This is a genomic window from Streptomyces sp. NPDC050610, assembly GCF_040654875.1.
GTDB lineage: Bacteria > Actinomycetota > Actinomycetes > Streptomycetales > Streptomycetaceae > Streptomyces.
This window is the reverse complement of sequence record NZ_JBFAIV010000013.1, coordinates 1-57671: the sequence shown is the minus strand read 5'-3', so window position 1 is coordinate 57671 and position 57671 is coordinate 1. Positions and strand designations below refer to the sequence as shown.

Here is a 57671-nt window from a genome sequence, read left to right as displayed (position 1 = left end):
CGCGGGGCGACGCCTCGGGCGGCCGAAGCGCTCGCGGCAGCGGCTGCGGCGCAAGCGGTCTGCGCCCCGGTCGTCGTGGTGCTGGCCGCCCGTGTCAGCCTCGTCGCCGTCCCCTGCAACCTCCTCGCGGAACTGGCGGTCGGTCCAGCCACCGTCCTCGGGTTCGCCGCGCTCGCCGTCGCGCCGATCGCACTTCCGGCGGCCGAGGGCCTGGCCTGGCTGGCGGGGTGGCCGGCCGGTTGGGTCGCCTCGGTGGCCCGTACGGGCGCGGAGCTGCCCGGCGCGGAGTTCGGCTGGCCGGAGGGCTGGGGCGGCGGGCTGCTGCTGGCGGTGGCCACCGGGTTCGCGGTGCTCGCGGCACGCAGGGCGTTGCGGCACCCCTGGCTGTGTGCGGCGTGTGCGCTGCTCCTGCTCGTCGCGGTCGTCCGCCCGGCTCCGCTGACGCGGGCGATCACCGGCTGGCCGCCGCCGGGTTGGCGCATGGTGGCGTGCGATGTGGGGCAGGGCGACGCGCTGGTGCTGGCCGCCGGGCCCGGCGCGGCCGTCGTGGTGGATACCGGGCCGGAACCCCGCGCCGTCGACCGGTGTCTGAGCGACCTCGGCGTGGACACCGTGCCGCTTCTGGTGCTCACGCACTTTCACGCCGATCACACCGAAGGGCTGCCCGGGGTGTTGCGCGGCCGGGCCGTCGGGGCGATCGAGACGACGACGCTCGAAGAGCCGCCCGACCAGGTGGCGTCCGTACGGCGTGAGGCGGCCGCAGGGCGGGTGCCGGTGATCGCCGCGGTGCCGGGGGAGCGGCGGCGCGTCGGCGGCCTGTCCTGGGAGGTGCTGTGGCCGCCGCCGACGTCCGGGCCCGCACGGGCAGGGGCCGAGGACGGTCCCAATGACGCGAGCGTCACGCTCCTGGTCCGTACGGCGGGGTTGACCGTGCTGCTGCTGGGCGACCTCGAACCGCCCGCGCAGCAGGCCCTGTTGGCGTCGCACCCCGAGCTGTCCGCGGTGGATGTCGTCAAGGTCGCCCATCACGGGTCGGCCTACCAGGACCCGGAACTGATACGCCGCCTGCGACCGCGCCTCGCCGTGATCTCCTGCGGGGCGCACAACGTGTACGGGCACCCGTCGGCCCGTACGGTCGCGGCGCTGCGGTCCGGTGGTGCGGCCGTGCTGCGCACCGATACGGACGGGCCGATCGCGGTGCTGGGGGACGGCTCCGGGGCGGTCAGGGCTGGGCGCAGGGGGAGTTCGGCCGGGCCCGCAGGTCGGCGCAGGGTACGTGGCCGTAGGTCCGCATCGTGTTCTTGGCGGTGTCGCTGCTGAGGTAGGTGAGGAACTTGGCGGTGAGGGAGCCGTCCTTGGGAGGACCGTAGGTGTAGAAGTTCTCGACCGCCCAGAAGGGATAGGTGTTTTGACGGACGCGCTCGATGTCGGGTTCGCCGCCGTCCAGCAGGAGGCGGTTGACGTTCGGCTGCTTGGTGGCGGCGGACATCTCGCCGTAGCCGATGGCGCCCGGCACCCGGTTGACCTCGGCGACGAGCTGGTCGGTGCTGCTCAGCTCGCAGTTGACGAACCGGGCGGAGGGGATGCGGTCCTTGTTGCGGCAGTCGTCGGAGGAGGCGACGGGTTCCGTGCCGCCCCGCAGCACCTTCTGCTCGAAGACCTTGCGGGTGCCGGAGTTGGAGGTGCGGCTGACGAAGTGGATTTCCTGGTCGTTGCCGTTGAGCTGGTTCCAGTTGCGGTACTTGCCCGCGTAGATGTCCCGCAACTGACGCAGGGTCAAGTTGTGTATTCCGGTGTTCTTGTTGACCACGATGCTGAAGATCACGACGCCGGCGGGCTGCCCGCGCAGCTGCTGGAAGCTGTGGGGCGCGGGCCCGTCGGACACGGCGATGCGGGCCGGGGCGCCGGAGTGGGCCTTGCCGCCGAGGCTGTTCAGCTCCTGCAGCGCCGTCAGGCTGGCGCTCTCCGTCACGGTGATCTCGGCCCCCGGGCACTGCCGCTCGTACGCCGTGCTGATCAGCGAGGTCAGCCGGGCGAAGGCGGAGGACCCGGTGACGGTGAGCCGTCCCGACGCGCACTCGCTGCGCGGCGGGCTGTCCGAGCCGCTGAGCTGGAGCCCGCCCAGCAGCCCGACCAGGATGATGAAGACCGAGCCCAGTGCGAGGCTGACCGGCTGCGGGCCGCGCCGTTGCGCGTTCCGTACGATGCGGCCGCCGCTGAGGAAGCCCTCCAGGGTGATGCGCTCTCCGGTCCCGGCCCCGGAGAGCAGGACGAGGACCTTGAAGTGGTTGCGCTTGTTGAGCGGTACGCGGGGCAGGGTGAGGCGGCTGCCGTCGGGGCGCAGGCCGCCGTTGCGCGTCAGCATGGCCGCGAGGTTCGGCGGGTTGGAGTCCGGGACCTCCACCCCGACGATGGTGCGGCCCGCGAAGTCGACGGTCAGCGGTTCCTGGTAATCCTGGCGGACGATGTCCTTGCTGCCGTCGTTCTCGATGCGAAGCAGCGCCAGCGTCGCGTCCGAGATCTCCCGGTCCGCCCGCAGCAGCCGCAACTGGACGACACTGTGGGCGGCTTGCGGGTTCATGCCGATCGCCGTGTCCATCTGCACCCGGTAGCCGATCCGCTTGCGCCCCGGCAGGAACCGGTCCACGGCCCAGATCAGCGCGGTCGCCAGGAGCCCGGCGGCGGCGAGGATCGTCTCGGTGCTGGGCAGTGTCACAGGGGACCTCGCACGGGCGATCGGTCGGGCGTCGAGCGTTCGTATGCGAGCAATGTACGAACGTGCCACGCGCCCCGAGCGCGATTCCGCTCCCCGTCACCGGAGGTTCATCCACCGTCCGCCGAACCTGCGACGCTCGCGAGCCGCGTCGCTCGCACGCCACGGCCCCTGACGGTGCGCTTCCCAGCGGGGCGGCCCGGCGTGGCGGTCACATCAAGAGCCCTCCGTGCGGGACGCGTTGTCCAGCGGGCTCTTGGGGCTGGTGTGGTGTTCGCGGATCAGTCGCAGCGAGGCGTCGCGGTCCCGCCGTTCGAGCGCGTCCACGATGTCGCGGTGCAGTTCGTGGCGCTGGGCGATGTACTCCCCGAGGGGCTGTTCACCGCCCGGCAGGACGCCCAGGGTGTGCGTCTCGATGAGGTCGAGGAGGTTGTTGTAGAGCGAGCGGAGCAGGGCGTTGGGGCTGATGGCCGCGATCTGCGCGTGGAGCCGCCAGTTCGCGCGGACGAAGGCGACGGCGTCGGTGGCCGCCACGGCCTGCGCCATGACGTCGAGGTGCCCGCGCAGCCGGGCGAAGTCGGCCGGCGAGGCGTGCCAGAGCGCGTCCTCGATCAGCAGCGGATCGAGCGCGTCCCTGATGCGCACGGCCTCGGCGACGTCCGTCTCTTGCGCGTCGAGGGCGAGGACGGTGTTGCCCAGCCTGACCATCGGCGACGGCCGGGAGGAGAAGATCCCGCCGCCGGGCCCCGGGCGGACGGTCACGAGGCCGCGCGCCTGAAGGAGCCGCAGGGATTCGTTGAACGTTCCCACGGAGACGCCGCACTGGGCGCGCAACTCCTCCTTGGTCCCGAGCCGGGTGCCGGGTCCGGCGTCCTTGGCCAGCGAGGCGATGCGGTCCGCGGCCTGTTCGGCCCGGCTGGGTGCTGCGGGGCGGGCGGTGTTCACGGCACTCCTCGACGTAGCCGAATATTCATTATGGATATTACAACGACCCCCTCTTGATGCCATGAACAGCAGCGGCGCAGTATCACTGTAATCATCATGCTCAATTAGCGCGAGGGTCGCGCGAACACGTGCCGGCCGGCCGCGAATGACGGACGAAGGAGCCCCGATATGGCACTGCACCGTCTGATATCCATCACCATGGGCGTCCCCGACGTCCCCGAGACGGCCGCGTACTACGCCGATCTCGGGCTCACCCCGGACGGCGACGGCTGGCTCGCCACCCGCGACGGGGGCCGCCAACTGCGCATCGTGCACGCCCCGACGCGCCGCCTGCTGGAAGTGCGCGTCGGCGTCGACGACCCCGACGACCTCGCCGCCGCGGCACACCGGCTCGCCCGCCTCGGCGTGCCGGCCGATTCCGCCGACAGCTCCCTGACCGCGTACGACAAGGTCACCGGTTTACGCGCGGTACTCGACGTCGCCCCGCGACCGGCGCCGCCGGCGGCGGTACCGGCCACGCCCTGCAACGGGCCCGGGCGCGTCGAGCGCGTGGGATCGCGCGCGCCGGGCACCCAGCGCTCCGCGCCGGTCCGCCCGCGCAAGCTCGGCCACGCCGTCGTCGGCACCACCGACTTCGACGCCACGACCGCCTTCTTCCGCGACGGCCTCGGGTTCAAGGCCAGTGACTACATCAAGGACTCCGGCGCGTTCCTGCGCTGCTCCACCGACCACCACAACATCCTCGTTCTCAAGGCGCCCGCCGTCTTCCTGCACCACACGTCCTGGCAGGTGGACGACGTCGACGACATCGGCCGCGGCGCGACCGCCATGCTGGAGGGCCACCCGGAGCGGCACGTCTGGGGCCTCGGCCGCCACCACGCGGGGTCCAACTTCTTCTGGTACCTCAAGGACCCGGCCGGCAACTTCGCCGAGTACTACTCCGACATGGACTGCGTCGTCGACGACCAGTTGTGGACGCCCGAGGTCTTCGAAGGCGCCAGGGGGCTGTTCAGCTGGGGCCCGCCGCCGCCCCCGTCCTTCCTGCACCCCGAGGACCTCGCCGCCCTCATGACCCGGAGCCACAGCGCGACGGGATGACCCGAGCGCGCCCCGGAGCTGGAAACCCGGAGCCGGAACCCCGGGGTCGGAGCCGAGGTCGGAATCCTCACTGGGTCCCGGCGCCGGGCACGGACGTGTCAGTGGCCGGCTTCCCGCCAGCCCTCGTACTCGGCGGCGAACTCGTCCAGCGCCGTCGCGTCGAGCCGCCCCGCCGGGTCCTCGATCACCACCAGCCACTGCGCGTCCTCGGCGTCGTCCTCGCCCGCCAGCGCGTCCCGGACGAGCTGCGGCTCCTCGCGCACGCCGAAGCGGTCCCCAAGGGACTCCGCCACCTCCTCCGCCGCATCCCGGTCGGGCAGCACCAGCACATGTCGTACGTCGCTCACCCCTGCATTCTCCGGCACATGCGGCACTGTCAGTGCCGCATGGGATGCTGGACCGCGATGGCCAGGAAACCTTCCCCCGACGACCTGCTCGCCCCCGTCACACTCGCGGTGGGCCAGGAGGACCTCCTCCTCGACCGAGCCGTGCAGCAGGTGGTGGCGGCCGCCCGCGCCGCCGACGCGGACACCGACGTGCGCGATCTCACCTCCGACGCGCTCCAGCCCGGCACCCTCGCCGAGCTGACCAGCCCGTCCCTCTTCGCCGAGCGCAAGGTGGTGGTCGTCCGCAACGCCCAGGATCTCTCCGCGGACACGATCAAGGACGTGAAGGGCTATTTCTCGGCGCCCGCCGAGGAGATCACGCTCGTGCTGCTGCACGCGGGCGGCGCCAAGGGCAAGGGCCTGCTGGACGCCGCCCGCAAGGCGGGGGCCCGCGAGGTCGCCTGTCCCAAGATGACCAAGCCCGCCGACCGGCTCGCGTTCGTACGCTCCGAGTTCCGCGCCACCGGCCGCTCCGCGACCCCCGAGGCGTGCCAGGCCCTCGTGGACGCCATCGGCAGCGACCTGCGCGAGCTGGCCAGCGCCTGCTCCCAGCTCGTCGCGGACGTCGAGGGCACCATCGACGAGGCCGTGGTGGCCCGCTATTACACGGGCCGCGCCGAGGCGTCCAGCTTCACCGTCGCCGACCGGGCCGTGGAGGGCAGGGCCGCCGAGGCCCTGGAAGCGCTGCGCTGGTCGATGTCCACCGGAGTCGCGCCCGTACTGATCACCAGCGCCCTCGCCCAGGGCGTACGGGCGATCGGCAAGCTGGCCTCCGCCCCGCGCGGCGCCCGCCCCGGCGACCTGGCCCGCGAGCTGGGCATGCCGCCCTGGAAGATAGACCGCGTGCGCCAGCAGATGCGGGGCTGGTCCGCGGACGGCGTCGCCGTCGCACTGCGCGCCGTCGCCGAGGCCGACGCGGGCGTCAAGGGCGGCGGCGACGACCCGGAGTACGCCCTGGAGAAAGCCGTCGTCGCCGTGGCCCGCGCCGCCCGCACCCGGAGCCAGTGACCGCGCCCCACGCCGCCCCGCCGACGGGCCCGTACGCCCTGCCGAGGGGCCCGTACGTCCTGGCATAAGGCGCGTACGGGCCGACGCGCGGCAAGCTCGCAATACGTACGTGAACACGTCGAAGGCCCCGGGCCGCTCTGGGGAAGAGCGGGCTCGGGGCCTTCGGATTCACGCTGTGTGCGCCGCACCCGCGTGGCGAACGCAGGCTCGTGTGCGGCGCGGTGCGCCAGTCAATGGCTGGAGCTTCCGGACCGGAGCGGTAGAGAGGGTCCGCTGAGTCCTGTCCGGCGGGTCCGGGGCAGCGCCCCGGGGCAGAGCTGTGGAACTACAGGAGGCTTCAGCCCTGGAGGGAAGCGACCCGCTTGGCCATCGCCGACTTCTTGTTGGCGGCGGCGTTCTTGTGGATCACGCCACGGCTGGCGGCCTTGTCGAGCTTCTTGCCGGCGAGGGCGGCGGCAGCGGTGGCCTTCTCCAGGTCACCGGCGGCAACGGCCTCACGGGTCTGACGGATCGCGGTCTTGAGCGAGGACTTGACGGCCTTGTTGCGCAGGCGCGCCTTCTCGTTCGTCTTGTTCCGCTTGATCTGGGACTTGATGTTCGCCACGAATGAGCCTTCTCAGGTTCGTCGGATTTCGATGAGCGCCTCGCACACCAGAGGGCACGAGGCACGGTGGACCAGGCTACCAGCAGGCTCTCCGGCCTCCCAAACCGGACCGAGGCCGCCGCTCATGGGACGATGGTGGGGTATGCCCGAGCCCCGCCTAGCCGCGCCCAGCCGCGCTAGCCGCGTTCAATCACCGAATGGACCCTGCGTGCCCGCGACCCCTTCGAACGTGCCGGAGCCGAGCCGTACCGACCCGGCTCTCATCCGTAACTTCTGCATCATCGCGCACATCGACCACGGAAAGTCGACGCTCGCCGACCGGATGCTCCAGCTGACCGGAGTGGTCGACCAGCGGCAGATGCGCGCGCAGTATCTCGACCGCATGGACATCGAGCGTGAGCGCGGCATCACGATCAAGTCCCAGGCGGTCCGGCTGCCCTGGGCGCCCACGGAGGGCCCGGAGCAGGGCTCGACCCATGTCCTCAACATGATCGACACTCCGGGCCACGTCGACTTCACCTACGAGGTCTCCCGCTCCCTCGCCGCGTGCGAGGGCTGCATCCTCCTCGTCGACGCCGCCCAGGGCATCGAGGCGCAGACCCTCGCCAACCTGTATCTGGCGATGGAGAACGACCTCACGATCATCCCGGTCCTCAACAAGATCGACCTGCCCGCCGCGCAGCCCGAGAAGTTCGCCGCCGAGCTGGCGCACCTCATCGGCTGCGACCCCTCCGACGTGCTCAAGGTCTCCGCCAAGACCGGCGAGGGCGTCGACGCGCTGCTCGACAAGGTCGTCGCCGAGGTCCCGGCCCCGGTCGGCGTCGCGGACGCCCCGGCCCGCGCGATGATCTTCGACTCGGTCTACGACTCCTACCGCGGCGTGGTCACCTACGTCAGGGTCGTCGACGGCCAGCTCAACAAGCGCGAACGGATCCGGATGATGTCCACCGGCGCCGCGCACGAGCTGCTGGAGATCGGGGTCTCCGCGCCGGAGATGAAGGCCGCCGACGGAATCGGCGTCGGCGAGGTCGGCTACATCATCACCGGCGTGAAGGACGTGCGGCAGTCCAAGGTCGGTGACACGATCACCTCCCTCAGCAAGGGCGCCGACAAGCCGCTGGGCGGCTACAAGGACCCGAAGCCGATGGTGTTCTCGGGCCTGTACCCGCTGGACGGCTCGGACTACCCGGAGCTGCGCGAGGCCCTCGACAAGCTCCAGCTCAACGACGCCGCGCTGGTCTACGAGCCGGAGACGTCCGCCGCGCTCGGCTTCGGTTTCCGCGTCGGCTTCCTCGGCCTGCTGCACCTGGACGTGATCCGGGAGCGGCTGGAGCGCGAGTTCGGGCTCGACCTGATCGCCACCGCCCCTAACGTGGTCTACCGCGTGATCATGGAGGACGGCACCGAGCACACGGTCACCAACCCGAGCGAGTTCCCCGAGGGCAAGATCGCCGAGGTGCACGAGCCCGTCGTCCGCGCGACCGTGCTGGCCCCCAGCGAGTTCATCGGCTCGATCATGGAGCTCTGCCAGGCCCGCCGCGGCTCGCTGCTCGGCATGGACTACCTCTCCGAGGACCGCGTCGAGCTGCGCTACACCCTCCCGCTCGCCGAGATCGTCTTCGACTTCTTCGACCAGCTGAAGTCCAAGACCCGCGGTTACGCCTCGCTCGACTACGAGCCCACCGGCGAGCAGCAGGCGCAGCTCGTCAAGGTCGACATCCTGCTGCACGGCGACAAGGTCGACGCGTTCTCCGCGGTCACCCACAAGGACAAGGCGTACGCGTACGGGGTGCGGCTGGTCGCCAAGTTGCGCGAGCTCATCCCGCGGCAGAACTTCGAGGTGCCCATCCAGGCCGCCATCGGCAGCCGCGTCATCGCCCGTGAGACGGTGCGCGCGATCCGCAAGGACGTGCTCGCCAAGTGCTACGGCGGTGACATCTCCCGTAAGCGGAAGCTGCTGGAGAAGCAGAAGGAGGGCAAGAAGCGGATGAAGATGGTCGGCAGCGTGGAGGTGCCGCAGGAGGCGTTCATCGCGGTGCTGTCCTCGGACTCCGACGGCGCGGACTCCAAGACGAAGAAGTGATTCCCGGCGGGACTCGGCTCAGGCGCCTCTGAAAAGCTGCCGGGCCGAAGTCCCGCCGCCGCGCAGGGCGCTCACCCCGGTACGACCGGGGCGGGCGCCCTGTGCGGCATTCGGGTGGTCGTACGGGCGCGTGGCGCGAACAGGCCCCCGCGCGGGGTTTCCGATCGGCGCGCGGTCCCGTTACGGATACCGACAGCGACGCCCGTCGCTGCGGAAAGGGAATCCGACAGTGAAGTACACGAAGGCCGCCGCAGTCGTTGCCGGTTCGCTGATGGCTCTCGGCGTCGCCGCGCCCGCGTTCGCCGGCGGCGTCGAGGCGGACGCCGCGCCCGGCCAGGCCACCGCGGGACCGCTCCAGGACGTCGACGTCCAGGGCCTCGTCGGCGCGGTCGGCGAACTGGGCAGCGCGTTCGACCGCACGCAGGGCGCCGAGGGGAAGAGCTCGACCCAGCCGTCCCGGAACCCGACCATGGTCGGCGGCCTGCCGATCGGCGCACCACTGGGCGGCTGACGCCACAGTCGCGGCGGCCGCGCCGGCGCGGCCGCCGCCCATGGCCGGATTCCGGCCCACACCGAGGGCTGCGCCCGAGGCTCGCGCTGACGGCCGCCCCGGCCCGTACGGGCGGTGGTCGCGCGTGCGGGCTCGCCGTGACGGCCGTACCCGGCCTGAAACCGACGCTCGCGCCTGCGGGCTGGCCCTGGCGGTCGTGCCCGCACGTACGGGCGGTCGTGCCGACGGTCCGTACCGACAGCCGTGCCGGTGGTCCGTCCCCCGGCCGGCCCGTGCTGATGGCCGTACTCGGCCGGTACGGGTGGGCCGTACCGGCAGCCAGTATTGGCGGTCGTGCCGACGGTCCGTCCCCCGGCCCGCGCTGATGGCCGTACCCGGCCAGTACAGGCGGGCCGTACCGGCAGCCAGTACTGGCTGCCGTGCCGGCCAGCCAACACTGGCGGCCGGTACTGGCGGCCGTATCGGCAGTCAGCGCCGTCATCCGACACTGGCGGTAGCACCGGCAGGCCGTACCCGCAGGCCATCCCCATGGCCGCGGGGTGCGGCTCGCGCCCACAGCCCGTACGGGCCGTCGGTACCGGCAGCCCCGCGCCTGCGGTTCACGTCTGCGGATCACGCCTGCGGGCCGCGGCCCGCAGCCCGCGCCCGCGGCGCCGCCGCGGCCCGTACCGGCGGCCCGTACCGGCGGTCCGTCGGTCCGGCGAGAAGCTCGCCGTACCGCCGGCACGGGAGGGTGCATGTATGGGGCATCTATCGCATCGGCAACCGGTTCAACTGGAGTCCCGCAGCCTCTTACATGGCGGCGGCATCGCATCTAGTCTGATCACTGCTCGAAGGTTACTCGCGAGTCACCAGCAATGAGGCGGGCCCCGGAGGATGCCGTGACCGATACACAGGCTTTGATCGAGAACCGGCCACCGTCCGTGGCGAACCTCTTTCTCGAACGGGTCGAGGCGACGCCGGACGCCGAGGCATACCGCTACCCCGTCCCCGCCGCCTCGGGCGAGGGCCCCGACGACTGGGCGTCGCTCAGCTGGCAGCAGGCTTCCCAGCGCGTCTTCGCCATCGCCGCCGGACTGCTCGACCTCGGCGTACAGCCGGAGGAGCGCGTCGCGCTCGCCTCCAACACCCGCGTCGAGTGGATACTCGCCGACCTCGGGGTGCTCTGCGCGGGGGCCGCGACCACCACCGTCTACTCCTCGACCAACACCGAGGAGACGGCGTTCATCCTCTCCGACTCGGACAGCAAGGTGCTGATCGCCGAGGACGCCGCGCAGCTCACCAAGGTCCGCGCGTGCCGTGCCGAGCTGCCGTCCCTGGCCCATGTCGTGGTCATCGAGGAGGCGGACGCGGTGGCCGCCGAGGGCGACCCGGAGGGCTGGGTGCTCTCCCTCGCCGAGCTGGAGCGGCGCGGCGGCGCGTTTCTGGAGAAGAGCCCCGACGCCGTGACCGACCGGATCGGCGCCCTGGAGCGGGACCAGCTCGCCACCCTCATCTACACCTCCGGCACCACCGGCCGCCCCAAGGGCGTCCGGCTGCCGCACGACTGCTGGTCGTACATGGCGCGCGCCATCCAGGCGACGGAGCTGGTCACCCCCGACGACGTGCAGTACCTGTGGCTGCCGCTCGCGCACGTCTTCGGGAAGGTGCTCACCGCGGGGCAGATCAGCGTCGGGCACATCACCGCCGTGGACGGCCGGGTCGACAAGATCATCGAGAATCTGCCGGTGGTCCAGCCCACCTATATGGCCGCCGTGCCGAGAATCTTCGAGAAGGTCTACAACGGGGTCGTCGCCAAGGCGCGGGCCGGCGGCAGCGCCAAGTACAAGATCTTCCAGTGGGCGGCCGAGGTCGCGCGCGAGTACGCGAAGGCCTCGCAGGACAACTTCCGCCACACCGGAAACGGTTCGGTCTCCTTCGGCCTCTCGGCCAAGCACAAGATCGCCGACGCTCTCGTCTACGCCAAGCTCCGCGAGGCGTTCGGCGGCCGGCTGCGCGCCTGCATCTCCGGCTCGGCCGCGCTCGCCCCCGACATCGGGTACTTCTTCGCCGGCGCGGGCATCCACATCCTGGAGGGCTACGGGCTCACCGAGACCAGCGCCGCCAACTTCGTCAACCCCGGCGAGGCGTACCGCACCGGCACCGTCGGCAAGCCGCTGCCCGGCACCGAGGTCCGGATCGCCGACGACGGCGAGATCCTGCTGCGCGGCCCCGGCATCATGCAGGGCTACCACGGGCTGCCCGAGAAGACCGCCGAAGTCCTCGAATCCGACGGCTGGTTCCACACCGGCGACATCGGCGAGCTCTCCGCCGACGGCTATCTGCGGATCACCGACCGCAAGAAGGACCTGATCAAGACGTCGGGTGGCAAATACATCGCGCCCGCCGAGGTCGAGGGCCAGTTCAAGGCGGTGTGTCCGTTCGTCTCCAACATCCTGGTGCACGGCGCCGACCGCAATTTCTGCACCGCGCTCATCTCGCTCGACGAGCCCAGCATCATGGAGTGGGCCAAGGAGCACGGCCAGTCGGGCCGCTCGTACGCGGAGGTGGTCGCCGCCAAGGAGACCGAGCAGCTGATCGACGGCTATGTGAAGCGGCTCAACGAGGGGCTCCAGCGCTGGCAGACGATCAAGAAGTTCCGGCTGCTGCCGCGCGATCTCGACGTCGAGCACGGCGAGCTGACACCGAGCCTCAAGCTCAAGCGGCCGGTCGTGGAGCGCCAGTTCAAGGACCTCATCGAGGACATGTACGCGGGCACGCGCGAGTCATAGCCACGCGGATACGGGCGTACGAGCGCGTACGGGCGTACGGACGCACCGGGAGGCACGGGCGTACGTACGGGCGTCCAGGGGCGAACAAGCCGGGGCGGGGCAGAGCGGGCCAGGGCGACACTCCGCCCCGGCCCGCCCCCGCTCTCACCCCCGCCCGCCGCGCAGCTCCCGCAACGAGGCCTCCACGGCCGACACCCGGCGCCGCAGCTCCTCCGCGTCGGCCAGCTCCCCGCGCGCCAGTTCCCGCTCGATCCCGGACAGCCGCGCCAGCATCGTGTCGATGCGCGCCTGATCGCGCAGCAGCAACTGCTGCAACTGCCGGTTCTTGCGGTACAGGTCGAGGAAGACGGTGACCTTGGCGCGCAGCACCCACGGGTCGAACGGCTTGGTGAGGTAGTCCGCGGCACCGGTGGCGTAACCCCGGAAGGCGTAGCCGGAATTGGAGTCCGTGCCGGTCAGGAAGATGATCGGCACGTCCTTCGTCTGATCGAGCCGTTTGATGTTGGCCGCCGTCTCGAAGCCGTCCATGCCGGGCATCAGCACGTCCAGGAGTACGACGGCGAACTCCTGGCGCAGCAGCGCCTTCATCGCCTCCTCCCCGGACCGGGCGCGCACCAGCGGCTCGCCCAGCGAGGTCAGTACGGCCTCCAGGGCGGCGAGGTTGTCGTCCATGTCGTCGACGAGGAGGATGCTCGCCCGGTCGGCGGCCCCGATGGCGGCCTCGGCGGTGGCGGTGGAACCAGAACTCATGAGGGCCTCGTGATGTTCTCGGCCGACTCCTCGGTCGGCGCGGGGGCGGCAGGGGCTGCCTCTGGGTCCAGGAGGCGGAGCGCCACGGTGAACAGGTGGTCCACGTCCACCGGTTTGGGAACGTAGTCGGACGCGCCGACGGCGATGGACTTCTCGCGGTCGCCGGGCATGGCTTTCGCGGTGAGGGCGATGATCGGCAGTTCGGCGAAGCGCGGGGTGCGGCGGATGGCGTCGATCGTCTCGTAGCCGTCGAGCTCCGGCATCATGATGTCCATCAGCACGAGCGCGACGTCCGGGTTCCTCTCCAGCGTCTCGATGCCCTCCCGGCCGTTCTCCGCGTAGAGCACGGGCATGCCGACCCGGCCCAGTACATGGGTGAGCGCGAAGACGTTGCGGATGTCGTCGTCGATGATCAGCACCCGGCTGCCGTCGAGGACCGCGCCGACCCGGCCGACCCGCCACTCGTGCAACCGGGTCGCGGCCGGCCAGTTCGGCTCCTCGGGAGCGTCGTACTCCTCCTGGACCTGCTCCGGCTCCGCGCACAGCTGCGGGGGCGAGGCGTGTCCGGGGACGTCGGACTCGTCGTCGGCCAGGTGGCCGCTCCAGGTGGGGGGCACGTACAGCGTGAAGGTCGAGCCCTTGCCCGGCTCGCTCTCCGCGGTGATGCGCCCGCCGAGCAGCCCGGCGATCTCGCGGCTGATGGAGAGGCCGAGGCCGGTGCCGCCGTACTTGCGGTTGGTGGTGCCGTCGGCCTGCTGGAACGCCTCGAAGACGGCAGAGAGCTTGTCGGCGGGGATGCCGATGCCGGTGTCGCTGACGGCGAAGCCGATCTGGTCCTCGTCGTCCTCCTCCGCGCGGACCCGGTTCACGCGCAGCACGATCTTGCCGGTCGCGGTGAACTTGATGGCGTTGGACAGCAGGTTGCGCAGGATCTGCTGGAGCCGCTGCTCGTCCGAGAACATCTCGCGCGGTACGTCCTCGCCGACCGTGACCTCGAAGGCGAGCCCCCGGTCGATGGTGACCGGCCGGAAGGTGGCGTGCACATAGTCGAGGATCTTTATCAGCGGCAGTTTCTTGGGGCGTACATCCATCCGGCCCGCCTCGATCTTCGACAGGTCGAGGATGTCGTTGATCAGCTGGAGCAGGTCGGAGCCGGAGCGGTGGATCGTCGCGGCGAACTGCACCTCCTGGTCGGAGAGGTGCCCGTCCGGGTTGTCGGAGAGCAGCCGGGCCAGGATGAGCAGCGAGTTGAGGGGCGTCCGCAGCTCGTGCGACATGTTCGCCAGGAACTCGGACTTGTACTGCGAGGAGGTGGCCAGCAGCGCCGCCTTCTCCTCCAGCTCCGCGTTGGAGCGCTGCAACTGGGCCTGTTGGCCCTGGAGTTCGTCCGACCGCTCCTGGAGCTGCTGAGCGAGGCGCTGGGACTCGCTCAGCAGCGACTCGGTGCGGGAGTTGGCGATGATGGTGTTGATCGCGACGCCGATGGTGTTGACGAACTGGTCGAAGAACGCCAGGTGGACGTCGGAGAAGCGGGAGAAGGAGGCCAGTTCGATGACGCCGAGTAACTGGTCCTCGAAGAGGATCGGGATGATGACGACGCTGGCCGGCGCCGCTTCCCCCAGCCCGGAATTGATCTTGATGTAGCCGGGCGGCGCCTCCTCCACCAGGATGCGCTTCTTCTCCAGCGCCGCCTGCCGCACCAGCCCGTGGCCGGGCATCCCCGGCGTGTCCACGGTGGCGCCCTGCGCGGAGCCGTACCCGGCGATGAAGGCCAGGCCGCGGGCGCCCGCGGCCGCCGCGCCGTTCGTGCCCTCCTCCGGCTCGGCCAGGAAGAACGCCCCGTACTGCGCGTTCACCAGCGGGGTCAGCTCGCGCAGGATCAGATCGGCGACCTCCATAAGGTCCCGGTGCCCCTGCATCAGACCGGCCAGCCGTGCCAGGTTCGACTCCAGCCAGTCCTTGGCGCGGGTCGTCTCGCGGAGGTTGGCCACCATCAGATTGATGTTGTTCTTGAGCTCGGCGACCTCGCCCTGGGTCTCCACCGTGATCGAGCGCGACATGTCGCCCTGCGCCACGGCGCTGGCCACCTCCGCGATGGCGCGGACCTGGGTGGTGAGGTTCGACGCCAGCTCGTTGACGTTCGTCGTCAGCCGCTTCCACGTGCCGTACACGCCCTCGACGCGCGCCTGGCCGCCGAGATTGCCCTCCGTGCCGACCTCGCGGGCCACACGGGTGACCTCGGCGGAGAACGAGGAGAGCGTGTCGACCATGGTGTTGATGGCCGTCTTCAGCTCCAGGATCTCGCCGCGCGCGTCCACGTCGATCTTCTTCGACAGGTCGCCGTTGGCGACGGCCGTGGTGACCTGGGCGATATTGCGGACCTGCGACGTCAGATTGTCCGCCATGAAGTTGACGTTGTCCGTGAGGTCCTTCCAGACGCCGGACACGCCCCGCACCTGCGCCCGACCGCCGAGTCTGCCGTCCGTGCCGACCTCGCGGGCCACGCGGGTCACCTCGTCCGCGAACGCCCGCAGCTGATCGACCATCGTGTTGATGGTGTCCTTCAGCTCCAGGATCTCGCCGCGCGCGTCCACGGTGATCTTCTTCGACAGGTCCCCGTCGGCCACCGACGTCGTGACCTGGGCGATGTTGCGGACCTGGGATGTCAGGTTGGAGGCCATGAAGTTGACGTTGTCGGTGAGGTCCTTCCAGACGCCGGAGACCCCGCGCACCTGCGCCTGGCCGCCCAGGTTGCCCTCGGTGCCGACTTCGCGGGCGACGCGGGTGACCTCGTCGGCGAAGGCCGAGAGCTGGTCCACCATCGTGTTGATCGTCGACTTCAGCTCCAGGATCTCGCCCTTGGCCTCCACCGTGATGGTCTTGCCGAGGTCCCCCTGCGCCACCGCCGTCGCCACCTGGGCGATGTTGCGGACTTGGGTGGTGAGGTTGTCCGCCATGAAGTTGACGTTGTCGGTGAGGTCCTTCCAGACGCCGGACACGCCCCGCACCTGGGCCCGGCCGCCGAGTCTGCCGTCCGTACCGACTTCGCGGGCGACGCGGGTGACCTCGTCCGCGAAGGCCGAGAGCTGGTCCACCATCGTGTTCACGGTGGACTTGAGCTGGAGGATTTCCCCCTTCGCGTCCACCGTGATCTTCTGCGACAGGTCGCCGTTGGCGACGGCCGTGGTGACCTGGGCGATGTTGCGGACCTGGGACGTCAGGTTGGAGGCCATGAAGTTGACGTTGTCGGTCAGGTCCTTCCAGACCCCGGACACGCCCCGCACCTGCGCCCGGCCGCCCAACTGCCCCTCGGTGCCGACCTCGCGGGCCACCCGCGTCACCTCGTCGGCGAAGGCCGAGAGCTGGTCCACCATCGTGTTCACGGTCAGCTTGAGCTCCAGCAGCTCACCGGTCGCCTCGATCGTGACCTGCCGCGTCAGATCACCGCGCGCCACCGCCGTGGTCACCACCGCGATGTCCCGGACCTGCGCGGTCAGCCGCGCCGCCATCGTGTTGACCGCCTCGGTGACGTCCCGCCAACTCCCCGACAGACCCGCCACCTTGGCCCTGCCGCCCAGCCGCCCCTCGGTGCCGACCTCGCGGGCCACCCGCGTCACCTCGCCGGTGAACAGCGACAGCTGGTCCACCATCTTGTTGACCGCGCGGCCCAGCCGCCGCAGGTCGCCGCGGAGCGGGCGGTTGCCGTCGTGCAGGTCCACGCGCTGCGTGAGGTCGCCGCCCGCGACCGCGTCCAGCACGCGCGTGGCGTTCGCCGCCGGGGTGACGAGGGCGTCGATGAGGACATTCGTGGCCTGCACGCTCATCGCCCAGTGGCCCTGCCCCGGGCTCGGCTCCACCCGCTCGTCCAGCCGGCCCTGCCGTACCACTTCCCTGCGCACCCGCGTCAGTTCGTCGGAGAAGTGTTCATTACGAGCCACTACCTGATTGAACGCGGCGGCCAGTTCCGCCAGCACGCCGCTCTGCGCGCCCGACATCCGCACCCGGAAGTCGCCGTCGCTCAGAGCGGTCAGAGCGCTCAGCAACGGGCGCAGTTCGGCGGCTCGTACCCACTGGTCCTGCGTGTCCCCCGAGCCGGCGAATGCCGTCGGAGCTGCGGTTTCTCCACTCATGGCGACCCACTTACGTAACTCGGTGCATATGAGCGTGGTCAGTCTGTCACTCTGTCGGTGTCGGAAACGGCACTATGCCGGAACTGGTCAGGAGCTACCCGGTGGGTACATCATCTTCTGTTCAATGGGGTGCGGCGGAGCCGCACGGGGTCCATTCACGCGCCGTTCCCGGACACAGCGAGACGGCCGGATCCAGCCAGGCCGAGCCCGTACCGAGCGACCCCGTACCGCATGACCCCGTACTGGACGAGCCGGTGCTGGACGCCCCCGTACTGCACGACCCCGTGCTCGACGGGACCGGTCCGGGCGGACCCGGCTTGAGCGAGCCCGGCCCGGCCGCCGCCGCCCGCGTCGCGCCGACGGCCCGCACGCGCCTGCCCGGCAACTCCCTCGCGCCCCTGGCGGCCCGCCAGTTCGTACGGGCCGCGGTCGCCGAGTGGACCGCCCTCGCCCTCCCCGCGGTGCGCGGGGTCGCCGACCGGCTCACCGAGGACGCCGTCCTGCTGGTGAGCGAGCTGGTGACCAACGCGGTGGTGCACGCGGGCACCTCCGTCGAACTGCGCTGTGCGCTCGACGGCGGGACCGGCGACGGGCGGCTGGCCTTCCTGTGCGTCGAGGTCACGGACTACCACCCCGCCCGCGTGCTCCGGGCCCGGCCGCCGTGCGACATCGACGACGAACTGCCGCGCTCCGGCCACGGCCTGCGGCTGGTCGCCGAGTGCGCCGAATCCTGGGGCACGACGTACCACCGCACGAGCAAGACCGTCTGGTTCCGGCTGCCCGTCGTGCCCGGCGCCCAGCCGCCGCCCGAGGCCGCCACCGCCGGCGACCAGGCGCTCCTGCGCGACCTGCGCGTCGCCGAGATCCTCGCCCCCGCCCCGCGGCGCGCGGGCGACTGCCCCGCCGACCCGGACTGGATCAGCCACGGCGCGCTCTCGTTCCTCGCCGAGGCGTCCGAGCTGCTCGCCGGGCAGTTCGACGAGGACTTGGTGGCCTCCCTCGCGACCCAGCTCCTCGTGCCCCGGCTCGCCGACTGGTGCGCGGTCTGGCTCGACACCGACGGCCATGTGCCGCGCCTGTCCCGCGTCTGGCACACCAGCGAGAGTCGCATCGAGACGCTGCGGCTCACCCTGGAGAAGGACCCGCCCCGGCCGCCCGCCGCCGCCCTCGGCAGCGCCGTCTCCTGGCCCTGGCCCGGCGAACCCGGCGCGTACGGACCCGGCGGCACCGCCCTCGCCTGCCGGCTCGTCGCCGGGGGCCGCGGCGTCGGCACGATACTGCTCGGCCGGGCCGGACTGACCCGCACCCCCGACGAAGTCGTCGGCCTCATCGAGGACTTCGCGCGCCGCGTCGCGCTCGCCCTCGCCTCCGCCCGGCAGTACACCCGGCAGCTCACCATCAGCCAGGTCCTCCAGCGCGGGCTGCTGCCCCGGAGCCTCGCCGAAATCCCCGGCATCGAGCACGCCATCGTCTACGAACCGCGCGGCGACACCTGCGCGGGCGGCGACTTCTACGACCTCTTCGCGGGCGGCGACGGCCGCTGGTGCTTCGCGCTCGGCGACGTGTGCGGCAGCGGCCCGGAGGCGGCCGTGGTCACCGGCATGGTGCGGCCGTGGATGCGGTCCCTGGCGAAGGAGGGGTACGGGGTCGGCGAGGTGCTCGACCGGATCAACCGGATGCTCGGCGAGGACGCGGTCGAGGGGGTCGTCGGCGCCGTGGGGGCCGTGGCGGCGGCGACGGAGAGCGGACCCGGCGTGCCCGTCGAACCGCCGGAAGACGACGGATCGGACAACGGTTCCCCGCGCTTCCTGTCCCTCGTCTACGGCGCGCTGGTCCCGCTGGGGCCCGGCAAGGGCGTCCGCTGCACCCTCGCCAGCGCCGGCCACCCGCCGCCCCTGCTGCTCAGTCCCGACGGAACGGTCCGGCCCGCCGCCGGCTCCCAGATGCTGCTCGGGGTGGCGGAGAGCTCCACCTATACGAGCGAAACCTTTGACCTCGATCCCGGCGACACCCTGCTGTGCGTGACGGACGGGGTGACGGAGCACCGGCGCGGGCCGGACACGGTGGAGCTGTTCGACGACGATGACGGGTTGGCGGCGGCGCTGAAGGGGTGTGCCGGGCTGAGCGCGGGCGGCGTCGCCGAGCGCATCCGGCGGGCGGTCCACGATTTCGGGGCGAGCGCGCCGGACGACGACCTGGCGCTGCTGGTGCTGCGGGCGCGGTAGCGGGGCCCGAAGAGGCTGCGGTAGCGGGGCCCGAAGAGGCTTGCGGAGCCGGGCGCGGGGCGGCCGGTTCCGGTTCCGGACGGCGCCCGGCGCCGATGCCGGACAATGGAGCCCATGCCTTCCGTACTGCCCGATGGTGAGCCCGTGCCCGACGACGGGGCGCTGCCCCCGCACGCCCTGACCGGGGCGGCGGACCGGCCGCTGGGGTTCTACCTGCACGTTCCGTACTGCGCCACGCGGTGCGGCTACTGCGACTTCAACACCTACACGGCCAGTGAGCTGCGCGGCTCCGGCGGGGCCCTCGCCTCGCGCGACAACTACGCCGAGACGCTGGCGCACGAGATCCGGCTGGCCCGGAAGGTCCTGGGCGACGACCCCCGCCCCGTGGAGACCGTATTCGTCGGCGGCGGCACCCCCACCCTGCTGCCCGCGGCGGACCTGGTGCGCATGCTCGCCGCGATCCGGGACGAGTTCGGGCTCGCGGACGGCGCGGAGATCACCACGGAGGCCAACCCGGAGTCCGTGAACCCGGCATATCTGGCGGAGCTGCGGGCCGGCGGCTTCACGCGCGTCTCGTTCGGAATGCAAAGCGCGCGGCAGCACGTACTGAAGATCCTCGACCGTACGCACACACCCGGCCGGCCCGAGGCGTGTGTGGCCGAGGCGCGCGCCGCCGGGTTCGAGCACGTGAACCTGGACCTGATCTACGGCACGCCGGGGGAGAGCGACGCGGACTGGAAGGCGTCGCTGGAGGCCGCGATCGGGGCCGGCCCCGACCACGTCTCCGCGTACGCGCTGATCGTCGAGGAGGGCACCCAGCTCGCCCGCCGCATTCGCCGCGGCGAGGTCCCGATGACCGACGACGACGTGCACGCGGACCGCTACCTGATGACGGAGGAGGCACTGTCGGGCGCGGGTTTCCGCTGGTACGAGGTGTCGAACTGGGCCACCACGCAAGCCGGCCGCTGCCGCCACAACGAGCTGTACTGGCGCGGCGCCGACTGGTGGGGCGCGGGCCCGGGCGCGCACAGCCACGTGGGCGGCGTGCGCTGGTGGAACGCCAAGCACCCCGGCGCGTACGCCCAGGCGCTCAGCGACGGCCGGTCGCCCGGCGCGGGCCGCGAGCTCCTGTCGGCGGAGGACCGCCGCGTGGAGCGGATCCTGCTGGAACTGCGGCTGAGCGAGGGCTGCCCCCTGGACCTCCTCGCCCCGGCGGGGGCCCGCGCCGCCGCCCGCGCGCTCGCGGACGGACTGCTGGAGCCCGCCCCGTACGAGCGCGGCCGGGCCGTCCTCACGCTGCGCGGCCGGCTGCTGGCGGACGCGGTGGTGCGGGACCTGGTGGACTGAGGGGCTCCCCGGCCTTGAGGGGCCTGAGGAGCGCGGCGCCCCCGCTACCCCGTGACGAAGTCGATCAACTCCTCGACGCGGCCCAGCAGCGCCGGCTCCACGTCCTTGTAGCTGCGCACCCCGCCGAGGATGTGCTGCCACGCGGCGCCCGTGTTCTCCGGCCAGCCCAGCGACCGGCAGACGCCCTTCTTCCAGTCCTGGCCGTGCGGGACCGACGGCCAGCCGGCGATGCCGACGGAGGCCGGCTTCACGGCCTCCCAGACGTCGATATAGGGGTGGCCGACCACGAGAACGTTCGCATCCGTGACCTCCGCCGCGATCCGGGACTCCTTGGAGCCCGGCACCAGGTGGTCGACGAGCACGCCGAGCCGGGCGTCCGGCGCGGGGGAGAAGTCGCGGACGATGGCGGGCAGGTCGTCGATCCCCTCCAGGTACTCGACGACGACGCCCTCGATGCGCAGATCGTCGCCCCAGACGCGTTCGACCAGCTCGGCGTCGTGGCGGCCCTCGACATAGATGCGGCCCGCGCGGGCCACGCGCGCCCGCGCGCCCGGGACGGCCACCGACCCGGAGGCCGTACGGGCCGGGCCCCGCGCGGCCCGCTGCTGCGGCCGTACGAGCGTGACGACGCGCCCCTCCAGCAGGAACCCGCGCGGCTCCATCGGGAAGACCCGGTGCTTGCCGAACCGGTCCTCCAGGGTGACGGTCGGCCCCTGGGCCGTCTTCTCGCACCGGATCACCGCGCCGCAGAAGCCCGTGGCGACCTCCTCGACGACGAGGTCGGGATCGGCCGGCACCTCGGGCGCGGGCGCGGTCTTCTTCCACGGGGGTGTCAGGTCGGGGCCGTACTCTCTGCTGCGCATCCGCCAGACGATAGAAAAAGTGACCGGGCGCGCGTCACGACACGCCGAAGCGGGCCGCCAGAGCGTCGCGTTGATCACGTACGAACCGGGCATCCACCACGGCTCCGTGACCCGGCACGTACACCGCGTCATCGCCGCCGAGCGCCAGCAGCCGGCCGAGGGCGGCCGGCCACTGCCGGGGCAGGGCGTCCGATCCGGCCTGCGGTTCGCCGGACTCCTCGACCAGGTCGCCGCAGAAGACGATCTCCGGCGGGCCCAGCACGCACACCGCCAGATCGTGCGCGGAATGGCCCGGTCCGACGTTGGCGAGCAGCACCTGCCGGCCGCCGAGGTCGAGCGTCAGCTCGCCGCTGACGGTGTGGTGCGGGCGTACGAGCAGGTCGGCGGCTTCCGCGGCGGCGGAGGCGGCCACCCCGTGCCGTACCGCGTCCTGCCGCAGCGCGTCCTTCGCGCCCGCGAGGTGATCATCGAGCCCCACCGCGCCGTACACCTGGACCCCGGCGAAGGCCGCCGTGCCCAGCACATGATCGAAGTGCGGATGCGTCAGAGCGATATGCGTCACGGGACGGCCGAAGAGCCGCCGCACCTCGCGGCGGATCTCCGCGCCCTCGCGCAGCGTCGACCCGGTGTCGACGACCAGTACGCCCGTATCGCCGAGCACGGCCCCCACCGTGCAGTCCCAGCCCGGCAGCCTGCGCCGCACCACCCCCGGCGCGAGCGTTTCCCAGTGCGCCTCTTCCCAACTGCTCTCCATACCCAGACGCTAGACCCTGCGGTCGGACTCCCGCCCGCTCCGAGGCGCCCGGCGCGCGCCCAAGCCGCCGGTCCGCACCGCGGGCGGGCGACGGGAGTTCGCGGGCAGGGTCCGGCGAGAGCGCGATACGGTTGCCTGTCGGACCCGTCCAGCCGACGGGCCCGCCCTTGCCCTGGTCGTGGCACCCGGCCGTACACTGGCTGAGGGTGGCTGGCACTCGTGACCATGGAGTGCCAAGTGGGTGCCGAGTGAGAGACAGGGGAAAGTCCCCGGTGGACGGCTGGACGGGAGGTGTGCGCGATGCTGAACGAACGCAGGCTTGAAGTGCTGCGCGCCATCGTCCAGGACTATGTGGGCACGGAGGAGCCGGTCGGCTCCAAGGCGCTCACCGAGCGGCATCAGCTGGGCGTCTCCCCGGCCACGGTGCGCAACGACATGGCCGCGCTGGAGGACGAGGGCTTCATCGCCCAGCCCCATACGAGCGCGGGCCGCATCCCGACCGACAAGGGCTACCGGCTCTTCGTGGACAAGCTGGCGGGCGTCAAGCCGCTGTCGACGCCGGAGCGGCGGGCCATCCAGAACTTCATGGACGGTGCCGTCGACCTCGACGACGTGGTGGGGCGCACGGTCCGGCTGCTCGCGCAGCTGACCCGGCAGGTCGCCGTGGTGCAGTACCCGTCGCTGACGCGCTCGACCGTGCGCCATGTGGAGCTGCTCTCACTGGCCCCGGCCCGTGTCATGCTCGTACTGATCACGGACACCGGGCGGGTCGAACAGCGTATGGTCGACTGCCCGTCGCCGTTCGGCGAGACGGCGCTCGCGGATCTGCGGGCGCGGCTCAACAGCCGGGTGGTCGGACGCCGGTTCGCGGATGTTCCGCAGCTGGTGCAGGACCTCCCGGAATCCTTCGAAGCGGAGGACAGAGGAACCGTTTCGACGGTCCTGGCGACTCTGCTGGAGACCCTGGTCGAGGAGACCGAGGAGCGGCTGATGATCGGCGGCACCTCCAACCTGACTCGATTCGGGCATGATTTCCCGTTGGTGATCCGGCCGGTGCTGGAGGCGCTGGAGGAGCAGGTCGTGCTCCTCAAGCTGCTCGGCGAGGCCAAGGATTCCGGCATGACTGTACGAATCGGGCATGAGAATGCTCATGAAGGGCTGACGTCCACATCGGTCGTCGCCGTCGGCTACGGTTCGGGCGACGAGGCAGTCGCCAAACTCGGCGTGGTCGGACCGACCCGCATGGACTACCCCGGAACGATGGGAGCGGTACGCGCAGTGGCACGTTACGTCGGACAGATCCTGGCGGAGTCGTAAGTGGCCACGGACTACTACGCGGTCCTCGGCGTACGGCGGGACGCCTCGCAGGACGAGATCAAGAAGGCCTTCCGGAGACTGGCGCGTGAGCTGCACCCGGATGTGAACCCGGATCCGAAGACCCAGGAGCGGTTCAAGGAGATCAACGCCGCTTACGAGGTGCTGTCGGACCCGCAGAAGAAGCAGGTCTACGACCTCGGCGGCGACCCGCTCTCGCAGTCGGCGGGCGGAGGCGGCGCCGGCGGCTTCGGCGCTGGCTTCGGCAACTTCTCCGACATCATGGACGCTTTCTTCGGGCAGTCGTCGCAGCGCGGCCCGCGGTCGCGCACCCGGCGCGGCCAGGACGCCATGATCCGGCTCGACATCGACCTGAACGAGGCCGCGTTCGGCACCACGAAGGACATCCAGGTCGACACGGCGATCGTCTGCGCGACCTGCAGCGGCGAGGGCGCGGCCCCGGGCACGTCCGCCCAGACCTGCGACATGTGCCGCGGCCGCGGCGAGGTCTCGCAGGTCACCCGGTCCTTCCTCGGCCAGGTCATGACCTCGCGGCCGTGCCCGCAGTGCCAGGGCTTCGGCACCGTGGTGCCGACCCCGTGCCCGGAGTGCGCGGGCGACGGGCGCGTACGCTCCCGCCGCACCCTCACGGTCAAGATCCCGGCGGGCGTCGACAAGGGCACCCGCATCCAGCTCGCGGGCGAGGGCGAGGTCGGCCCCGGCGGCGGCCCGGCCGGCGACCTGTACGTGGAGATCCACGAGAACCCGCACCCGGTCTTCCAGCGGCGCGGCGACGATCTGCACTGCACGGTCACCATCCCGATGACCGCGGCGTCCCTGGGCACGAAGGTGCCGCTGGAGACGCTCGACGGGATGGAGGAAGTCGACATCCGGCCCGGCACCCAGTCCGGCCAGTCGATCCCGCTGCACCAGCGCGGCGTCACGCATCTGCGGGGCGGCGGGCGCGGGGACCTCATCGTGCATGTCGAGGTGCTGACGCCCAGCAAGCTGGACCCGCAGCAGGAGGACCTGATGCGGCAGCTCGCGAAGCTGCGGGGCGAGGAGCGGCCCACGGGCGAGTTCAAGCCGGGGCAGCAGGGACTGTTCTCGCGGCTGAAGGACGCTTTCAACGGCCGGTGACGGCGGTAGGGCTGTGCGCGTCCAGCGGCCGGTGACGGCGGGTTGGGCTGTGCGGCATCCAGCGGCCGGTGAAGACCGGTCGGGCTGTGCGGATTCAGCGGCCGGTGACGGCCGGGCGGACTGTGCGGAATTCCGCTCAATGTCTGCCCAACCCTGCTCAGCGGTCCGCCCGAGCGCCCGCCCGACGGCCGTCAGGAGAACGCTCCTGGCGGCCGTTGAGGCGGAATGGTCGCGCAATGGTGGGGCATACCCGTCGATGACGAATCATCGTGGAGGGCGTGACACTATGTGGTCATGCCCTGTGCTCTGACCGATCTTTACCGATACCCGATCGTGCAGGCCCCCATGGCGGGCGGTGCTTCCACTCCCGTATTGGCCGCTGCCGTGAGCGAAGCGGGCGGTCTCGGCTTCCTCGCCGCCGGCTACAAGACGCCGGAGGCGATGTACGAGGAGATCAAGCAGATCCGCAGCCTCACCGACCGGCCCTTCGGCGTGAACCTCTTCATGCCGCAGCCCTCCGTGGCGGACCCGGCGGCGGTCGAGGTCTACCGCGAGCAGCTCGCGGGCGAGGCCGCCTGGTACGAGACGCCGCTCGGGGACACGGACTGCGTCGGCGACGACGCGTACGACGCCAAGCTGGCGATCCTCGCCGACGATCCCGTCCCCGCCGTCTCCTTCACCTTCGGCTGCCCCTCGCGCGCGGTCTTCGAGACATTCGCCAAGGTCGGTACGGCGACGGTCGTCACCGCGACCTCGGCCGCCGAGGCGCAGGCCGCCCAGTGGTCGGGGGCCGACGCCGTCTGCGTCCAGGGCATCGAGGCCGGCGGCCACCAGAGCACCCACCGGGACGACCCGCACGCCGACGGTACGGGCGCGGGCCTGGGGCTCCTCGCGCTGATCACCCAGGTCCGGGAGACCGTGCAGATACCGATCATCGCCGCGGGCGGCCTGATGCGCGGCGCCCAGATCGCCTCGGTGCTCGCCGCGGGCGCGGTCGCCGCCCAGCTCGGCACGGCCTTCCTGGTCTGTCCGGAGTCCGGCGCCCACACGCTCCACAAGCGCGCGCTGACCGACCCGGTGTTCGTACGCACCGAACTCACCCGCGCCTTCTCCGGCCGCCCCGCCCGCGCCCTCGTCAACCGCTTCATGCGCGAACACGGCCCGTACGCCCCGGCCGCTTACCCGCAGCTCCACTTCCTCACCGCGGGCCTGCGCAAGGCCGCGGCGAAGGCGGGCGACCCGCAGGGCATGAACCTGTGGGCGGGCCAGGGCCACCGCCTGGCGCGGGAGCTGCCGGCGGGCCAGCTGGTGGAGGTGCTGACGGCCGAACTTCAGTCGGCGCGGGGGGCGTTGGTGGAGGAGATGATCGGTTCGGCCGACGCGGGCGGACCGGTGGGTTCGAGCGGGCGGCATGCGTCGCAGGGGACGCACGCGGCACACGGGCAGCACGGCTCGCACAGTTCGCGTTCGCAAGGAGAGGTCGTATGACGGCGCCGGTGTTCCTGGCCGACTCGCTGGCGGGGGCGGAGGCGGGCTCCGTCGTCGCTCTCACCGGCCCCGAAGGCCGGCACGCGGTCTCGGTCCGCCGCCTGCGGGTGGGCGAGGAGGTCACCCTCACGGACGGCGAGGGCGTCGGCGCGTACGGCACGGTGGCCGCGCTGGAGGGCAAGGACCGCCTGGAGGTGTCCGTCACGGAGGTCCGTACGGAACCGGCCCCGCGGCCCCGCATCACCGTCGTCCAGGCCCTCCCCAAGGGCGACCGCGGGGAACTGGCGGTGGAGACGATGACGGAGACGGGCGTGGACGCCATCGTCCCCTGGTCGGCTTCGCGCTGCGTCACGCAGTGGAAGGGCGACCGCGGCCTCAAGGCCCTGGGCAAGTGGCGCGCCACGGCCCGCGAGGCGGGCAAGCAGTCCCGCCGCCTGCGATTCCCGCAGGTCTCCGACCTCATGACGACGCGTCAGGTGGCGGCCCTGCTGGCGGACGCCGCGTTCGCCGCGGTCCTCCACGAGGAGGGCAGCGACCCCCTGGCCACCTCCCCCCTCCCGGCGGCCGGCGACCTCGTCCTGATCGTCGGCCCCGAAGGCGGCGTGTCCCCGGACGAGTTGACCGCCTTCGCGGACACGGGCGCGAAACCGTACCGCCTGGGCCCGAGCGTGCTCCGCACCTCCACGGCGGGCACAGCGGCGACGGCGCTGCTGCTGGGACGGACGGGGCGTTGGGCCTGACGGCCCGCTCCGCGAAGAGGCCGCAACGCGGTGCGGGTGCTCAGCCCCCGCTGTGCCCGCTGCCTTTCTCCGGGTTGTCCTCGAAGCACACGACGAAGTCCTTGGCCCCGGCCGCCGTGAGCGTTCCGGTGGTCCCCTTCACATCCCAGCATGAGATCTCGGTGACGGATTCGTCGTCCCGCTTCAGCACCTTGTAGGCGGCGTGCGCGTCCCCGCAGTCGTGTTTCTTGATCTGCGGCTGCTTTTTGGTGCCCGTGTTCTCGAAGCAGTCGCCAGCCTGGATGTCCTCCGCATCGTCCTTGCCGGTGAACCCGTTCACGGCGAAGGAGGCGGCGAGCGCGGCGACGAACAGCCCGAAGATGATTCTGTTCCGGACTATCTTGCGGCGGTTCGGTTTGATCGGGTCGCCCAAGGGCGGCAGGGTGATCAAGGAAGTTCCCCCCGGAAACGATGGTGAAACGATGGTGATCGTCGGCTGTCGAAGGGTGAACGGTAGCGGATGCGAGACCGCCGGCTCAGCCCCGTATGCCTGTTTATGGCATTTGCTCGCAACGGAAATGGCGTGCTCCCTCCCCGAGCCATGTTCTTTTGCCCTGGCATTGCGTCGCGTTGGGCGAGCCGTGGTCTCCGCTTCCTAGGGTGGAACTTTGCGCGGGGGCGGGCAGCGGGGGAGGCGTGCGATGGGCGACGGGCACGACAGTGGCAAGGTCCTGGACATCAAGACGGCGGACATCAAGTCGGTGGCGCCGGTCTTCAAGCGGCAGGGCAAGGAGCTGAGTTCGGCGCTGACCGAACTGATCACCATCTTGGACGGGCTGGGGGAGCCGTGGGGCGAGGACGCGAAGAAGTTCGGGACGGACTATCTCGCCAATGTCCGGTCGATGGAGAGTTCGGCGGGCATTCTGGTGCTGGGACTCGTCAGTGTCCATGAGGCGCTGAGCGATATGGCGGACGGTCATGTCGACAATGACGAGGCGATCGCGGGCATCTTCACCAAGGAGAAGGCCGGGCCGGGCAAGGGCGGCCGGTGAGCGCCGCCGAGAAGGCCAAGGGGATTCTCGAACACCTGGGTCTGCATTGGCCGGCCGGAGATCCGGGAAAGCTGCGGGAAGCGGCCAAGGCGTGGCGGACTTTCGCCGGCCGCGTCGACGATGTGCATACGCCGGTGCACCACGCGGCGTCTTCCCTTATCCACAACAACAAGGGCGAGGCGATCGACGCCTTCGAGGTCTTCTGGTCGCGCTATGCCAAGGACGGCGGCGCGGGCTGGCTGCACGACCTCGCCAAGGCGTCTCGGGATATGGCCGACGGCCTGGACGAGCTCGCCCGTCGGATCGATGACGCCAGGCACAAGTTGTGGACGTCGATCGAGGCCAGTGCCGCGGTCATCGTGGCGGGGGCCGCGGCGACGTGGTTCACCGGCGGGCTGTCGGACATTCCCGCGGCACTGGCCGTAGAGGGAATCCTCGGGCTCGGCAGCGAACTCGAACTGGCCATCGTGACGGCCGCGGAGGAGATCGCCGCGAACGCTCTGGTGGGCGCGGCCTTCGGCGGCGTGGAGACGGTGGCGCTCGACCTGGCCGTCGCGCAGCCGGTCAAGATACTCCGAGGTGACCAGAGCGGGATCAGCCTCACGGAGATCAACGACGCCGCGAACAGCGGCATGCTCTACGGGGGCGTGTTCGGAGGCGGGGCGGCGGGTCTTTCCAGAATGCCTCCCAACGGGGAGCTGTTCCGCTTGCCGCAGCCGGTCGGCAAGGGCATTGAACTGCTGCGCCGGAATGTGATCAAGCTGGGGCAGGCGTGCCGGCGGGGCAAGGAAATGCCGTGTGTCGGGGAGCCGATCGATGTCGCGTCGGGCGACATGCTGATGATGCAGACCGACCTCGTATTGCCTGCCGACTTGCCGTTGGTCTTCGAGCGGACGCACCTGTCGTCGTATCGGGCGGGAGTGTGTTTCGGCCCGGCATGGGCCTCGACGCTGGACGAGCGTATTCAGCTCGACGCGCAGGGGGTGGTGTTCGCGGCGGCGGACGGAATGCGACTGGTGTATCCGGTGCCGCGTCCCCAGGAGCCGGTGCTGCCGGTGAAGGGCGCGCGCTGGCCGCTGGAGTGGGACGGGAGGCCGGATGGGACCGTGACCATCACCGATCCCGGTACGGGGGTCGTCCGCACCTTCGGCCATTCCCGGCCCACCTCCGAACCGGGCACGGTGGAACTGCCGTTGGAGAGCCGGCGTGACCGCAATGGCGCGCGTATGGACGTGGAGCGCACGGCCGAGGGTGTCCCGACCGGAATCCGCCACAGCGGTGGCTACTACCTGGCCGTCGATACGCAGGGGCCGCGGATCACCGCGCTGCGACTGCTGGAGGAGGCGCCGTCGCGCTATGCGGGGGAGCCGCGCGGCGATGCCGACGGTAGTCTCCGTAACGGCGGTACGGTGGTGGTGCGTTACGGCTACGACGCGGCGGGCAACCTGACCGAGGTCGTCAACTCCAGCGGCAAGCCGCTCCGTTTCACGTACGACGAGGCGGGGCGCGTCACCTCCTGGACGGACCGGAACGGAACGTCCTTCGCGTACGTCTACGACGCCCGGGGCCGGGTGGTGCGGACGGAGGGGAGCGACGGAGTCCTCTCGGGCACGCTCGCGTACGACGATGACGCGCACACGACGGTGTACACCGATTCGCTGGGCCGGCGTACCGCCCACCGGTACAACGCGGACGGTCAAGTGACATCGGAGACCGACCCGCTGGGCCATGTCACCCGCACCGAGTGGAACGACCGGGGCGACTTGCGCACCGCCGTGACGGACCCGTTGGGCCGTACGACGCGCTACGCGTACGACGCGCTCGGGAACCTGACCGAAGTGATCCTGCCGGACGGCTCGGCGGGACGCGCCACGTACAACGGGCTCGGCCGGCCGGTGGAGGTCGTCGAGCCGGGCGGCGCGGTGTGGCGGCATGCGTACGACGAGCGCGGAAACCTCACGGCCACAGTCGACCCCATGGGCGCGGAGACGCGCTACGCGTACGACGACGCCGGCCACTTGATCGCGGTCACGGACCCGCTCGGGCACACCCGCCGTGTGACCGTCGACGCGGCAGGGCTCCCCGCGGCCGTCACCGATGCGCTGGGCCACACGACCACGGTCCGCCGGGACGCCTGCGGCCGTGTCGTCGAGACGACCGACCCCCTGGGGCACACGACGCGGATGGGGTGGACGACGGAAGGCAAGCCGCGCTGGCGGGAGCTGCCGGACGGGGCGCGGGAGACCTGGGAGTGGGACGGGGAGGGCAACCTCCTCACGTATACGGATGCTGCGGGGAACGTCACGCGTCAGACGTCCACGCATTTCGACGTCCCGGCGACGCGTACGGACCCGGACGGCGCGGTGTACGCCTTCGCGTACGACACGGAGCTGCGGCTGACGGGGGTGACGAACCCGCAGGGGCTGACCTGGAGCTATGAGTACGACCCGGCGGGCCGCCTGGCGTCGGAGACGGACTTCGACGGCCGGACGCTGACGTACGAGCATGACGCGGCGGGTGACGTGGTCGCGCGCACGAACGGGGCGGGGGAGAGGCTGCGCTTCGAGCGGGATGCGCTGCGGAGGGTGGTGGAGCAGCGCGGCGACGGGGGTGCGACGGTTGTGTATGAGCACGACGCCGCGGGTCGCTTGGTCAGGGCGGCGAACGCGGACACGGAACTGGTCATGGAACGGGATGCGCTGGGGCGTGTGCTGAGGGAGAGCGTCAACGGCCGGGCGACGACGTATGAATACGACGCGTTGGGCCACCGCCTGCTTCGGGTCACCCCGTCGGGAATGGCGTCGGAGTGGGCGTACGACGCGGAGGGCAACCCAACCGAACTGCGCTCGGACGCGGGTGCGTTGGCCTTCACGCGCGACGCGGCGGGGAGGGAGACGGAACGGTCCCTGGCGGGCGGCTCGATCCTGCGGCAGACCTGGGACAAGAGTGACCGCCTGACCACACAGACAATCTGCGGTACGCAAGCGAACGATCTTCTGCAACACCGCGCCTACGCCTACCGCCCGGACGGCTATCTCACTGAAATTCGCGAACTCACCTCTGGCACACGCCGCTTCGACCTCGACGCAGTCGGCCGGATAACGGGTGTAAGCGCTCATGGTTGGACGGAGTGCTACGCTTACGACGGTGTCGGCAACCTGACGCGAGGCGAGGCCCCGGCGCACGGGTCCTCAGGTGAGCGGGAATTCAGTGGGGCCTTGATTCGGCGGGCGGGCCGCACGCGGTACGAATACGACGCCCAGGGACGCCGGACCCGCAAGACCCGCAAACTCCTCAACGGCCAGACGAGAACGTGGACGTACGCGTGGAGCGCGGAGGACCGCTTGACGGAGTTGGTGACGCCGGGAGGCGAGCGCTGGCGCTATGCGTACGATCCGCTGGGACGTCGAATAGCGAAGCAGCGCCTATCGGATACGGGGGCCGTGGCGGAAGGAACGCATTTCACATGGGATGAGAGCCGCCTGGCCGAACAGATATCGCCCGATGGCCGAGCCGTCACGTGGGACTACGCCCCGCATACTCACTGCCCCCTGACGCAAACGGATCGCCGTCCCTTGAACCGTACGGCGGGCGAGTCTCTGATAACCAAGTACGCGGAACTCTCCGACCCGGGTGAGGCCACTCAGTTCCACGCGATCATCACCGACCTGGTCGGTACCCCCATGGAGTTGGTCACGCCTGCGGGCGAGGTGGCCTGGCAGCATCGCACGGCACTTTGGGGTGCCGACTCACCGGCCCCGACGGACACCAGTACCGCCACCTGCCCTCTCCGATTCCCGGGTCAGTACGCGGATGCGGAAGCGGACCTCCACTACAACTATTTTCGTTACTACGACCCGGAAATCGCGAGCTACGTCAGCCCGGATCCGCTGGGCCTTGATCCTGCACCGAACCATTATCGCTACGTGGATAATCCGCTGACGCTCTCGGACGTGCTCGGGCTGGGCTGCGGCACTCTGGATCTTTCCGGCGCGACGCCGCACCAAGGGCGCTTCCCGAAGACGTCCCAGCCGAATGAGACCTTGGTTCGGCGTAAGCAGGACGGAAGCGTAACCGCCTATGCCGTCTATGATTCCGATGGGGCGATGGCCAAGCGAGTGGACATAGACCCAGATTCTGCCGTGCACAACGGAATTGCGCCGCCTCATGTGGTGCCGATGGAAAAGCACGTAAATCCGAAGACCGGCAAGATATACTACAATTGGGGCGAGACGAGGCCGGCTCGACCGGACGAAATTCCCACCGGCCACTGATAGGGGAACCCGTGGATCCGAAAACACATCCCGAGATCAAATCCTGGACCGACGGATATACGGGTGAGCTCGACTCGGTCGATTTCCTTATGGGGAATTGCACGGTCGGGATGTGGCTGGCTTTCGCTCATTTGATGAACCCGGAGTTCGTGGAGGTGCGGGGCTGCGTCCTCTGGGAACGTGTGTATGAGCCGAGGAATTTCGAAGAGTGGTATGCGCGGCTGGATGGCGATGTGCGCAGGGTGGAAGATCTGCTCAACCGGTTCGTGGTGGGATACGCCGTCGACTGTGGTGAGTCCGGCGAGGATGAGGAAGCGCTCAAGGATATCGCGCAGGTCCTCGCCTTTTCTTGGGAGTCCGCCCTTGCGCGGCATTTCCCGTCGCGGAGCTTTCAGGTCCAGGTGCTGGCGACGGATGATGGGCCGACCGTTGTCTTCAGTCAGGCGGTGTCGGACGGCCGGTCCTGACGGTCGGTGACAGGGGTGGAGCGGTGCGGAGGGCGCCTGCTCAGGAGTGGCCGATGAAGCCCTAGTACCGCAGTCGCCGTGGTGGGAGTCTGTCCTCTATGGGGGCATTCAGGTGGTTACGGGGTCGCAGGGTGTTGTGGGGGACCGGGGTGGTGGCGGTGGTCGGCGTTGGGGTGGGGGCGTTGGTGGGGTGTGAGCCGAGTGCGGGTGGGCTCAGCACCATCGCTGTCTCCGTTACCACCGATCAGCTCGCCACCCGCGCGCTGGAGCGCAACCACGTCTCCGTGCAGTGGCTCGGCTGTTCCGGGGAGGTCGAGGAGACGGGGAAGAAGGGCGAAGGGTCCCCGCCGCCTGTGACCGCCGTCGGGGTCGACTGCCAGGGGCAGACCCGGGACGGGAAGAAGATCATCGTCTACGGGCGGGTCACCGGCGTCAGCGGTGACGCCTGCGTCCGCGGCAACCTCACCGCCAAAGTCGACGGCCGGACCGTCTTCACCTCCACCGTGCTCGGCTCCTGTGCCGGGGACGCTTCCTCCGCTCCTGCCGGCAGCGGTGGCGGCGGGGGGCCCGAGACCAGTCGGCCGAGTCAGTCCAGTTGGGCCCCGCAGCCCTGGCCCTCGGACAGTTGCTCCACCACCCTCCCCGGTAAGTGACACCCGTCCCGCCTCACCGGTCATCGGGCTGTCGGTCCCGGCCGGTAGCATCCGGTTCGTACGCGCGGGCCGCGCGCGGCAAACGATGCGGGAGGAGCCCACCGGTGGCGGGAGAAGCGCAGGCCGACTGCCTGTTCTGCAAGATCGTGGCGAAGGAGGTGCCGGCGACCGTCGTGCGGGAGAGCGAGACGACCGTGGCGTTCCGGGACATCAACCCGCAGGCGCCCACGCACGTCCTGGTGATCCCCAAGGCGCACTACCCCGACGCCGCCTCGCTCGCCGCCGCCGAACCGGCCGTCGCCGCCGATGTGCTGCGCGAGGCCGGGGAGATCGCGCGGGAGGAGAAGGTCGACGGGACCGGGTACCGGATCGTCTTCAACACCGGCGCCGGCGCGGGGCAGACCGTCTTCCACGCGCACGCCCACGTGCTCGGCGGGCGCGGCCTCAACTGGCCCCCCGGATAGCCGGGAGCAGGTCCGTTGTCCGTACGTGAACTCGTCGTTCTCGGCACCGCCAGCCAGGTGCCGACCCGGCACCGCAATCACAACGGCTATCTGCTGCGCTGGGACGGCGAGGGCATCCTCTTCGATCCGGGCGAGGGCACGCAGCGGCAGATGCTGCGCGCGGGCGTAGCGGCGCACGACCTCAACCGGCTGTGCGTCACGCACTTCCACGGCGACCACTCCCTCGGCCTCGCCGGGGTCATCCAGCGGATCAACCTCGACCGCGTGCCGCACCCCGTCGTCGCCCACTACCCCCGCAGCGGCCAGCGCTTCTTCGACCGGCTGCGGTACGCGACCGCCTACCGCGAGACCGTGCAGCTCGTCCAGGAGCCCGTATCGGGCAGCGGCGGCACGCTCGCCGAGTCCTCCTCGTACGAGCTGGTCGCGCGCAAGCTCTCGCACCCCGTCGAGTCCTACGGCTACCGCCTCGTCGAGCCCGACGGGCGGCGGATGCTGCCCGAGCGGCTCGCGGCTCGCGGCATCGCCGGGCCGGACGTGGGGCGGCTGCACCGGGAGGGGAGCCTGAACGGCGTCGCGCTCGACGAGGTGAGCGAGGTGCGGCGCGGGCAGCGGTTCGCCTTCGTGATGGACACGCGGCTGTGCGAGGGCGTGTACGAGCTCGCCGAGGGCTGCGACATGCTGGTGATCGAGTCGACCTTCCTCGACGAGGACGAGGGGCTCGCCGTCGAGCACGGGCACCTGACGGCGGCCCAGGCCGCGCGCGTCGCGGCCGGGGCGGGCGTACGGCATCTGGTGCTGACGCACTTCTCGCAGCGGTACGCGGACCCGTCGGAGTTCGAGCGCCAGGCCCGGGCGGCGGGGTTCGGCGGGGAGCTCACCGTCGCCCGGGACCTGATGCGGGTTCCGCTGCCCAAGCGGGGTCAGGGCAGGTAGTACATCGGGTTCGGGAGCTTGACGGACTTCTGCGCGTAGCCGCCGGACAGGTCGCTGTACTGGTCGCCGAAGTTGGCGACGATGGTGTAGCCCTGGGACTCGATGTGCTTGCGCGTGCCCGCCTTGTACTCGACGGTCGTGCACGTCGAGCCGCACGGCAGGTACGCGGGCGGCGTCTTCTTGTTCTGAAGGTAGAGGTGCGCGGTGTCCGCGGCCGCCCGGTAGCCGGCGTTCTTGAGGTTGCGGGCGCTCCACTCGCGCTGGTGCTCGTCGCGGCCGGTCACGAAGAACACCGTGATGCCCTTGGCCTGCGCCCGGTTGACCAGCTCCGGCATGCCGAAGACGGCCGCCATGTCCTTGTTCTTGAGGTACTCGTCCTGCGACTCGGGCGTGAAGTGGAAGCCCTGCTCCAGCTCGTAGTTGTACGAGAGGAGCGTGGTGTCGTCGAGGTCGAGCACGATCGCGGGTTTGCTGTGCTTCCCGTGGTTCCCGTGCTTGCTGTTGTCGTGCGCCGCCTGCTTCGCCGCGCGGTCCAGGTGGCGCTCGGCCTTCTTCTCGATGCTCGCCAGTTGCTTGGCGTAGCTGCTGTACGGGGAGGCGTAGTGCTCGCCGGAGGGCGTCACCGTGTCGCCGTAGTACGCCTTGATCTTGTCGGTGACCTGCGTGAGGTTCGGGATCTCCTTGTCCGAGCGGGGCACGGAGTGGTCGGCGGAGGCCGAGCCCGCCGCGAAGAGGCCGCCGCCGGCGGCGAGGGCGACGGCCACGGCCGCGACGCGGACGCGCGTAGATGAGCGAGTGAAGGCGTTGAGGGCCACGCGGAGTCTCCAGAAGGCGCTGAGGATGCACACGAGGGTGCGTACAGGTGCAGCGTGAAACTAAGGGGTGGATAAGAGCCCGTCAAGGGTTGTCTACGCGCGGAGAGCCCGGATGGGGTACGAGGGCGGGGCACCGCCCGTACGGGCGGTGCGAGGCGGCTGGGCGCACCCGCCCGGCCCGCGTACGGTATGTGCAGATTTCCGAAGAGAAGGGCTGGCCGATCATGGCGCAGGAAGTACGCGGAGTCATCGCACCCGGCAAGAACCAACCGGTCCGGGTGGAGACGATCGTGGTACCGGACCCGGGGCCGGGCGAGGCCGTGGTGCGGGTGCAGGCGTGCGGCGTGTGCCACACCGACCTGCACTACAAGCAGGGCGGCATCAACGACGAATTCCCCTTCCTCCTCGGACACGAGGCGGCCGGCGTCGTGGAGTCCGTGGGGGAGGGCGCCGGCGACCTCGCCCCCGGTGACTTCGTCGTCCTCAACTGGCGCGCCGTGTGCGGCGAGTGCCGCGCCTGCCGCCGGGGCCGTCCCCAGTACTGCTTCGACACCCACAACGCCAAGCAGAAGATGACGCTCAAGGACGGCACCGAGCTGTCCCCGGCGCTCGGCATCGGCGCGTTCGCGGAGAAGACCCTGGTCGCCGCCGGGCAGTGCACCAAGGTCGACCCGAGCGTCTCTCCGGCCGTCGCCGGGCTGCTCGGCTGCGGCGTCATGGCCGGCATCGGCGCCGCCATCAACACCGGCGCCGTCGGCCGGGGCGACTCGGTCGCCGTCATCGGCTGCGGCGGCGTCGGGGACGCCGCCATCGCCGGCGCCCGGCTCGCCGGGGCCGCCCGCATCATCGCCGTCGACATCGACGACCGGAAGCTGGAGACCGCGAAGTCGATGGGCGCCACCCACGCCGTCAACTCCAAGTCCACCGACCCCGTCGCCGCGATCCGCGAGCTGACCGGCGGCTTCGGCGCGGACGTCGTCATCGACGCGGTCGGCCGCCCCGAGACGTACGAGCAGGCCTTCTACGCCCGTGACCTCGCGGGCACCGTCGTCCTGGTGGGCGTCCCGACGCCCGACATGAAGCTGGAACTGCCGCTCCTCGACGTCTTCGGGCGCGGCGGCGCGCTCAAGTCCTCCTGGTACGGCGACTGCCTGCCCTCCCGCGACTTCCCGATGCTCATCGACCTGCACCAGCAGGGGCGGCTCGACCTCGGCGCGTTCGTCACGGAGACGATCGGGCTCGGGGACGTGGAGAAGGCGTTCGAGCGGATGCACCAGGGCGACGTGCTGCGTTCGGTGGTGGTCTTCTGATGGCGGCCGAGCCCAAGCCCCATTCCGAGCCCAAGCCCCATTCCGAGGCCACGTCCGAGACTGTGCCCCGCGTCCGCGTCGACCACCTCGTCACTTCCGGCACGTTCTCGCTCGACGGCGGCACCTGGGACGTCGACAACAACGTGTGGATCGTCGGCGACGACCACGAGGCGATCGTCATCGACGCCGCCCACGACGCCGACGCCATCGCCGACGCGCTGGGCGGCCGTACGCTCCGCGCGATCGTCTGCACCCACGCGCACAACGACCACATCGACGCGGCCCCCGCCCTCGCGGACCGCACGGGCGCGCCGATCCTGCTGCACGCCGACGACCTGCCGCTGTGGCAGCAGACCCATCCGGACCGCTCCCCGGACGACTGGCTCACGGACGGCCAGACCCTGACGGTCGCGGGCGTCGGGCTGACCGTGCTGCACACCCCCGGTCACGCGCCCGGCGCGGTCTGCCTTTACGCGCCCGCGCTGAGCACCGTCTTCACCGGCGACACGCTGTTCAACGGCGGACCGGGCGCCACGGGCCGGTCCTTCTCCAGCTTCCCGACGATCGTCGAGTCGATCCGGGAGCGGCTGCTGACGCTGCCCGCGGAGACCGTCGTCCGCACCGGGCACGGCGAGACGACGTCGGTCGGCGCCGAGGCCCCGCACCTGGCGGAGTGGGTGGCCCGGGGGCACTGACCCCGGGCGGGAGCGGGGGAGGGGCCACCCGGACCGCCCCTCCCCCGCTCAAGTCGTGGACGCCCGTTCCAGAATGCGGGCGGCCACCGCCGGGGAGTCGACCAGCGGATGCAGGGCCAGGGCGCGCAGCGCCGCGTCCCGGTCCTTGTAGACCGCCGCCTCGATCGACGCCCGTTCCACCGCCTTGAGCTGGAGCATCAGCCCGAGCTGGTCCTCCCGCAGCGGCGCGCACGGCAGCGGGCGCGCGCCGCCCTCGCCGACCTCGCACACCGTCTCGATCACGGCGTCCGGCGCCAGCTGCGGAACGGTCGTGCCGTTGGGGACATTGAGAATGAGACGGGCGTGCTCGTTCCGCGAGATGGCCCGCATCAGCGCCAGCGCCACCTGGTCGTAGCCGCCGCCGTCCAGGTCGCAGGAGTCGCGCTCCCAGCCCCCGCTCGCCGCCCGGCTCTCGGACATGTACGTCTCCTCGCGCTGGAGCCGGGTCCGCTCCCACAGCTCGTACGCCTGCTCCGGCCGCCGGTCCGCGGCCTCGGCGAAGAACGCGCCCTGCTGCCCGTCCAGGAACTCGCCGCGGGTCTTGACCGATTCGGTCACCGAACGCAGCGTCTCGCGGCGGAAGTAGTAGTAGTGCAGATACTCGTTGGGGAGCGCGCCGAGCGCCTTGAGCCAGTCGGCCCCGAAGAGCTTGCCCTCCTCGAAGGCGCCGAGCGCGGCGGCGTCGGAGAGCAGATCCGGCAGCAGGTCGCGGCCCTCGAACCGCAGGGACCGCAGCCAGCCCAGGTGGTTGAGGCCCACGTAGTCGTAGCTGACCGCGTTCGGGTCCACGCCGAGGGCGCGGGAGGCCCGCCGCACCAGGCCGACCGGCGAGTCGCAGATGCCGATGACCCGCTCGCCCAGTACGGCCGTCATGGCCTCGGTGACCATGCCGGCCGGGTTGGTGAAGTTGATCAGCCACGCGTCGGGCGCCACGGCCGCGGCCCGTTCCGCGATCTCCAGGGCGACCAGGATCGTACGCAGCCCGTACAGCACGCCGCCCGCGCCGACGGTCTCCTGCCCCAACACGCCCTCGGAGAGCGGGATGCGCTCGTCCCGCACGCGGCCCGCGGTACCACCCACCCGGATCGCCGAGAAGATGAAGTCCGCGCCGCGCAGCGCGTCGTCGAGCGTGCCGGCGATGCGCACGGCGGGCGCGCCGGGCACGTCCGCGGACTGCGCCGCCAGTACGGACTCGATGACGCGCAGCCGCTCGGAGTCCGTGTCGTACAGCACCAGTTCGGTGCAGCGGCCGGGCGCGTCGCGCCGTGCGTCGTCCAACAAGGCCCGGTGTACGAGCGGTACGCGAAAACCGCCACCGCCCAGAATCGTCAACCTCATGCCCGGAACGTACCGCAGCATCGGGCACACTGTCCGAACCCGCTCCACGGCGACCAGGCGAGGTCACCGGCAGGACCACAGGGAAGGCGGCGGGAGAGGGCGCCGCCGGGGGCGTGGGTAGGACAGCAGACAAGGCAGCGACACGGCAACCAGGACCGCAGACGTGACCGCCGGCACCCACCGCAGACGGGGCCGGCGGCACGGCCAGAACGAGACGCAGCGAGCGTCGGGGAGCGCACCGTGACATTTGGCGACGGAGACCGGCCGGCGAACGGCGCGCGGCCTCACGAGACGGGCGGCGCCGCCGCGCGGGCCGGGAGCTATCCGGTTCTCGACCCGCTGGCGGAGGTCCGTTCCGACCGCGATCCCGCGACGGACGTGTATCTCACCGGCACCGTCTTCCTCGACATCATCTTCACCGGCCTGGACTCCGCCCCCGTGCGCGGCACCGAGTCCTGGGCGCGCGGCATGGGCTCCAGCCCGGGCGGCGTCGCCAACATGGCGACCGCCCTGTCCCGGCTCGGGCTGCGGACGTCGCTGGCCGCCGCGTTCGGGGACGACATGTATGGCGAGTACTGCTGGGACGCGCTGTCCCGGGGCGAGGGCATCGACCTGGAGCAGTCGCGTACGGTGCCGGGCTGGCACTCGCCGGTGACCGTCTCCATGGCGTATGAGGGCGAGCGGACCATGGTCTCGCACGGCCACGAGGCGCCGCCGCCCGAGGAGCCCGCCCCCGTGTGCCCGCCGCCCGCGCGCGCGTGCGTCAGCCTGCTGGAACCCGGCAAGCGCGAGGAGTGGCTGGGGCACGCGGCCCGCCGGGGCAGCCGCATCTTCGCGGACGTCGGCTGGGACGACACCGGCCGCTGGGACCCGGACGACCTCGCCGACCTCCAGCACTGCGAGGCGTTCCTCCCCAACGCCGAGGAGGCCATGCGCTACACCCGCACCGACTGCCCGCGCGCCGCCGCGCGGGCGCTCGCCGACAAGGTGCCGCTGGCCGTGGTCACGCTCGGCTCGGAGGGCGCGTACGCGGCGGACGGCCGTACGGGCGAGACCGCCGAGGTGCCGGCCATCGCCGTGGAGGCGCTGGACCCGACCGGGGCCGGGGACGTCTTCGTCGCGGGCTTCGTCACCGGGACGCTCGCCGACTGGCCGCTCGCGGACCGGCTCGCCTTCGCGGGGCTGACCGCCGCCCTGTCCGTCCAGGAGTTCGGCGGGTCGCTGTCCGCGCCGGGGTGGGTGGAGATCGCCGCGTGGTGGCAGCACGTGAAGTCGTACGACGACCAGGACCCGGCGGCGCTGCGGCGCTATGCCTTCCTCGACGGGATTCTGCCGGCGGCGGCCCGGCCCTGGCCGCTGGTGCGGGCGGTGCCGACCATCGGTTTCCGCCGGCAGTGACTCGGTTCGCGCAGGCGGTGAGGGGTGCGGGGAGGCGGGGGAGGCACGGGGAAGCCCGGAGCGCCGCGGTCCCGCGGCGCTGTCCGGCGACGCCCCGCGGGCCGCGGGCGAGACGGCCCATAAAACACCTCGGCCTTGTCAGTGCACCGTCGTACCCTTGGTATCCCAAGGCTGTCGAGCACAGAAAGAGGGATGAGCAGGCCAGAGAGCCGGCCCATGACTCAGACACCTACGCAACCGCAGGCGCGTGCCCACTTCACCGTTCCGGCCAAGCACCCCATGGTCACGGTCCTGGGCTCCGGGGATTCGCTCCTGCGCGTGATCGAGAAGGCGTTCCCGTCCACGGACATTCATGTACGGGGCAATGAAGTAAGCGCTACCGGGGACCCGAAGGAAGTCGCCCTCGTGCAGCGCGTCTTCGACGAGATGATGCTGGTGCTCCGCACCGGTCAGCCGATGACGGAGGACGCAGTGGAACGGTCGATCGCCATGCTCCAGGAGAGCGCCAACGGGGACGGCCCGGCGGAGACCCCGGCCGAGGTCCTCACCCAGAACATCCTCTCCAGCCGCGGCCGCACCATCCGCCCCAAGACGCTCAACCAGAAGCGCTACGTCGACGCCATCGACAAGCACACGGTCGTCTTCGGCATCGGCCCCGCGGGCACCGGCAAGACCTACCTGGCCATGGCCAAGGCCGTGCAGGCCCTCCAGTCCAAGCAGGTCAACCGGATCATCCTGACCCGCCCGGCCGTCGAGGCGGGCGAGCGGCTCGGCTTCCTGCCCGGCACGCTCTACGAGAAGATCGACCCGTATCTGCGCCCGCTCTACGACGCGCTGCACGACATGCTCGACCCGGACTCGATCCCGCGCCTGATGGCGGCGGGCACGATCGAGGTCGCGCCGCTGGCATACATGCGGGGCCGCACCCTTAATGACGCGTTCATCATCCTGGACGAGGCGCAGAACACCAGCGCCGAGCAGATGAAGATGTTCCTCACCCGGCTCGGCTTCGACTCCAAGATCGTGATCACGGGCGACATCACCCAGATCGACCTGCCCAACGGCACGAAGAGCGGGCTGCGCCAGGTCCAGGAGATCCTGGACGGCGTCGAGGACGTGCATTTCTCGCGCCTCACCAGCACCGACGTGGTCCGCCACAAGCTGGTGGGCCGTATCGTCGACGCGTACGAGCAGTACGACAGCCGAAACGGCCTGTGACACCGCAACGGCCTGTGACACCGAAACGGCCTGTGACACCCGACGAAGGTAAAAACTGAGCACCATGGCGATCGACGTCAACAACGAATCCGGTACGGACATCGACGAGCAGGCGGTGCTGGACGTCGCCCGCTACGCCCTGGCCCGGATGCGCATCCACCCGCTCTCCGAGCTCTCGGTCATCGTCGTCGACGCCGACGCCATGGAGCAGCTGCACATCCAGTGGATGGACCTGCCCGGGCCCACCGATGTCATGTCCTTCCCGATGGACGAGCTGCGGCCGCCCGCCAAGGACGAGGAGGAGCCGCCGCAGGGGCTGCTCGGCGACATCGTGCTGTGCCCGGAGGTCGCCAAGCGGCAGGGCGAGGAGGCGCCGACCGGCCACTCCATGGACGAGGAGCTCCAGCTCCTCACCGTCCACGGCGTGCTCCACCTGCTCGGCTACGACCATGAGGAGCCGGACGAGAAGGCCGAGATGTTCGGTCTCCAGGCCGCGATCATCGACGGCTGGCGCGGCGAGCGCGGCGTCGAAGGGCCCTCCCCGGCCCCCACGTTCACGTGACCGCTCAGCTGCTGGCCGCCGCGGTCCTGCTGGTCGTCGTCGCCTGGCTCGCCGCCTGCGCGGAGGCCGGCCTGGCCCGTACGACGCGGTTCCGCGCCGAGGAGGCGGTACGGTCCGGGCGGCGCGGCAGCGCGAAGCTGATGGCCGTCGCCGCCGACCCCACCCGCTATCTCAACGTGGCGCTGCTGGTGCGCGTCGCCTGCGAGATGGCGGCCGGGGTGCTGGTCACCTATGTGTTCCTGGGCGAGTTCGACCGGACCTGGGAGGCGCTCGTCCTGGCGATGGCCGTCATGGTCCTCGTCTCGTACGTAGCCGTCGGGGTCTCCCCGCGCACCATCGGCCGCCAGCACCCGGTGAACACCGCGACCGCCGCCGCGTACGTCCTGCTGCCGCTCGCCCGCGTCATGGGCCCGATCCCGCAGCTCCTCATCCTCCTCGGCAACGCGCTCACCCCCGGCAAGGGCTTCCGCAAGGGCCCCTTCGCCTCCGAGGCCGAGCTGCGGGCCATGGTGGACCTGGCGGAGAAGGAGTCGCTCATCGAGGACGACGAGCGCCGCATGGTGCACTCCGTCTTCGAACTCGGCGACACGCTGGTGCGCGAGGTGATGGTGCCGCGCACCGACCTCGTCGTCATCGAGCGCGGCAAGACCATCCGGCAGGCGCTGACGCTGGCGCTGCGCTCGGGGTTCTCGCGCATCCCGGTGACCGGCGAGAGCGAGGACGACATCGTCGGGATCGTCTACCTCAAGGACCTCGCCCGCAAGACGCACATCAGCCGGGACGCGGAGTCGGAGCTGGTCTCGACGGCGATGCGGCCGGCGGTCTTCGTGCCCGACACCAAGAACGCGGGCGATCTGCTGCGCGAGATGCAGGTGCAGCGCAATCACTGCGCTGTCGTCATCGACGAGTACGGCGGCACGGCGGGCATCGTCACGATCGAGGACATCCTGGAGGAGATCGTCGGCGAGATCACGGACGAGTACGACCGCGAACTGCCGCCGGTGGAGGACCTCGGCGACGGCACGTACCGGGTGACGGCCCGCCTCGACATCGGCGACCTCGGCGAGCTGTACGGCCTGGAGCTGGACGACGAGGACGTCGAGACGGTCGGCGGGCTGCTGGCCAAGTCGCTGGGGCGGGTCCCCATCGCGGGGGCCGCGGCGGAGGTGGACCTCAGCGAGGACGCCACCGATCCGGGGCTGCGCGCCCTGCGCCTGACGGCCGAGTCCCCCGCTGGCCGCCGCAACCGCATCGTCACGGTGCTGGTCGAGCCGGTCCGTTCGCTCCATGTCCAGGAGGCGGAGCCGGGGGCCTGAGCCCGTCGGGAGCGCAACTATGCTCGCCGTATGACGGACAACGCGCCCTTGGACCCCGAGGACCTCAAGCTCATCACGCTGGCCCGCGCCACTCGCGCCCGTAACGCGGTGCCCGAGGGCGCGGCCGTGCGCGACGAGACGGGCCGTACGTACGTGGCCGGGACCGTCGCCCTCGAATCGCTCGCGCTGAGCGCCCTCCAGACCGCCGTCGCGATGGCCGTCGCCAGCGGCGCGACGTCGCTGGAGGCCGCGGCCGTGGTCACCGCCGCCGACGCCCTGTCCGACGCGGACCGCGCGGCCGTACGGGACCTCGGCGGCCCGGCCACGCCGGTCGTGCTCGCGGGCGCGGACGGCACGCCGCGGCTGACCGTACCGGCCGGATGAGCGCCGTGAACTCGCCGTCGAAGCTCAACTGGTCGCTGACGGCGGGCTGGGGGCTCATCGTCTGCGGCACGATCCTGACCGTGAGCGTCTTCGTCGACCTGGCGCTCGGCGACGGCTTTGCCTGGTGGACGCTGGCCTGGATGTTCGTGCTGCTCCCGGAGGGCGTGCGCTATGTGGACGCCGAGCGCGGCTCGGGGCGGATCGCCGCGCGCGTCCAGTCGCTGCTGCCCTGGCGGTTCGCGGTGGCCGGGGTGATCCTCTGGGCCGGGCTGATCACGGACTGGGCGCGGGGCCGCGGCACCGACTGGCTCGTCCTCGCCGCCGCGGTCCTGGTCCTGGCGTCCATGGCCCTCACCGCCTACACGTCCGTCACCGCCCGCGTCCGACGCCGCCAGGCGCGTACCCAGGGTGCGACCGGCTGATACGGGGCCGCAGCTCCCCGTACGCGCCGGTGCACGGACAGTCGCCGCGTACGCGGAGCGGCGGCGGCCCGCCTCCCCGCCCGCCGCGCTGGTCGGCGGCGGCCGGGGGATCGGGGAGAATATCCCCTATGGATAACGCCTCATCCCCGACCCAGGCCCCCCATCGCGCGGGCTTCGCGTGCTTCGTCGGCCGTCCCAACGCGGGCAAGTCGACCCTGACCAACGCACTGGTGGGGACGAAGGTCGCGATCACCTCCAGCCGTCCGCAGACCACCCGGCACACCGTCCGCGGCATCGTGCACCGGCCCGACGCCCAGCTCGTCCTCGTCGACACCCCCGGTCTGCACAAGCCGCGCACGCTGCTCGGCGAGCGCCTCAACGACGTCGTACGGACCACCTGGGCCGAGGTCGACGTGATCGGGTTCTGCCTGCCCGCCGACCAGAAGCTCGGCCCCGGCGACCGCTTCATCGCCGCCGAACTGGCCAAGATCAAGAAGACCCCGAAGGTCGCGATCGTCACCAAGACCGACCTCGTGGAGTCCAAGACGCTCGCCGAGCAACTGCTCGCCGTCGACAAGCTCGGCCAGGAGCTCGGCATCGAGTGGGCGGAGATCATCCCGGTGTCGGCCGTGGGCGACAAGCAGGTCTCGCTCCTCTCCGACCTCCTCGTGCCGCTGCTCCCCGAGAGCCCGCCGCTCTACCCGGAGGGCGACCTCACCGACGAGCCCGAGCAGGTCATGGTCGCCGAGCTGATCCGGGAGGCCGCGCTGGAGGGCGTACGGGACGAGCTGCCGCACTCCATCGCCGTCGTGGTCGAGGAGATGCTGCCGCGCGAGGGCCGCCCCGAGAACAAGCCGCTGCTCGACATCCACGCCAATGTCTACATCGAGCGGCCCAGCCAGAAGGGCATCATCATCGGCCCCAAGGGCGCCCGCCTCAAGGACGTCGGCATGCGGTCGCGCAAGCACATCGAGGCGCTGCTCGGCACCCCGGTCTTCCTCGACCTGCATGTGAAGGTGGCCAAGGACTGGCAGCGGGACCCGAAGCAGCTGCGCAAGCTCGGCTTCTGAGCCGGGGAGCCGGGAGCCGGGGGAGCCGACCGGCCGGCCCTGCCCGGAGTCGACCGCGATCGGCCTGGGCCCCGGGAAGGCCGGACAGTTCACCGAGGCCGCCGCCGAACGCTTCGCGCCGCCGCCCGGCTTCGCCGCGTCCGTCGTGGCCGGCCCGCGGCGGCGGCCTGACCGCCGCCGCCTTCGGGCCGCGCGGCCTTCCGGTCCGCCGCGACGGCCTGCCCTTTCACCGATAGCCGGCAGCCACGCGGTGGCGTCTGTCTCTGCCCGGTACCGCGATGGTGACGGCTTGGTGCACCAGCCATTCCAGGGGGCCGCGGCGCAGCCAGGTGCGCCACAGCAGGGACGCGGTGAGTGAGACCGCGACGAAGAGAGCGAAGGACAGCACGGAACGGCTGGTCGGCCCGCCTGCGCCCACGCTGATCGGCGCGAGGTGCTGGAGCCAGAGGAAGTGACCGAAGTACCAGGTCAGAGCCATGCTGCCGAAGGCGGTCAAGGGGCGGAGCAGCCGCTGCCACAGCCGCTTGTCCAGCAGGGTGAGGAGGCCGCCGAGCAGTGCGGTGATCGTGCCGAGCATGAAGGCGCTCTCGGCGGCGCCGAATTGCTTGTCGGCAGGGCCGGGGTGGCCCATCGTGACGAGCGACTCCCAGGGCGCCTTGGGCATGCTGGGAGGCGCGGACGACGCACCCTCGGGCGCAGACGCACCCCCGGGCGCAGCCGTCGCGGCGGCCGGCGGATTCTTGTACGCGGTGACCTTGTCCATGGCGCCCAGCGGATACATCGAGACCAGCGACAGCAGGAGTGCGGCCGCGGCCGTTCCCGCGCCGGCCACCGTCATCCGTCGCCGTATCGCGGCTTTGCGCAGGTCCAGCTTGCCCAGCGCGAGCCCGAGTACCAGAAACGGAAGTGCGGAGATGGTGTCCTGGCCGACGTTTCCCAGACCGAAGACGACTTCTTGGAGGGCGGGCAGCCATGCGTCCGGCGTGATGAGCAGGACGAATCCGCCCACCGCTTCCTTCGGGACCAGGCCCGGTCCCATGCCCGGCACGAAGCCCCAACTCGCCCCCGCGTGATCGACGGCGATTTTGAGTGCCGGGCAGACCGCCGCCAGCACGCCGACGATGATCAGCAGGGTTCTGACCCGCAGCACTGACAACGGAAGCAGGAGCAGCAGCCACAGGGCGTAGTAGTGCAGGATCTGGACGTCCCATGCCCCGAGCTCGCCCAGCACCATCGCCAGTACGAACAGCATTCCCGCGCGGACCGCTACCCGCTTCCAGGCGATGACCCGCTCCCGGCCGCGGCGTACCGACGTACCACCGGTCAGCAACGCGACCGTCACCCCTGCCAGCAGGAAGAAGATCTCCCGCGAGCGGCTGCCGAGCAGCCCCTGGATCCAGGCCAGTGTGGCATCGGCGGGCTTTCCGGCCGGCGCGGGGCTCCCCCAACCGGTCAGTCCGAAATGCAGCCAGACCATGCCGAGGATCGCGAACGCACGCAGTACGTCGAGCCCTGACATGCGCCCTTTCGAGGCCGTCCGGTCCGTCGCGTCCGCACCGTGGGCGTGCGCTTCTCGTGGACCGCGCGCCTGGGCCGCTGGGCTGGCCATGAGATGTCCTGCCTTTCTTCATGGGGTGATCCGGTCATTGGCAGGACCGGGCCGCACAGGGTTGCCGGGTGTGGCTGACGGGCTCTGCCCGTTGGCGGCTTGAGGGGGTTGGCCGACGAGGCGGTGAGTGGCGCGAGTCCTGCTCGTACGGTCGTGGAGCGCCTTGAGCATCGGGCACCCGCAGACGCCGAGGGGGCCGGAGACCAGGCCGGCGGGGGGAGGGACAGGCACGGCTGGTAGGAGGTGATTCCCTGGTGCATGCCCCGCAGGCAATCACCCGCCGAGGCCGGTCAGTTGCGCGGTCATCGTCCGGTCACACAGCGGTCAAACGACGGTCGCACAGCCGGCTGCGGTGCACTGCCGGCCGACCGCCCCGTGAGAACCGGGCCGGCGCCAACCCGCCTCCGAGTGCTCAGTCCACGCCGCGAATGCGGTGCACCCCCGCCGCGCCCGCCAGGACCACCGCCGCGGCCAGGAAGTACAGCGTCCGGTAGCCGCCGAGGTGCGTGACGACGGGCGCGGCCAGGGCGGGGGCGAGGACCTGGGGCAGGGAGTTGGCGATGTTGACCACGCCGAGGTCCTTGCCGCGGTCCGCGGCGGCCGGCAGCACGTCGGTGATCAGCGCGAAGTCGACCGACGTGAACACCCCGAAGCCGACGCCCAGCAGCGCCGCCGCGACCAGCGCGCCGGGCCACGTCTGCCAGCAGGCCAGCAGCACGGCGGACCCGGCGATGAGGACGCCGGCCCAGGTCACGTACGGCTTGCGGCGGCCCGTACGGTCGGAGCGGACGCCCGCCGCGACGACCGTGGCGAGCAGCGCCGCGCTGTTGACGGCGGTGAGGATCAGCACGCCGTCCTCGGCGTCGCCCGCGTAGTGCACGACGTCCCGCAGGTAGTACAGGAGATACAGCAGGGCGATGGAGTTGCCCAGGTTGATCAGGAACCGGGTCAGCCACGCCCACGCCAGGTCCGGGTGGGCGCGCGGACTGAGCAGGAATCCGGCGGCGAACGTCCGTACGCCGAAGGGCGGGCGCAGCTCGCGGGGCAGCACCAGGTCGCGGTGGCGCAGCAGGTACGGGAGGGCGCCGAGGACGGTGAAGGCCGCGCAGGCGAGGTAGCCGGCGGAGCCGCCGCCCGCGGCCGTGGCCAGGCCCGTCCCGGCCAGGACGCCCAGGATCTGGGCGGCTCCCAGCCAGCCGCCGACCGTGCCGCGCTGCCGGTGCGGCACCCGGTCCGGGACGGCGGCGGTGAGCGCGGCGAACGCGGCGTTCAGGGCGAGCTGGACCAGGCACCAGCCCGCGATCATGACGGGGAGCGTGTCGGCGGCGGCGAGTACACCGAGCCCGGCGGCCCCGCCCAGCACACCGGCGGCGATCCAGGGCGTCCGGCGGCCGTAGCGCGAGGCCGTGCGGTCGGAGAGCGCCCCGAAGAGCGGGTTGGCGACGACCGAGACGGCCGCCCCGGCGCCGGTCACCCAGGCGAGGGCCGCCGCCTTGTGACCGGGGGCGACCTCGGCGGCCTGGAGGGCGAGCAGCACCTGGATCGGACCGAACCACCCTGCCCAGACCGCTCCGTTGGCGAGCGAGAGCGAGGCGGTCCAGCCGCGGCCGACCTCGCTCGTGGGCGCGGCGAGCGCGTCCGTCAACTGCTCGCCCGCGCGTTCGCCCGTATCGCGTCCCGCAGCCAGTGGTACGAGTCCTTGGGGGTGCGGACCAAGGTGGCGTAGTCGATGTGGACGAGGCCGAAGCGCTGTTCGTACCCCTGCGCCCACTCGAAGTTGTCCATCAGCGACCAGACGAAGTACCCCCGGACGTCGACGCCCGCCTCCACCGCCTGGTGCAGCGCCCGCAGATGGCCGTCCAGGTAGTCGATACGGTCCTGGTCGGCCATGCCGTCGTACGAACAGCCGTTCTCGGTGATGTACACGGGCGGCAGCCGGTCGCCGTAGCGGTCGCGGAAGGCGGTCAGCAGCTCGGTGAGCCCTTCGGGGACGACGGGCCAGCCGAAGGCGGTGCGCGGGCGGCCCTCGATCTCCTTGAGGGAGAAGGGGAGTTCGGCGGGGAGCGCGATGCCCGAGTAGTCGCTGCCGCCCTCGGCCGCCGGGTCGGGCGCGCCGACGAGGGTGGGCTGGTAGTAGTTGACGCCGTACCAGTCCAGCGGCTCCGCGATGGTCTTGAGGTCCTCCTCGACCGGACCGGGCATGGCGTCGGCGATCCCTTGGTCGGGATAGCGGCCGAGCAGGATCGGCTCGGCGAACAGCCGGTTCAGGAGCAGGTCGTAGAGGTCGGCGGCCTCCCGGTCGGCCGCCGCGTCCGAGGCGGCCCAGGTGGGGCCGTGCGAGTTGGCGACCCCGATGGAACGGGCCCCGCGCGCCCGCAGCGCCTGTACGGCCAGCCCGTGCCCGAGCAGCTGGTGGTGGGCGGCGGGCAGCGCGTCGAAGAGCAGCCGCCTGCCGGGGGCGTGCTCGCCCAGACCGTAGCCGAGCAGGGTGAGTTCGGCGGGCTCGTTGATGGTGATCCACATGTCCACGCGGTCCCCGAGCCGCTCGGCGACGGTGTCCGCGTACGCGGCGAAGCGGTGCGCGGTGTCCCGTACGAGCCAGCCGCCGCGCTCCTCCAGCGCCAGCGGCGTGTCCCAGTGGAAGAGGGTCGGCACGGGCCGTACGCCCGCCGCGCACAGCTCGTCGACGAGCCGGTCGTAGAAGTCCAGGCCGGCCTTGTTGACGGGGCCGCGGCCGTCGGGGTGCACGCGGGACCAGGAAAGGGAGAAGCGGTACGCGCCGACGCCGAGCCCCTTCAGCAGGGCGACGTCCTCGCGGTAGCGGTGGTAGTGGTCGCAGGCGACCGAGGCGTCGCTGCCGTCCTTGATCCGGCCGGCCTCGGCGGCGAAGGCGTCCCAGCTGGAGGGCGTCCGGCCGTCCTCGCGCGGCGCGCCCTCGATCTGGTGCGCGGAGGTGGACACGCCCCACAGGAAGTCCCGCGGGAAGCCCGGAAGCGGCCGTGGAGAAGATGCTGACACCGGTGTTGCCTCCTGCCCGATCGGAGATCGCGATCGTCCGGGGCGGGCGGACAGGTGTCAAGAGGTGAGGATGGTTCTTCTTTCCGGCCGCTCCGGCGCGGCGCTTTCTACGAGCCTTGCTCGCGCGCCGCGCTACGCGCCTTCCTTCAACACGCTCCGGATGAGCTCCCGTTGGTGATCGGTGAGGTGCGGGTCCGCGCAGTGGGCCGTGCGGCCGTCGACGGTGATCTCGTAGTGGAAACCGTCCGGCACGCCGCGCGGGGAACCGCCCGGGCACCCGCTCAGGGCCTGGTGGGCCAGGGCTTTCAAGTGATCCGCGTCGGGCCGGCCGACGGTGTCCAGCTCGGCCCGGCGCTCGATGCCGGCGAATCCGCCGGTTCGGGTGATGGCAATCCGCATGGGGCCATCCTGTACCGGATCGTCCGTCACTTCGAGGCGGAGACCCCGACCTGGGACCACGCCTTGAGAACGGCCTGAATCTCGTCGCCGTCGCCGAAGAGGGAACGGGCGCTCGCGACGGTCAGCTGGGCGAACTCCGCGAACTGGGCCTCGGTGGACAGCTCACCGCCGGTCAGCGTGGCGTACCAGATCTTCCCCGCCTTCTCCCAGGCGTTGCCGCCGAGCGCCTGCGCCAGCAGGTAGAAGGCGTGGTTGGGGATGCCGGAGTTGATGTGCACGCCGCCGTTGTCCCGCGAGGTGTTGACGTAGTCGTCCATCGTCGCGGGCTGCGGGTCCTTGCCGAGCTTGTCGTCGTCGTACGCCGTGCCCGGGGCCTTCATGGAGCGCAGCGCCTCGCCCTGCACGTCCGGGCCCAGCAGCCCCGCGCCGATGAGCCAGTCGGCCTGGGTGGCGGACTGCCCGAGCGCGTACTGCTTGATCAGCGCGCCGAAGACGTCCGAGACGGACTCGTTGAGCGCCCCCGACTGGCCCCAGTACTCCAGGTTGGCGGTGTGCTGGGTGACGCCATGGGTCAGCTCGTGGCCGATGACGTCCACGGGGATGGTGAAGTCGAGGAACAGGTCCCCGTCGCCGTCGCCGAAGACCATGCGGCTGCCGTCCCAGAAGGCGTTCTCGTACTTCTCGCCGTAGTGGACGGTGGCGTTCAGCGGCAGCCCCGAGTCGTCGATGGAGTGCCGGCCGTAGACCTTGAGGTACAGCTCGAAGGTGGCGCCGAGCCCGGCGTGGGCGCGGTTGACGCTCGCGTCCTTGGAGGGCTTGTCGCTCTCGGAGTGCACCTTCCGGCCGGGCAGCGTCTCCTCGTGCTTGGCGTCGTAGATGGTGCGCTGCGGCTTGTCGGAGGCGGCGCTCGTCGGGGCCGCCGCGGCGCGGACCGTGGTGATCCGGCGGCGGGTGCGCTGGAGGGCGTCGTGCTCGATGGTGCGCGCGGCCCGGTCGGCGCGCGTGGGGTCCTCGCCTCGTGCGAGCTTGTCGAGGACATGTGGCGGCACGATGGTGCAGAAAACCGGATTGGCTGTGGCGTCCATGCGAGGAAATGTGGCACTGGGTCATCGCGTTGTCACTGCCTGGCGTCATGATTAGTGAAATCGAGTGGTTGGCCTCCTCTTGCCCGGCGCCGGAAGGTCGCGTGTGCTGTGTCTTGTCCGGCGCCGGGGGCCGTGTGCGCTGTGTCGGGGGCCATACGCCCCGCACCCGGTGACGGATGTCCCGTCCCGCATACTGATACGGGGCCGACGGTTTCCGGACTGCTCGGTTAGGGTGCTGGGCATCATGCGTTTCGGGCTGCTTCTCCTTAGCTGCCGCGGCGAGGGCCTGTAGTCGTAGGCCGACCCCCTCCCCGCGGAGTTCGGTGTTGCGGTGAATCCACCCGTCGGCCGTCCCAGTGGACCCACGAGGAGCCCTACGCAAATGTCTGTTTCCGACAACGCCATCGGCCGTCCCACGCCGATCACCGCCGCCACGGTCAAGCAGCAGCCCTCCGGCATGCCGGCGCACCGCTACGGCCAGTACGAGGCCGTCGAGATCCCCGACCGCACCTGGCCCGACAACCGCATCACCGCCGCGCCCCGCTGGCTCTCCACGGACCTGCGGGACGGCAACCAGGCGCTGATCGACCCGATGTCCCCGGCCCGCAAGCGGGAGATGTTCGACCTGCTGGTGCGCATGGGCTACAAGGAGATCGAGGTCGGCTTCCCGTCCTCGGGCGCCACCGACTTCGACTTCGTGCGCTCGATCATCGAGGAGGGGGCGATCCCGGAGGACGTCACCATCTCCGTGCTGACGCAGGCCCGCGAGGAGCTGATCGAGCGGACCGTGCAGTCGCTGCGCGGCGCGCACCGGGCCACCGTCCACCTGTACAACGCCACCGCCCCCACCTTCCGCCGGGTCGTCTTCCGGGGCTCCCGCGAGCAGGTCAAGCAGATCGCCGTGGATGGCACCCGGCTGGTCGTGGAGTACGCCGAGAAGATCCTGGGCGACGAGACGGCGTTCGGCTACCAGTACAGCCCCGAGATCTTCACGGACACCGAGCTGGACTTCGCGCTGGAGGTCTGCGAGGGCGTCATGGACGTCTGGCAGCCCGAGGACGGCCGCGAGATCATCCTGAACCTGCCGGCCACCGTGGAGCGCTCGACGCCCTCCACGCACGCCGACCGCTTCGAGTGGATGTCGCGCAACCTGACGCGGCGCGAGCACGTATGCCTGTCCGTACACCCGCACAACGACCGGGGAACCGCCGTCGCCGCCGCCGAGCTGGCGATCATGGCCGGGGCGGACCGCATCGAGGGCTGCCTGTTCGGGCAGGGCGAGCGGACCGGCAACGTGGACCTGGTCACGCTGGGCATGAACCTCTTCTCCCAGGGCGTGGACCCGCAGATCGACTTCTCGCAGATCGACGAGGTCCGCCGCACCGCCGAGTACTGCAACCAGATGGAGATCCACCCGCGCCACCCGTACGCGGGCGACCTGGTCTACACCGCCTTCTCCGGCTCCCACCAGGACGCCATCAAGAAGGGCTTCGAGGCCATGGACACGCAGGCCGCGGAGCAGGGCAAGAGCGTCGACGAGCTGGAGTGGGCGGTCCCGTACCTGCCCATCGACCCGAAGGACGTCGGCCGCTCGTACGAGGCCGTCATCCGCGTCAACTCGCAGTCCGGCAAGGGCGGCATCGCCTACGTCCTGAAGAACGACCACAAGCTGGACCTGCCGCGCCGGATGCAGATCGAGTTCTCCCGGATCATCCAGAACATGACCGACGCCGAGGGCGGCGAGGTCACCCCGGCCGCGATCTGGACCACCTTCCAGGACGAGTACCTGCCCACCCCGGACAACAACCCCTGGGGCCGCATCACGCTGCGCGCCGCCCAGACGTCCACGACCAGCGAGGGCACCGACGCGCTGACGGTGGAGGCCGTGGTCGACGGCGCGGACACGGTGCTGACCGGCACCGGCAACGGCCCGATCTCCGCGTTCTTCGACGCGCTGGCCGGCGTCGGCGTCGACGCCCGGCTGCTGGACTACCAGGAGCACACGATGAGCGAGGGAGCCAGCGCCCAGGCCGCGTCGTACATCGAGTGCGCCATCGGCGGCCAGGTGCTCTGGGGCATCGGCATCGACCCCAACACCACCCGCGCCTCCCTGAAGGCCGTCGTCTCCGCGGTCAACCGCGCGTACCGCCGCTGACCTGCTCTTCGCCGTACGCACGCGGCGACCGCACACCGCCCCGCACCCCCCGCGCACCGGGGTGCGGGGCGGTGTGTTCGGCCCGTTGCCGTCCTCCGGGTGCGTACGAGGTGCTGACGCGGCATCATCGATGTGGCTAACATCACGTCAACGCGGCGACGGTGCCGTGGCGTTATGGAGGTGCGGCGTGATGTACACGCAAGACCGACACGAGCGGAACCGTTGTCTTGTCGGCGTACGCACCGTATGGCGCACCGTCGGCGACGGCGAGTTCTTCTGCGCCGACTGCGGGGGAGACCGCAACTACCACCGGCGCACCGGCCGGCGCCGCCTCTTCGCCTTCGGCGTCCCGCTGCTGCCGCGCGGCCCCGTCGGCCCGGTCGTCGAATGCACCGCCTGCCACTCGCGGTACTCGCTGGACGCCCTCGACCACCCCACCACCACCCGCTTCTCGGCGATGCTGCGCGACGCCGTGCACACCGTCGCGCTGGCCGTGCTCGCCGCGGGCGGCACCGAGGCCCGCGGCGTCCGCCAGGCCGCCGTCGGCACGGTGCGGGCCGCCGGGTACGCCGACTGCAGCGAGGAGCAGCTGCTCACCCTGATCGAGGCCCTCGCCGCCGATACGGGCCGGCTCCCCGGCGCGTACACCGACGACCGCGACGGCTTCGACCCCTGCGGCACCGCTCTCGCCATCGAGCTGCACGAAGCCCTGGAACCCCTCGCCCCGCACCTGGCCCCGGCCGGCCGGGAGTCGATCCTGCTCCAGGGCGCCAGGATCGCCCTGGCCGACGGCCCGTACCAGCCGGCGGAGCGGGAGGTGCTGGCCACCGTGGGGCGGGCGCTGCTGCTGCGGCCCGAGGACACGGACCGCTTGCTGGCGGCGGCCCGTACGCCGTCCTGACCGGTTCACGTAAGCAGAGGCATGAAGACGGTGTCGACGATCTCCTCGATGTCCGCTGCCGGCATCGGCCTCAGATTCATCAGCACGTCGTGCCGGAGCAGGTCGTAGGGGAGCCGCGTGATGCGCGGGGTCGGCTTGGCCCCGTCGATCTCGCCGCGCTCGACGGCACGGCGCGTCACGGACTCGATCAGCGACCACCGCTCGTCGATCAGGGACGTCCGCAGTTCGGCGGGTGTCGTCCCGGTCTCTTCGAAGAAGGCGGCGAGCTGCGCGGTCATGGCCGCGGCGAACATCGTGAACGCTCCGTTGAGCTGTTCCAGCAGCGCGACGGTGTCGTCGCGCAGGGACCCGGTATCCGGGTCGGTGAGCGTGAACTGATCGCTGGCGCGGGTGATCGCGTCGCGTACGAGCACGTCCTTGGCGGCCCAGTGACGCCCCACGACCGGCCGGCTGGTGCCGGCGCGCTGCGCGACCGCGGCGAAGGTGAACGCGGCGTAGCCGCGTTCCATCAGCTCCTCCCACGCGGCGTCGAGCAGCGCCGTCTTCAGCTCCGCGCCGTGTCTGCGACGCCGGGGGCCGGGATGATCCTCGCTTGTAAGATGCATGAGCGCATCTTACAGTGGTGGCGAAGCCTGCGGCATACGAGGCGATACGCCAATCTTGTGCCGTTTCGCAGATGCGCGAAAGGAAACACCATGAGCACTGCCCCTGTGACCGTCGACGTCCACACCATGGGCCGCACATTCGACGAGACCACCGTGGACCAGTGGGAGCTGGCGGCCGCGCGGCGCGCCCTGAAGAACCTGAAGGCCGTGGCCGGCGGCCAGATGATGATGGACCTCCTCGCCGACCGGATAGCCGTCGGCGACAGCTTCCAGAAGGAACTCATCGAGGCGTCGGCAGGGACCTACCGCGAGTCGCGCACCGAATTCACCGTGCGCGGGCTCAGCGGCACCGACCTGGCCACCTGGTTCCAGGCACAGGCCGCGACCGGCCGCTTCCAGGACAAGTCGCTGCTCCTCAACGCCCACCCCGAGCACTACGTCGAGCCCCCGACGTACACGGGCGGCATGGTCGAGACGATCGGCGGCCACCTCACCCGCTTCAAGGTGTCGGTCGCCCGCGAACTGCCGCCCCTGGTCGCCGAATACCTCGACGCGTCCTACCCGGTCACGCTGATGAACGCCCTGCTCAGCCTGGACGACGGCACCCCCTTCGCGTACTGCCTGCACCAGGCGCGCGACACCGCGACCGGCGCGGACGTCGTCGTACGCGTCATCTACCCGTCCGCCGCCCCGGACTCGATGATCGAGGGCCACTGCGAGCACCTGTCGATCGAATTCCGCAGCTGGATCCGGAACGCGGCGGCGGCGACGGGCTGATGGCCTTCAAGATGCCCTTCGAGGGGAAGAAAGCCCTGGTCACGGGCTCCAGCGCGATCGGCGGCCTGGGCCACGCGGTGGCGCGCATCCTGGCGTCGGTGGCGCGGACGTCACGATCACCGGGCGGGACTCGGCTCGCGGCGCCCAGGTCGTCGAGGACCTCGGCGGCCGTGCCCGCTTCCTGCGGGCCGACCTGAGCGAGAACGGGGACGTACAGCACCTGGCCGAGCCGGAAGGCTGCCTGACCGTAGCCCCTCGATGCTCGCCTGCGTACCAGACGCCAAAGCTCTGCCTGACCACTGGATATGGCTCAGGCAGGGCGACAGCGCACAGGTTCAGTGTGTGATCCGCGCTTGGACCAGCAGCGTGCCGATGTGCCCCGGCTCCGGGGCCTCGATCACGCTCGCTTCAACATCCATGAACCCGGTATGCAGCAGGATGCCGCGCCACATCTCGGGCGTGTAGCAGTAGCGGCGAAGGAACTGCCGGGGACCGGCGAAGCCCCCCTTGTACATGCCTTGCGGGCCGTAGCAGCCGTCAATGGCCGGGGGGTGGGCGAAGGCAAGGACTCCGCCGGGATTCAGGTGGTCGCGGATGAGCGGCAGCAGTTCCCGCGGGTCCGTGAACCATACGGCGCCGAACACGGAGTAGACCGCGTCCCACCGCTCTTCGCTCTTGGCCAGGTACTCGACTGCCTCAGTCTCGATGAACCGGGCGCCGCATCCACCCCAGCGGTCGAGCACGTTCTTCACCGCTACCGGCGACAGGTCGACCCCGGTGACGTCGACTCCTTGCCGTGCGAGATACGCAGCGTTGTCACCGCTGCCGAAGCCGACCTCAAGCACCGTCTTGGGGTCTCCCAGAACGGCTTCGGTGGGGCCGTGTTCCGGGTACTGCGTCCACCTGAACGACTGCACAGTGTCGGGCGACGGAGATCGTTTCGCTTTGCTCTCTGCGTAGGTGTTCCAAACCTCTGCTTCAACGGTCACGAGGGCGACGCTACTCGCCGTGTGTCCCTCCGGTAGCAGGAACGGCCGGCACCCCCCAGACGGGCAGTGCCGGCCGTTCGTGAAGCGCTGGTTCTCAGTGGCTGTCGGGCGCCTTCTGGTCGCACGGGCTACAGTCCGCCGAGTCCATGCTCCACAGCTCCTCGTCGACGGCGAAGCCGTTGTCGCGGAGGACGCTCGCCGTCCTGAACACGGTGCCGTCGCGCCGGCGTACAAGGTTCGGTTCGTGGTGCTTGTACTTGCCGCCGTTGTACTTCTCGCAGAACGCGAAATACGTCTTGGTGTCGAGGATCAGTGTGTGCACACCGATGTCGACGACCTTGCCGACGCCCATGTCGGTGTTCGGGTGTTCCATCGCTGTGATGAGGTAGGCGACTGCCTGCCCCATGATCCGCTCGGCCATGTCGCGCACCATGACGTGGTCCCGGAGCATGAGCGTGATCTCTCGCTCCCATACCTCCGGGTCGAGGAACGACCGCGGATCTCGTGCTTCGGCTGTCGTACCCATGCTGGTACCCCTTCCGATGGAACCGGATCTCGCGTCCCCTGGGGGAGCGGGACGCTGTTGGCAGTCGTCGGCCTCCATTGACCCGCCCTGGGCTGTCTAGCGTTGGGGCGGGGGCTTCGTGGGGCACCCTCGGCAGCGCCACCGTTCCTACCCTGCTGCCGAGGGTGCCGGCCCGTCCCAGTTCTCCGACCTCACCAGACACCGGGACGGGCGTGGACCCCTCTGCGCTGGTCCGCTCACACCTAGACGAGTCATTCCGATGTGATCAGTGGTCGTAGGCGATCAGGGATCGCAGGACCGGCTGGCCGGTCTTGTGGTTGTGCCAGATCGCGGCGGCCATCGCGAGGA

49 protein-coding genes (1 of these 49 running past the window's edge) are annotated in these 57671 nt (G+C 70.9%); 30 read left to right on the top strand and 19 right to left on the bottom strand.

Annotated elements, in window-relative coordinates; genetic code table 11:
• Positions 1-1320, top strand: partial view of a ComEC/Rec2 family competence protein gene (locus AB0I22_RS17960; protein ID WP_363131760.1) — the 3' portion only. It extends 1548 nt beyond the left edge of the window; 1320 of the gene's 2868 nt are visible here — the last part of the coding sequence; its start codon lies off the left edge, out of view; the stop codon is at positions 1318-1320.
• Here AB0I22_RS17960 and AB0I22_RS17955 read toward each other — a convergent pair.
• On the bottom strand, positions 1223-2716 hold the full coding sequence (locus AB0I22_RS17955; protein WP_363131759.1) for a substrate-binding domain-containing protein: 1494 nt from the start codon (positions 2714-2716) through the stop codon (positions 1223-1225). The two genes, AB0I22_RS17960 and AB0I22_RS17955, sit on opposite strands and share 98 nt — an antisense overlap.
• A 213-nt stretch (positions 2717-2929) precedes the next feature.
• The gene (locus tag AB0I22_RS17950; RefSeq protein WP_363131758.1) at positions 2930-3658 is read right to left on the bottom strand and encodes an FCD domain-containing protein; all 729 of its coding nucleotides are present in this window, start codon (positions 3656-3658) and stop codon (positions 2930-2932) included.
• Positions 3659-3826: 168 nt separating this feature from the next.
• Between AB0I22_RS17950 and AB0I22_RS17945 the strand changes: the two genes are divergently transcribed.
• Positions 3827-4756 carry a VOC family protein gene (locus AB0I22_RS17945; RefSeq protein WP_363131757.1) on the top strand — a complete coding sequence of 310 codons (930 nt, stop codon included), beginning with the start codon at positions 3827-3829 and terminating at the stop codon, positions 4754-4756.
• 98 nt (positions 4757-4854) lie between these two features.
• Here the strand turns inward: AB0I22_RS17945 and AB0I22_RS17940 are convergent, their stop codons facing one another.
• Positions 4855-5103 (bottom strand): hypothetical protein, encoded by a 249-nt coding sequence (locus AB0I22_RS17940; protein ID WP_363131756.1) that lies wholly within the window; start codon positions 5101-5103, stop codon positions 4855-4857.
• A gap of 57 nt (positions 5104-5160) precedes the next feature.
• On the opposite strand from AB0I22_RS17940, the gene holA reads away from it, so the two are divergent.
• Entirely contained in the window at positions 5161-6150 is a 990-nt protein-coding gene (gene holA / locus AB0I22_RS17935; RefSeq protein WP_363131755.1) for a DNA polymerase III subunit delta, read from the top strand.
• Between the two features lie 337 nt (positions 6151-6487).
• Here holA and rpsT read toward each other — a convergent pair whose 3' ends face one another.
• Positions 6488-6754, bottom strand: coding sequence for a 30S ribosomal protein S20 (gene rpsT / locus AB0I22_RS17930; protein WP_363131754.1), 267 nt, complete (start codon positions 6752-6754; stop codon positions 6488-6490).
• A 208-nt stretch (positions 6755-6962) separates the two neighbouring features.
• Here rpsT and lepA point away from each other — a divergent pair, with 208 nt between their 5' ends.
• The 3 genes from lepA to AB0I22_RS17915 all read left to right on the top strand — a co-directional run bounded on the left by lepA (position 6963) and on the right by AB0I22_RS17915 (position 12119).
• Positions 6963-8837, top strand: a complete 1875-nt coding sequence (gene lepA / locus AB0I22_RS17925; protein WP_363131753.1) for a translation elongation factor 4 — start codon at positions 6963-6965, stop codon at positions 8835-8837.
• A gap of 229 nt (positions 8838-9066) precedes the next feature.
• Positions 9067-9348, top strand: a complete 282-nt coding sequence (locus tag AB0I22_RS17920) for a hypothetical protein (RefSeq protein WP_363131752.1) — start codon at positions 9067-9069, stop codon at positions 9346-9348.
• A gap of 881 nt (positions 9349-10229) precedes the next feature.
• On the top strand, positions 10230-12119 hold the full coding sequence (locus AB0I22_RS17915) for an AMP-dependent synthetase/ligase (RefSeq protein ID WP_363131751.1): 1890 nt from the start codon (positions 10230-10232) through the stop codon (positions 12117-12119).
• A 144-nt stretch (positions 12120-12263) separates the two neighbouring features.
• Here AB0I22_RS17915 and AB0I22_RS17910 read toward each other — a convergent pair whose 3' ends face one another.
• Together AB0I22_RS17910 and AB0I22_RS17905 are read right to left on the bottom strand one after the other, a co-directional pair.
• A complete protein-coding gene (locus tag AB0I22_RS17910) occupies positions 12264-12869 on the bottom strand; it encodes a response regulator (protein ID WP_363131750.1) in 606 nt (201 codons plus the stop codon).
• The gene (locus AB0I22_RS17905) at positions 12866-16999 is read right to left on the bottom strand and encodes a HAMP domain-containing protein (RefSeq protein WP_363131749.1); all 4134 of its coding nucleotides are present in this window, start codon (positions 16997-16999) and stop codon (positions 12866-12868) included. Before AB0I22_RS17905 ends, AB0I22_RS17910 begins: the two co-directional genes overlap by 4 nt.
• A gap of 317 nt (positions 17000-17316) precedes the next feature.
• On the opposite strand from AB0I22_RS17905, the gene AB0I22_RS17900 reads away from it, so the two are divergent.
• Together AB0I22_RS17900 and hemW are read left to right on the top strand one after the other, a co-directional pair.
• On the top strand, positions 17317-19224 hold the full coding sequence (locus AB0I22_RS17900) for an ATP-binding SpoIIE family protein phosphatase (RefSeq protein WP_363131873.1): 1908 nt from the start codon (positions 17317-17319) through the stop codon (positions 19222-19224).
• 114 nt (positions 19225-19338) lie between these two features.
• On the top strand, positions 19339-20571 hold the full coding sequence (gene hemW / locus AB0I22_RS17895; protein ID WP_363131748.1) for a radical SAM family heme chaperone HemW: 1233 nt from the start codon (positions 19339-19341) through the stop codon (positions 20569-20571).
• 44 nt (positions 20572-20615) lie between these two features.
• On the opposite strand, the gene AB0I22_RS17890 is transcribed toward hemW, so the two are convergent.
• Together AB0I22_RS17890 and AB0I22_RS17885 are read right to left on the bottom strand one after the other, a co-directional pair.
• Entirely contained in the window at positions 20616-21434 is an 819-nt protein-coding gene (locus AB0I22_RS17890) for a DUF3097 domain-containing protein (RefSeq protein ID WP_363131747.1), read from the bottom strand.
• Positions 21435-21468: 34 nt separating this feature from the next.
• Positions 21469-22188, bottom strand: coding sequence for an MBL fold metallo-hydrolase (locus AB0I22_RS17885; RefSeq protein ID WP_363131746.1), 720 nt, complete (start codon positions 22186-22188; stop codon positions 21469-21471).
• 300 nt (positions 22189-22488) lie between these two features.
• On the opposite strand from AB0I22_RS17885, the gene hrcA reads away from it, so the two are divergent.
• The 4 genes from hrcA (at position 22489) to AB0I22_RS17865 (ending at position 26870) form a co-directional block, all read left to right on the top strand.
• Positions 22489-23505 carry a heat-inducible transcriptional repressor HrcA gene (gene hrcA, locus AB0I22_RS17880; RefSeq protein WP_363131745.1) on the top strand — a complete coding sequence of 339 codons (1017 nt, stop codon included), beginning with the start codon at positions 22489-22491 and terminating at the stop codon, positions 23503-23505.
• On the top strand, positions 23506-24642 hold the full coding sequence (gene dnaJ / locus AB0I22_RS17875) for a molecular chaperone DnaJ (RefSeq protein WP_363131744.1): 1137 nt from the start codon (positions 23506-23508) through the stop codon (positions 24640-24642). It abuts the gene before it with no gap.
• Between the two features lie 294 nt (positions 24643-24936).
• Positions 24937-26130, top strand: coding sequence for a nitronate monooxygenase (locus AB0I22_RS17870; protein ID WP_363131743.1), 1194 nt, complete (start codon positions 24937-24939; stop codon positions 26128-26130).
• Positions 26127-26870 (top strand): 16S rRNA (uracil(1498)-N(3))-methyltransferase, encoded by a 744-nt coding sequence (locus AB0I22_RS17865; RefSeq protein ID WP_363131742.1) that lies wholly within the window; start codon positions 26127-26129, stop codon positions 26868-26870. The genes AB0I22_RS17870 and AB0I22_RS17865 overlap by 4 nt, the downstream gene beginning before the upstream one ends.
• 40 nt (positions 26871-26910) lie before the next feature.
• Here the strand turns inward: AB0I22_RS17865 and AB0I22_RS17860 are convergent, their stop codons facing one another.
• Positions 26911-27282 carry a hypothetical protein gene (locus tag AB0I22_RS17860; RefSeq protein WP_363131741.1) on the bottom strand — a complete coding sequence of 124 codons (372 nt, stop codon included), beginning with the start codon at positions 27280-27282 and terminating at the stop codon, positions 26911-26913.
• Positions 27283-27550: 268 nt separating this feature from the next.
• On the opposite strand from AB0I22_RS17860, the gene AB0I22_RS17855 reads away from it, so the two are divergent.
• The 6 genes from AB0I22_RS17855 to AB0I22_RS17830 all read left to right on the top strand — a co-directional run bounded on the left by AB0I22_RS17855 (position 27551) and on the right by AB0I22_RS17830 (position 34692).
• Positions 27551-27901 (top strand): hypothetical protein, encoded by a 351-nt coding sequence (locus AB0I22_RS17855; RefSeq protein ID WP_363131740.1) that lies wholly within the window; start codon positions 27551-27553, stop codon positions 27899-27901.
• Entirely contained in the window at positions 27898-32175 is a 4278-nt protein-coding gene (locus AB0I22_RS17850; protein ID WP_363131739.1) for a DUF6531 domain-containing protein, read from the top strand. The genes AB0I22_RS17855 and AB0I22_RS17850 overlap by 4 nt, the downstream gene beginning before the upstream one ends.
• Positions 32176-32186: 11 nt before the next feature.
• On the top strand, positions 32187-32642 hold the full coding sequence (locus tag AB0I22_RS17845) for a hypothetical protein (RefSeq protein ID WP_363131738.1): 456 nt from the start codon (positions 32187-32189) through the stop codon (positions 32640-32642).
• 158 nt (positions 32643-32800) lie between these two features.
• Positions 32801-33295, top strand: coding sequence for a hypothetical protein (locus AB0I22_RS17840; protein ID WP_363131737.1), 495 nt, complete (start codon positions 32801-32803; stop codon positions 33293-33295).
• Between the two features lie 104 nt (positions 33296-33399).
• Positions 33400-33759: a histidine triad nucleotide-binding protein gene (locus AB0I22_RS17835; RefSeq protein ID WP_363131736.1), complete on the top strand. Its 360-nt coding sequence runs from the start codon at positions 33400-33402 to the stop codon at positions 33757-33759.
• A gap of 15 nt (positions 33760-33774) precedes the next feature.
• A complete protein-coding gene (locus tag AB0I22_RS17830; RefSeq protein WP_363131735.1) occupies positions 33775-34692 on the top strand; it encodes a ribonuclease Z in 918 nt (305 codons plus the stop codon).
• Here AB0I22_RS17830 and AB0I22_RS17825 read toward each other — a convergent pair.
• Positions 34680-35507, bottom strand: coding sequence for an HAD family acid phosphatase (locus AB0I22_RS17825; protein WP_363131734.1), 828 nt, complete (start codon positions 35505-35507; stop codon positions 34680-34682). The two genes, AB0I22_RS17830 and AB0I22_RS17825, sit on opposite strands and share 13 nt — an antisense overlap.
• 224 nt (positions 35508-35731) lie before the next feature.
• Between AB0I22_RS17825 and AB0I22_RS17820 the strand changes: the two genes are divergently transcribed.
• A complete protein-coding gene (locus AB0I22_RS17820) occupies positions 35732-36817 on the top strand; it encodes an S-(hydroxymethyl)mycothiol dehydrogenase (RefSeq protein ID WP_363131872.1) in 1086 nt (361 codons plus the stop codon).
• Positions 36817-37512 carry an MBL fold metallo-hydrolase gene (locus AB0I22_RS17815; protein ID WP_363131733.1) on the top strand — a complete coding sequence of 232 codons (696 nt, stop codon included), beginning with the start codon at positions 36817-36819 and terminating at the stop codon, positions 37510-37512. Before AB0I22_RS17820 ends, AB0I22_RS17815 begins: the two co-directional genes overlap by 1 nt.
• Before the next feature lie 48 nt (positions 37513-37560).
• On the opposite strand, the gene AB0I22_RS17810 is transcribed toward AB0I22_RS17815, so the two are convergent.
• Positions 37561-38889, bottom strand: a complete 1329-nt coding sequence (locus AB0I22_RS17810) for a 6-phospho-beta-glucosidase (protein WP_363131732.1) — start codon at positions 38887-38889, stop codon at positions 37561-37563.
• A gap of 339 nt (positions 38890-39228) precedes the next feature.
• On the opposite strand from AB0I22_RS17810, the gene AB0I22_RS17805 reads away from it, so the two are divergent.
• The 7 genes from AB0I22_RS17805 to era all read left to right on the top strand — a co-directional run bounded on the left by AB0I22_RS17805 (position 39229) and on the right by era (position 45259).
• Complete coding sequence (locus tag AB0I22_RS17805; protein WP_363131871.1) at positions 39229-40287, top strand: PfkB family carbohydrate kinase; 1059 nt, start codon at positions 39229-39231, stop codon at positions 40285-40287.
• 216 nt (positions 40288-40503) lie between these two features.
• Complete coding sequence (locus tag AB0I22_RS17800) at positions 40504-41505, top strand: PhoH family protein (protein ID WP_363131731.1); 1002 nt, start codon at positions 40504-40506, stop codon at positions 41503-41505.
• Positions 41506-41569: 64 nt separating this feature from the next.
• Complete coding sequence (ybeY, locus tag AB0I22_RS17795) at positions 41570-42067, top strand: rRNA maturation RNase YbeY (RefSeq protein ID WP_363131730.1); 498 nt, start codon at positions 41570-41572, stop codon at positions 42065-42067.
• A complete protein-coding gene (locus AB0I22_RS17790) occupies positions 42064-43383 on the top strand; it encodes a hemolysin family protein (RefSeq protein WP_363131729.1) in 1320 nt (439 codons plus the stop codon). The genes ybeY and AB0I22_RS17790 overlap by 4 nt, the downstream gene beginning before the upstream one ends.
• Before the next feature lie 30 nt (positions 43384-43413).
• A complete protein-coding gene (locus tag AB0I22_RS17785) occupies positions 43414-43767 on the top strand; it encodes a cytidine deaminase (protein ID WP_363131728.1) in 354 nt (117 codons plus the stop codon).
• Positions 43764-44189 (top strand): hypothetical protein, encoded by a 426-nt coding sequence (locus AB0I22_RS17780; RefSeq protein WP_363131727.1) that lies wholly within the window; start codon positions 43764-43766, stop codon positions 44187-44189. The genes AB0I22_RS17785 and AB0I22_RS17780 overlap by 4 nt, the downstream gene beginning before the upstream one ends.
• 128 nt (positions 44190-44317) lie before the next feature.
• Entirely contained in the window at positions 44318-45259 is a 942-nt protein-coding gene (era, locus tag AB0I22_RS17775; RefSeq protein WP_363131726.1) for a GTPase Era, read from the top strand.
• 226 nt (positions 45260-45485) lie between these two features.
• Here the strand turns inward: era and AB0I22_RS17770 are convergent, their stop codons facing one another.
• The 5 genes from AB0I22_RS17770 to AB0I22_RS17750 all read right to left on the bottom strand — a co-directional run bounded on the left by AB0I22_RS17770 (position 45486) and on the right by AB0I22_RS17750 (position 51370).
• Positions 45486-46778 carry a DUF418 domain-containing protein gene (locus AB0I22_RS17770; protein ID WP_363131725.1) on the bottom strand — a complete coding sequence of 431 codons (1293 nt, stop codon included), beginning with the start codon at positions 46776-46778 and terminating at the stop codon, positions 45486-45488.
• A gap of 502 nt (positions 46779-47280) precedes the next feature.
• Entirely contained in the window at positions 47281-48513 is a 1233-nt protein-coding gene (locus tag AB0I22_RS17765; protein WP_363131724.1) for an MFS transporter, read from the bottom strand.
• Complete coding sequence (locus AB0I22_RS17760; protein ID WP_363131723.1) at positions 48510-49886, bottom strand: GH1 family beta-glucosidase; 1377 nt, start codon at positions 49884-49886, stop codon at positions 48510-48512. The genes AB0I22_RS17765 and AB0I22_RS17760 overlap by 4 nt, the downstream gene beginning before the upstream one ends.
• 132 nt (positions 49887-50018) lie before the next feature.
• Positions 50019-50285: a protealysin inhibitor emfourin gene (locus tag AB0I22_RS17755; protein WP_363131722.1), complete on the bottom strand. Its 267-nt coding sequence runs from the start codon at positions 50283-50285 to the stop codon at positions 50019-50021.
• A gap of 26 nt (positions 50286-50311) precedes the next feature.
• Positions 50312-51370, bottom strand: coding sequence for a M4 family metallopeptidase (locus AB0I22_RS17750; RefSeq protein WP_363131721.1), 1059 nt, complete (start codon positions 51368-51370; stop codon positions 50312-50314).
• A 382-nt stretch (positions 51371-51752) separates the two neighbouring features.
• On the opposite strand from AB0I22_RS17750, the gene leuA reads away from it, so the two are divergent.
• Positions 51753-53525 (top strand): 2-isopropylmalate synthase, encoded by a 1773-nt coding sequence (gene leuA, locus AB0I22_RS17745; protein WP_363131720.1) that lies wholly within the window; start codon positions 51753-51755, stop codon positions 53523-53525.
• 190 nt (positions 53526-53715) lie between these two features.
• The gene (locus tag AB0I22_RS17740) at positions 53716-54426 is read left to right on the top strand and encodes a TerB family tellurite resistance protein (RefSeq protein ID WP_363131719.1); all 711 of its coding nucleotides are present in this window, start codon (positions 53716-53718) and stop codon (positions 54424-54426) included.
• A gap of 5 nt (positions 54427-54431) precedes the next feature.
• Here the strand turns inward: AB0I22_RS17740 and AB0I22_RS17735 are convergent, their stop codons facing one another.
• On the bottom strand, positions 54432-55031 hold the full coding sequence (locus AB0I22_RS17735) for a TetR/AcrR family transcriptional regulator (RefSeq protein WP_363131718.1): 600 nt from the start codon (positions 55029-55031) through the stop codon (positions 54432-54434).
• A gap of 90 nt (positions 55032-55121) precedes the next feature.
• On the opposite strand from AB0I22_RS17735, the gene AB0I22_RS17730 reads away from it, so the two are divergent.
• Positions 55122-55808, top strand: a complete 687-nt coding sequence (locus tag AB0I22_RS17730) for a hypothetical protein (protein ID WP_363131717.1) — start codon at positions 55122-55124, stop codon at positions 55806-55808.
• 335 nt (positions 55809-56143) lie between these two features.
• Here the strand turns inward: AB0I22_RS17730 and AB0I22_RS17725 are convergent, their stop codons facing one another.
• Positions 56144-56797, bottom strand: a complete 654-nt coding sequence (locus AB0I22_RS17725) for a class I SAM-dependent methyltransferase (protein WP_363131716.1) — start codon at positions 56795-56797, stop codon at positions 56144-56146.
• A 94-nt stretch (positions 56798-56891) separates the two neighbouring features.
• On the bottom strand, positions 56892-57323 hold the full coding sequence (locus AB0I22_RS17720) for a hypothetical protein (protein ID WP_363131715.1): 432 nt from the start codon (positions 57321-57323) through the stop codon (positions 56892-56894).
• Positions 57324-57671 lie beyond the last annotated feature (348 nt).

Coding starts and splice junctions, on each gene's coding strand:
- hemW (WP_363131748.1), top strand. CDS start 19,339: ATGCCTTCCGTACTGCCCGATGGTGAGCCCGTGCCCGACGACGGGGCG.
- AB0I22_RS17810 (WP_363131732.1), bottom strand. CDS start 38,889: ATGAGGTTGACGATTCTGGGCGGTGGCGGTTTTCGCGTACCGCTCGTA.
- AB0I22_RS17740 (WP_363131719.1), top strand. CDS start 53,716: ATGTACACGCAAGACCGACACGAGCGGAACCGTTGTCTTGTCGGCGTA.
- AB0I22_RS17885 (WP_363131746.1), bottom strand. CDS start 22,188: ATGGAGAGCAGTTGGGAAGAGGCGCACTGGGAAACGCTCGCGCCGGGG.
- holA (WP_363131755.1), top strand. CDS start 5,161: ATGGCCAGGAAACCTTCCCCCGACGACCTGCTCGCCCCCGTCACACTC.
- AB0I22_RS17815 (WP_363131733.1), top strand. CDS start 36,817: ATGGCGGCCGAGCCCAAGCCCCATTCCGAGCCCAAGCCCCATTCCGAG.
- AB0I22_RS17750 (WP_363131721.1), bottom strand. CDS start 51,370: ATGGACGCCACAGCCAATCCGGTTTTCTGCACCATCGTGCCGCCACAT.
- AB0I22_RS17800 (WP_363131731.1), top strand. CDS start 40,504: ATGACTCAGACACCTACGCAACCGCAGGCGCGTGCCCACTTCACCGTT.
- leuA (WP_363131720.1), top strand. CDS start 51,753: ATGTCTGTTTCCGACAACGCCATCGGCCGTCCCACGCCGATCACCGCC.
- hrcA (WP_363131745.1), top strand. CDS start 22,489: ATGCTGAACGAACGCAGGCTTGAAGTGCTGCGCGCCATCGTCCAGGAC.
- AB0I22_RS17905 (WP_363131749.1), bottom strand. CDS start 16,999: ATGAGTGGAGAAACCGCAGCTCCGACGGCATTCGCCGGCTCGGGGGAC.
- AB0I22_RS17820 (WP_363131872.1), top strand. CDS start 35,732: ATGGCGCAGGAAGTACGCGGAGTCATCGCACCCGGCAAGAACCAACCG.
- AB0I22_RS17890 (WP_363131747.1), bottom strand. CDS start 21,434: ATGCGCAGCAGAGAGTACGGCCCCGACCTGACACCCCCGTGGAAGAAG.
- ybeY (WP_363131730.1), top strand. CDS start 41,570: ATGGCGATCGACGTCAACAACGAATCCGGTACGGACATCGACGAGCAG.
- AB0I22_RS17780 (WP_363131727.1), top strand. CDS start 43,764: ATGAGCGCCGTGAACTCGCCGTCGAAGCTCAACTGGTCGCTGACGGCG.
- AB0I22_RS17945 (WP_363131757.1), top strand. CDS start 3,827: ATGGCACTGCACCGTCTGATATCCATCACCATGGGCGTCCCCGACGTC.
- AB0I22_RS17865 (WP_363131742.1), top strand. CDS start 26,127: ATGACGGCGCCGGTGTTCCTGGCCGACTCGCTGGCGGGGGCGGAGGCG.
- AB0I22_RS17910 (WP_363131750.1), bottom strand. CDS start 12,869: ATGAGTTCTGGTTCCACCGCCACCGCCGAGGCCGCCATCGGGGCCGCC.
- AB0I22_RS17870 (WP_363131743.1), top strand. CDS start 24,937: ATGCCCTGTGCTCTGACCGATCTTTACCGATACCCGATCGTGCAGGCC.
- AB0I22_RS17730 (WP_363131717.1), top strand. CDS start 55,122: ATGAGCACTGCCCCTGTGACCGTCGACGTCCACACCATGGGCCGCACA.
- AB0I22_RS17735 (WP_363131718.1), bottom strand. CDS start 55,031: ATGCATCTTACAAGCGAGGATCATCCCGGCCCCCGGCGTCGCAGACAC.
- AB0I22_RS17755 (WP_363131722.1), bottom strand. CDS start 50,285: ATGCGGATTGCCATCACCCGAACCGGCGGATTCGCCGGCATCGAGCGC.
- AB0I22_RS17720 (WP_363131715.1), bottom strand. CDS start 57,323: ATGGGTACGACAGCCGAAGCACGAGATCCGCGGTCGTTCCTCGACCCG.
- AB0I22_RS17770 (WP_363131725.1), bottom strand. CDS start 46,778: ATGTCAGGGCTCGACGTACTGCGTGCGTTCGCGATCCTCGGCATGGTC.
- era (WP_363131726.1), top strand. CDS start 44,318: ATGGATAACGCCTCATCCCCGACCCAGGCCCCCCATCGCGCGGGCTTC.
- AB0I22_RS17855 (WP_363131740.1), top strand. CDS start 27,551: ATGGGCGACGGGCACGACAGTGGCAAGGTCCTGGACATCAAGACGGCG.
- AB0I22_RS17785 (WP_363131728.1), top strand. CDS start 43,414: ATGACGGACAACGCGCCCTTGGACCCCGAGGACCTCAAGCTCATCACG.